The following is a 56294-nucleotide window of genomic DNA, read 5'->3' as shown; positions in this document are numbered from 1 at the left end:
TAAAATACCTTCACTAATTAAAAGAGCTATATCAACATAAAATTAATATACTAACATTTTATTCAAGCTCAACTTTAGTTGCTCCTGCTTCAATAAGTTTTTGCTTTATTTTTTCTGCTTCGTCTTTAGAAACATTAGCAGTCAAATCTTTGGGTAAAGACTCAACTAATTCTTTCGCTTCTTTTAAATTCAATGTAGAATTAACTTCTCTAATAGCTTTAATCACTCCTATTTTTTTGCTTGCATCAATCTCTTTGATTACAACTTTATATTCAGCTTTTTCTTGAGCAACAGGAGCATTAGCATTATCACTAATAGGCACCCCAGCACCAACAGCTCCACCAAGAAAAGAACCACTAGGCAACCCTATTTTTTCTTCTAGAACTTTTACAAGTTCAGAAGCTTCTAATAGATTTAAAGATAATATTTTATCAACCAAATCACTTGTTACATTATTCATACTGACCACCTTATTTAACAACAAATTTATTTTTTAGAACTATAGTAATCCAAAACTCTCATAAGCCTCATAGAAGATGAATTAATAGACAATGCTAACCGAGCAGGAATATCATAAGATATTAAACGCATAATTTTAACACGCAATTCATCCAGAGAGGGAAGCTTAGCCAATTTGTTAACATCTTCCACTGTTAACAATTCATTTATATGAGCCGCACAAATCACAGACATTTTTTCTTTGTTAGCATTAATAAAATCAACTATTAACTTTGCAGCTTCTACTATAGCACTAGAATATATAATAGCAACAGAACCAGAAAATTTACCTGATAAATAAGAAAATTTACCAGTCCTTTCCAAAGCCAAGCAAGCTAGAGTATTTTTAACTACTAACATCCCACCCATTACAGATTTTAGACTATTCCTAAGAATTAATGAATTGCTAACATTCATAGACTTGAAATTTACCAATATTAAGAAATCATTATTTACAAACACATTCATTATGTTTTGTATAAATTCATCCTTATCTTTACGCTTCACAATTTCGCTCCCTTAAATTATATCTTCTACTTTGTTTATTTTATGAGCTTTACCCATAGTTGAATTTAAAAAAACGCTTTTAAAGTAAACTCCTTTCACAGAAGCAGGTTTATTGTCTCTAATTACTTTAAGAAAGGCTTTTAAATTTTCCAGCAAATCATCAATATCAAATTTAATACTTCCTAATTTACCATGAATAACCCCATTTTTATCCGTCCTGAATTTTATTTGACCAGACTTAATGGTTTTAGTAGCTTCCGCAATGTTAGAAGTCACAGTACCAAATTTAGGGTTAGGCATCAGCCCTTTAGCACCCAATACTTTTGCAATAGGAGTGATTTTTGCCATGAAATCAGGAGTAGTGATGCACCAATCAACATTCAACTTTCTACCTTTTTTTATCTCTTCAATTAAATCTTCTCCTCCTGTAATATCAGCACCAGCTTTTTCAGCTTCTAATAAATGTTTATCTTGAGCAAAAACAGCTACTTTAATATTCTTCCCGATACCTTTAGGCAACACTACTGTACCACGCACCTGCTCTTCAGATTTACGTGAATCTACACCTAAATTGACTGCGATATCAACTGATTCATTAAATTTTGCTGAAGCAGACTCAACAATCTTCTCCAAACACCGCTTAGAATCATCATTATATGTACTCATTTACCTAACCTTCCACAACTTCTATACCCATAGATTTTGCAGTGCCTATAACCATCTTCACTGCTGAATCTTCATTATCCACTTTCATATCAACCATCTTACACTTTGCCACTTTAATGATAGCAGACATAGATAATTTAGCCACTAATTCTTTACCAGAATTACCAGAACCTTTACTTAATTTAGCTTCCTGCTTAAGCAAATAAGCCACAGGCGGACCGCTGACAGTAAAATCATGAGAGCGATCATCCTTTATGGAAATTCTCACTGTTACTAAATCACCTACTTTATAACTAGCGTTAGCAGCGCTAGTAGCTTTATTAAAAGCTTCACAAAATTTAGGAACAGGTATACCACGCGGGCCAAGTACTGAAGCAATTTTCGGTCCTGGAACTGCTTTTCCAGCTTCCATAAGCAAGTTAATCTTAGCAACTACATTACTCATAATTAATCCTCTATTTTCTCTACTTGAGCCAAATCAAGCTCTATTATTGTTGGCTTACCTAAGATTGATACTTCAATATTAATAATTTTTTTCTCATCATTTACCATATCTACCTTACCAGTAAAATTTTGAAAAAGACCATCATTAATTTTTACTTTTTCACCTTTCTCATAACCATAACTCAACTTTTTCGTTTCTTGAGCATTGTAAAGCGCACTACACATTGAGCGAATCTCATTATCCTCAATCACCTTTGGAACATTACCATTTTTCAAAAATCCATAAACCTTAAGAGATTTTGGTATATTATTAATAAAATTTAATACCTCATCGCATAAATTCATGTATAAAAAGACATAACCAGGAAAGGACTTCCTTCGTTTAGCATTTTTTTTAGATTTTAAATCCATCTCACTTAATTCTTCACAAGGAATAAAAACCCTATTAAAATAATTATTAATATTCAATCTCATAGAATTTTCTAATATATATTGGCGCACTTTCTCTTCATAATTAGAGGCAACTCTTAAAATGTACCACTTATATCTATTAAATTCCTTACGTTTTAAAATTACCTCATCATCTGAAATCATCTCAAAATGACCAGACTCATCACCACAAAACCCAGTCATTTGATTCAAAATATTTTTGCTTTCATCACACAGATGCATACATATATATACTTCACATAACTCTTTTATATCAGATTTTACATCACATACTGTCTGATAAGGAATAAACACCTCCTTAAAGTAAACAGTATTGGTTGCCAACTCGCATATATCCTTCTCATACCCGTAATCGACTTTAATGATATACCATTTATACTTATATTCCATAAATAATTCCAAATAAAGTCTTAATTACGTAAAGAGACATAAAATCTACGAAGCAAAAGAAAATCGAAAAGCATAATATAACAGTTATTACAATAAACAAAGATGACAATACCTGCTGTTTTTTTATCCAAGCAATTCTCCTTATTTCTTGCTTTATATCGCAAAAAAAAACATACAGGTTTTTTAACATTTCTACCATAATATTAATGCAGGAGCGATAGGAATTGAACCTACAACCTCTGGTTTTGGAGACCAGCGCTCTACCAATTGAGCTACACTCCTATAATTCAAAGTTTACTCTAAAATTTCCGAAACAACGCCAGAACCAACAGTTCTACCACCTTCTCTTATCGCAAAACGTAATCCTTTATCCATTGCTATTGGTACTTGCAACTCCACTTCTATACTTACATTGTCCCCTGGCATTACCATCTCCTTTCCATCTAGCAATTTTATGCTCCCAGTTACATCCGTTGTCCTTAAATAAAACTGTGGCTGATAATTTCCAAAAAATGGTGTATGCCTTCCTCCTTCTTCTTTCTTCAATATATACACCTCCGCATTAAATTTCTTATGCGGGGTTATTGTCCCTGGTTTTGCCAATACTTGCCCTCTCTCCACTTCTTCTCTCTTTGTTCCTCTTAGTAGTATTCCTACATTGAGTCCTGCACTTCCCTTATCTAGCAACTTCTTAAACATCTCAACACCAGTACATATCGTCTTTTGCGTCGCTTTCAGACCTATTATCTCTATCTCATCCCCTGTCTTTATCTCCCCCTTCTCTATTCTTCCTGTTACTACCGTCCCTCGGCCCGATATTGAAAATACATCTTCTATTGGCAACAAAAACGGCAAATCTATAGGCCTTGGAGGTACTGCCACATACTCATCTAACTTCTCCATCAATTTATCTATTGATTTCTTTCCATACTCACTACTATCATCCTCTAATGCTTTTAACGCAGACCCAACTATCATAGGCACTTCATCACCTGGAAATCCATACTTACTCAGCAACTCTCTCACTTCCATCTCTACCAAATCTATCATATCAGCATCAGCAACATCAGCTTTATTTATATATACCACGATATATCCAACACCCACCTGTTTTGCCAGCAATATATGCTCTCTCGTTTGTGGCATCGGCCCATCAACCCCTGACACTACCAATATCGCTGCATCCATCTGTGCTGCACCTACTATCATATTCTTTACATAATCAGCATGTCCAGGGCAATCAACGTGTGCATAGTGTCTCTTTTCTGTTTGATATTCAACATGCGCTGTTGCTATTGTTATCCCTCTCTTTCTTTCTTCTGGCGCTTTATCTATTTGATCATATGCTACAAAATTACCATAATGCTTTGTTATCGCCGCTGTTAACGTTGTCTTCCCATGATCCACATGTCCTATCGTTCCCACGTTTACATGCGGCTTTCCAAATGCTTCTACTATCGCTGTCATAATTACTAACCTTTAATTATACTTTAACTTTAACTCATCAACCACATATTGTGGCACTTGTTCATAACAAGAAAAATGCATACTATACTGAGCTCTTCCCTGAGATATAGAACGCAAAACATTTATATAACCAAACATATTTGCAAGAGGAACCGAAGCAGTAATTATTTTGCTATTATTACCTAAATCCAGCATATCAACAACACTGCCTCTTCTACTATTTATATCACCCATAACATCACCCATATATTCTTCAGGAGTAATGATTTCCACTTTCATTATAGGTTCTAGCATTTTTGGACCAGCTTTATTTGCCATTTCCTTAAAAGCACCCTTAGCAGCAAGTTCAAAAGCCAAAGGACTAGAATCAACATCATGAAAAGCACCATCAAGAAGAGTAGCCTTAAAATCAATCAATGGAAAGCCGGAAATTATACCACCTTCTTTTATCAACTCTAAGCCATTTTGCACTCCAGGTATATACTCTTTTGGAATAGCACCGCCTACAATTTTACTTTCAAACTGAAAGCCAAAACCAGGCTCAAGAGGTTCGAATTTTATTTTAACTTTAGCAAACTGACCAGCACCACCTGATTGTTTTTTATGAGTGTAATCAATTTCAACAGATTTAGTGATAGTTTCACGATATGCAACTTGAGGCGCACCAACGTTAGCTTCAACATTAAACTCGCGCTTCATTCTATCAATAATAATCTCAAGATGCAGCTCACCCATACCTTTCAATATAGTCTGCCCACTCTCTGCATTTACTGACATCCTTAAAGAAGGATCTTCTGCAACCAATCTATTCAAAGCAACACCTAATTTTTCCTGATCTGAGGTGGTTTTCGGTTCTATAGCAATTTCAATAACAGGATCAGGAAATTCCATACGCTCTAATAGTATAGGAAAATCAGATGAACATAAAGTATCACCAGTAATTGTTTTCTTTAATCCAACTAAGGCAACTATATCACCAACTTTAGCTTCGTTTATATCTTCTCTGTTATTTGCATGCATAAGCAACATTCTACCAATTCCTTCAGTCTCATTCTTTCCAGCATTTAACACAGCAGATTTAGATTTTAACTTACCGGAATAAATACGAATAAACGTCAAGCTACCTACAAATTTATCCGTCATCACTTTAAACGCAAGAGCAACGAATTTCTCTTTTTCTGAAGGTTTGATCTCAATTTTCTTTTCTGAATCTTTAGGATCAGTTCCAATAATTACATCAACATCAATAGGAGAGGGTAAAAAATCAACCACACCATCTAAAAGTGATTGCACGCCTTTGTTTTTAAAAGCTGACCCACATAATACAGGGACAAATTTTCCTTTAATGGTCCCGCTTCTCACACACTTTTTCAACAAATCAATTGGCAGATCGTTAGATTCAAAGTAAGTATTTATCGCCTCATCATCCATTTCAGCTGCAGCATCTAATAAAAGATTTCGATACTCTTGAGCCTTATCAAGCAAATCAGAAGGAATATCTTCATAAGAAAATTTAGCGCCTAATGTTTCTTCTTGCCATATAATAGCTTTCATAGAAATAAGATCGATTATGCCTTTAAAATCTTTCTCACTTCCTATTGGCAACTGAATAACTAAAGGTGATGCGCCAAGCTTCGTTTTTATCATATCGATACATCGATAAAAATTTGCCCCTATTCTATCCATTTTATTAACAAAGCAGATACGAGGAACGGTATATTTATCAGCTTGACGCCAAACCGTTTCAGACTGAGGCTCAACTCCAGCAACTCCATCAAATACAGCAACTGCACCATCCAAAACCCTCAAAGATCTCTCAACCTCAATAGTGAAATCAACATGACCAGGAGTATCTATTATATTAATCCTATGATCATTCCAAAAACATGTTGTTGCAGCAGAGGTAATTGTAATGCCACGCTCCTTCTCTTGCTCCATCCAATCCATAGAAGCCGCACCATCGTGCACTTCACCAATCCTATTTTGTTTACCAGTATAAAATAAAATACGCTCTGTTGTGGTGGTCTTGCCAGCATCTATATGAGCCATTATTCCTATATTTCTATACCTAGATATTAAAACTTCCATACCACAATCAATCAGCTAATATTAAAAACGAAGATGAGAAAATGCCTTATTAGCTTCAGCCATTTTATACTTTTCTTCACACATCTTAAATGCACCACCACATTTATTATAAGCATCTAATATTTCAGACTGCAAACAATAAACAGTAGTTCTACCACTCTTTTTGCGAGCAGCAGAAGTTGCTCTAGCAATCCACCTTAATGCCAAAGAAATTGCTCTATCTTGACGAATTTCAACAGGGACTTGATAAGTTGCACCACCAATACGCCGAGAGCGTACTTCTATAGAAGGGGTAACATTTTCTACTGCTGTTTCAAAAATTGATAAGGCATCTTTGCCTATTTTCTTTTCAGCTAAGGACAAAGCACTATAAGCAATCTTTTCTGCAATAGACTTTTTACCACATTTCATAATTATATTAATAAAACGCATAAGCAAGACACTACCATAACGAGAGTCAGGGCTTGTTCTTTTTTTTGCTTTATTACGACGTGCCATAAATTTTAACCAGATTTCTTTACACCATATTTCGAACGGGCTTTCTTTCGATTTTGCACACCACGTAGATCAAGAGCACCTCTTATTATGTGATAACGTACACCCGGCAAATCCTTAACTCGCCCACCACGTATTAAAACAACGGAATGCTCTTGTAAATTATGACCTTCGCCAGGTATATAAGCCGTCACTTCACCGTATCCACTAATCTTTACTCTAGCTACCTTACGTAGTGCTGAGTTAGGCTTTCTAGGAGTTGTAGTATATACCTTAGTGCAAACACCCCTTCTTTGAGGATTGCATTTTCCCAAAGCTGGCACCTTCTTCTTGCGAGTTAACCCTGATCTACCCTTACATATTAATTGATTTATCGTAGGCATATACTGTAAATTTAAAACTCTGAAAATAACTAAGTCTTAGTTATAAAATAATAAACCTCAATAGTCAATATAAAAATAAACATTACTACTCTAATAATCTCAGCCCAATTGCTTTGAAAGCTACTGATAATTATATGCTAAAGCGCATATTGGTTTTAATATTAAGAAATTATCACTTGCTGTGGTCGAATTAATATAGATATGGAACAAGTAATATACTGTGATGGCTATCAAAGAATATGCAGAAAATAATCCTTATAATAGAGCCAAGAGTTTCTAACATTAATGCAAAAATACTAACCGAATTACCAGTAAAGCCAGATGATTTTTACAATCCTACTCTTGACACTTAGATTTAATGCAGCTACCCTAAGTTCAAAATTCTATACTCAATTTTGCTGTTCTTGCATACAAGGAACACGTTTTTAGAATAATGAAAACAATCAGCGCTTTAATTAAAGAAGGGTCAAAGCTACTATCATCACATAGAATTGAATCACCACATTTGGATTGTGAAATCATCATGCAGTACGTACTTGGAGTAGAAAGATCATTCACAATCATGAATCACACCAATCAGGTACCAAGAAACAAAGAGCTTCTATTCTGGAAATTAACGAAAAAAAGAGCAGAAAGATATCCAATATCGCAAATAATAGGTAATCGTGAATTCTGGAGTAAAAATTTTATAGTTAACCAACATGTTCTAGATCCAAGACCAGATAGTGAGACAGTAATTTCAACAGTGTTAAAATATTACCAAAATAAGAAGCAAAAAATAAAAATTGCAGATTTTGGCACAGGCACAGGCTGTTTGTTGATCTCCATACTTAGTGAGTATGAATATGCTATTGGAGTTGGTTTTGAAAAAAGCCTGGAAGCATACAAAATTACCTGCCAGAACACAAAGAAACATAATCTTCTCAACAGAGCTAAAATATTTCCAAATTCGTGGACAGAATGTAGAGATTTATTTGATCTTATAATAAGCAATCCTCCATATATTAAAAGAAGTAAGTTAAAAAATCTGCAAGCTGAAGTGCAAAAAGAGCCAAGAATTGCTCTTGATGGTGGTATCGATGGATTGAGCTGTTACCTGAGTATTTTTCCAATATTGAAAAAGTGCCTTAAAAAAGATGGGTTTGCGATACTGGAAATAGGCGAAGATCAGAGCAATATTGACAAAATAATACCCTTATATGGACTGGCTTTTCAGGAATACGTATACGACTTGGCTGGAATGAAAAGATGCATTGTTGTAAAGCAAGATAAAGAACATGACTAGTAGAACGCTAGCTTTCTAAGAACCTGTTCATAATCTCAAGAAAGGCATAAAGTAAGAAATAGAGTGTATAAATTAGGATATATGAGGAGTGTATACCCAAGTGACATAAGTCGAGAGAAGTTTGAGATTATTTCACCAGATCTGGAGTCTTGTGGAAAAAACAAAACCAAGAAAACTTGATTTGTATGAATATATTTTGCGGAGTGTTGTACGCCCTAAAAAGTGGTTATCAGTGGAGGATGCTACCAAAAGAGTTTCCCAAAACGGCGCAATTGTTATGATTATTTCAAAAATGGAGTGAAAAAGTAAAAGGAAATAAAAAAAAGTATTTTGGAGTGCATGTTAAAAAAAATAGTTAGTGTGGTCCGACAAAACAATGTTTGGAAAGAAAAAATCAGCTTTTGCATAATTGACACTCAGAGTGTAAAGAACGCAGACACTGATGAAGAAAAAGGCTATGACGCTGGTAAAAAAATCTCAGGAATAAAACGCCATATCGCACGAGATATAGATGTTTGCTATTTATTCTTAAGCTTGGGAGTGTTAAATAGCATTTTACTTTTTTTAGTATGTAGAGATTTTCTAGGAATTATTCTATTGAATTCTATGATATTATTTTCTGTAGCATTGTTATACATACCATAAGAGTGAACTGACGAAATTTGTAAAGGAGTTTTATGGCTTAGCTACATGGTACTAACACTCAAGTAAATTTTCATCAATGACGCAATTTGCTATGTCTATATCTCACATAGCTTACAACTTGCTTTACTCCTTTTACTTTTCTTGCAATTGCTATTACAGCTTTTAATTCCGCCTTATTTTGAGCTATACCCATCAAATAAACGACTCTATCAACTGTATTAACGCTATAATTAATTGATTTAATATTTCTTTTTCCCAGAAGCCTCGTGCTTATCTCTGCTGTTATCATACCATCTACAGTAACATCTAGCATAGAAGTCATTTTAATTGGTGTGACTCTTATTTCATTTATCACTTCTTTAATCTCTTTTTGCTGCCAAGCTATTTTCTCTGCTGTGAGTTGCTTTTCATGATTATCAACATTTCCAATGAGTAATACTCTTCCTTCACTCACTTTAACTTTTATAGATGAGAACAGTCCGTGTTTTAAGAGTCCCTTATTGATTCTTATTACTATAGTTGTATCATCAATAATGTTTCCCAAGGATTTATCTTGCATTGTTATTGCTGTAGCCGCTGCAGTTGCTGTTACCACTATACCACTTACAAGAGTCGTACAGCCACTCTGTGTAATCAGAAAAATTGCGAGTAAGAAGCTTGCTATTAATCTCATTATTAATTTCCAGAGTTTAGAGCCTTAATTAAAGAATATTAATAAGCTTTTTTTATTGTGTAAATACTATAAATTGAATAAGCCTTGAATATTTCTAAGACAGTACTTATCTTAATAGTGTTAGTTAAAGTAATTTAGGCTTAGACTCATAGTGGAGTTAACCAGTATTATAAGTTCAGTCTGTGGTACTAAAATCTAATCTTTAAATTGCATAAGATGACAGAAGTGGTTATCTATAAGTTAATGAAGGGCTCTTGCGGATATGGCGAAATTGGTAGACGTGCCAGGTTTAGGTCCTGGTGAGCTTGCTCGTGGGGGTTCAAGTCCCTCTATCCGCACTTAAAGTCATGTAACTCAGGTTTTAAGAGAAAATTTATAATCACTAAGTACACTTTTGTTTGTATAAGAACCTGTTCTTAAGGATTGTATTTAACTTAAATTCTGGTAAAATGGCTTTATTAAAACATAAATAAAATATTGATAACAGGTTGTAATGTCTAGTAATATACCTCAAAATGCAGTCGAAGCAGATACATTAAGTAATATATATACCTATAAGGAACTTAGTGTAGATAAACTAAAGTATGAGTATGAAATCACAGTTAGTAGTGATTATATAGAACAAAAGATAAACTCTAGATTACAAGAAATAGCGAAGAATGCAAAATTTCCTGGATTTAGATCAGGAAAGATGCCTTACGATCTTGTTATTACAAATTATAAAAACGAAGCTTTGGAATATGTGATAAACGATACGATTGACTATTGCTCAAGTGATTTAATGAAAAAAATCGAAGTTAAGTCTCACATCCATCCTAAGGTTGATATTATGTCATTACCAAACCTTGATAAAAAGGATAAAAAAGGTGACTTTCTGTACAAATTATCTTTTGAATCGATGCCAAAAGTGCCAGTAATAGATCTTGATAAAATAAATTTGAAGAAAGTTAAGGCAAAAATCAAAGAGGGAGACATAAAAGAATTTATTGATTCTATAAAAACAAAATTTCCTAACTTTGTCTCTGTTGATGATGCTTCTTATCAAGCAAAAAACGAGGATAAACTGATAATTGACTTTGAAGGGCAAATTAGAAATAAGCTCTTTCAAGGTGGAAGTGGCAAAAATTTTACTGTTAATTTAGGATCTGGAACATTTATAAATGGTTTTGAAGATCAATTAATTGGCATGAAAAAAGGGGAAACAAAAAGCTTTAAGTTGAGATTTCCTGAAGATTACCAGGTAATTTCCCTTGCGGGACAGGAGGCTGCTTTTTCTGTTCGAGTTAATGACATTCAGATTGCCAAAGATTTGCAAAGTGATAATGAAATAGCTAGGAGAATTGGTTTTGAAGATCATTCTTCGCTAATAGATCATGTAAAAGAAGTAATTGATAATCAGTGTAAAGAAATGGAAGATCTCTTAATTAAGAAAGAGCTATTTGATTGTTTGGATGCTAGTTATAGTTTTGATTTGCCTATAGAAGTAGTAAAACAGGAACAGCAGAAAGTGGAAAGAGAGTTGAATGCTAAAGATGATTCGTGTAAAGAAGCTGAAAGACGCGTAAAGCTTGCAATGCTATTCATGGAGTTCAGTAAAGAACATGAAATATCATTAACTCAAAGTGATATTATGAATGTTATTGTAAATCAATATGTCAGTAAAGATGTATCATTTGACAGGGTATTTAAACATTTTAAATCAGATGGACAATTTCAGGAATTAGTTAGAGGGCAAGCGCTTGAGTATAAAGTGACGGATTATATGATAGAAAAAGCTAGTAAAGAAGAACAGATTGTTTCTGTGAAAGAATTAAAGGAATTATTTGATAATATTTGATAGGAAAAGGTATGACTCTTATACCAATTGTAGTTGAACAAACTAGTCGCGGTGAGCGGGCTTATGACATATATTCAAGGCTAGTAAAAGAAAGAATAATTTTCGTAACTGGCCCTATTGAAGACAACATGGCCAGCGTAATAGTAGCACAGCTTTTATTTTTAGAATCGGAAAATCCCGATAAAGACATTTGTATGTATATTAACTCACCAGGTGGTGTTGTAACTGCTGGTTTGTCGATCTACGATACAATGCAGTATATAAATCCAGACGTTTCAACTTTGTGTATAGGTCAAGCTGCATCTATGGGTTCTTTGTTGCTTACAGCTGGTGCGGAGGGTAAACGTTACTCGCTACCTCATTCAAGAATTATGATACATCAGCCATCTGGTGGTTATCATGGGCAAGCAACTGATATAGAAATACATGCTAATGAAATTTTGCGAGTTAAGAAAAAATTAAATCAAATTTATGAAAAACATACTGGAAATTCACTAAAAAAAATTGAAGAAATGATGGAAAGAGATAAATTCATGGATCCTGAAGAAGCAATGAAAACTGGCTTAATTGACAGAGTAATAGCTGAGCGTAAAGATATGAAGATTGAAAATATTAAAGTTAAACAAAAGGTAGTTTAATGGATAACAATAATGATTTACACTACTGTTCTTTTTGTAACAAGGCACAAAACGAAGTAGATAAATTGATTACTAACTCTTCAGATGGTTTAAAGGTGTTCATTTGTAATGAATGCATAGAGTTATCCCATAAAGCAATAAGTCAAAAGAAAGAGAGAGCTTTTAATTCAGATCATATATCTGATATGAAGCTATTACTAAAGAAACCTGAAGATATAAAAATTTTTCTTAGTAAGCATGTTGTAGGTCAGGAACATGCGCAACACGTTTTATCTGTGGCTATGTATAACCATTGTCAATCCATGGTGCAACTTCATTCTATAAGTGATATTGAAATTGAGAAGTCAAATATAATGCTTATTGGCCCTACTGGTTCTGGTAAGACTTTGCTAGCAAAAACACTTGCTAAAGTTTCAGATGTGCCATTTGCTATGGCCGATGCGACAACTTTGACTGAGGCAGGTTATGTAGGTGATGATGTAGAAAGCGTGTTGTCACGTCTATTACAAGCTGCAAATTATGATGTTGCAAAGGCACAGCATGGTATAGTGTTTATCGATGAAATAGACAAGATTACAAGAAAATCTGAAAGCACTTCAATAACCCGTGACGTTTCAGGTGAAGGGGTCCAGCAAGCTCTGCTTAAGATTATGGAGGGTACAGTTGCTTATGTTCCGCCACAAGGAGGGCGAAAACACCCGCAACAAGAGTTTATACAAGTAGATACTAGTAATATACTATTTATTTGTGGAGGAGCTTTTGAAGGCCTAAATAAAATTATTGAGGCAAGAAAAAAGGGAACATCAGTTGGCTTTGGAGCAGATATAAGTCAGTCTAAAGCACAAAAGAAAAAAAATGCTTTACGCGATGCTCAACCTGAGGACTTAATCAAATTCGGTTTGATACCCGAATTTGTAGGACGAGTTCCAATAACTGCTGTTCTAGATGAGCTGGATCACGAAGATTTAATACATGTGTTGACAGAGCCAAGAAATGCGCTAGTAAAACAATATAAAGCATTGCTTGCATTTAGTAAAGTAAACCTTGAGTTTTCAGATGAAGCAATATCAGCTATTGCTAAAAAAGCTATAAGCTATAAAACAGGTGCAAGGATGTTACGTGCTATCTTAGAGTCACTTTTGCTTGATGTTATGTATATATCCGGCAACGGAGGTTTTGAAGGTAGCACTATAACGGTTACTAAGAAAATGGTAGAATTAGGCAAAGTGACGATTAATCATAATAATAAGGGTAGTGTTATAACGGTTAATGATTAATTTGAGGCATATATTATGAGTATTGGACGTGCTGTAAACTTTAATTCTACTGTATTACCAGTATTACCTCTAAGAGATGTAGTAATTTTTCCAAATATAATGTTGCCTTTATTCGTAGGTAGAGAAAAATCTGTTCATGCACTAGAGTATGCAATAAGTAGCAGTAGTCACCAAAACGAGATTTTTCTCATAGCACAAAAAGATGGTTCTATTGATAATCCAGAGCCAGAGAATCTTTATGAAGTAGGTGTGTTAGCAAACATTATACAACCATTAATAAAACTGCCTGACAATGCAGTAAAAGTCATGATTCATGGGGTAAGAAGGGGAAGAGTTATAGAATATATTAGCTCTCACACTTTGTTAGAGGCCAGAGTAGCGTTAGATGGTCATTATGAGTATGGAGAAAATGAAGATAATATTGATTTAGAAGCTTTAAGGCGTTCTGTTATAGATGCATTTGACAATTGGTGTAAACTAAGCAAGAAAAGTCGGCCCGAGATTATTATTGACCCCATTGATCAAGTTAAAGAGGTTAATCAAATTGTAGATATGATAGCTTCGTACTTAAATATAAAGGTATCAGACAAGCAAAACATACTTGAAGTTTATAACCCAAAAGAGCGTTTAAAAAAAGTTTTTGCTCTTATTGAGAGAGAAATAAGTATTTTGAGTGCACAAAACCGCTTGTATAAGACAATTAAATCACAGGTTGAAAGTACTCAAAAAGTTTACTACCTTAATGAGCAATTAAAAGCTATACAGAAAGAATTAGGTGAGTTTGAAAATGGAGATGAAGGGAATATACTCAATGAATTTGAAAAAAAGATAAATGAAACAAAGCTTTCTGAGGAAGCAAAAGAGAAAGCCATAACTGACTTAAAGAGATATAAGAAAATGAATCCCATTTCTCCTGAAGCAACAGTTATATCTAGTTACTTGCATTGGTTGCTTGATTTGCCATGGGGAAAGTACAAAGATGCAAAAATTAACTTAAATGCGGCTAAAAAAATCTTAGATGAAAATCATTATGGCATAGAGAAAGTAAAAGATAGAATAATAGAATTTTTAGCAGTATTAAAGAGAGTAAAAGAGATAAAGGGTCCTATACTTTGCTTAGTTGGACCACCTGGTGTTGGTAAAACTTCTTTAGCTAAGTCTATGGCAAAAGCAGTAGGAAGAGATTTTGTTCGCATATCTCTTGGTGGTATACGTGATGAGTCTGAAATACGAGGACACAGGAAAACTTATATTGGCTCAATGCCTGGTAAAATCATTCAACACATGAAAAAAGCTAATTCATGCAACCCGCTTTTCCTGCTTGATGAAATAGATAAGATGGGTTCTGATTCGCGTGGTGATCCTGCATCTGCATTACTTGAGGTTTTGGATACTGAGCACAATAAACATTTTACAGATCATTACTTGGAAGTTGAGTTTGATCTTTCAAGTGTAATGTTTGTAGCCACAGCAAATAGCTTAAATTTACCGCATCCTTTGCGTGATAGGATGGAAATTATACAATTATCTGGGTATACCGAAGACGAGAAGATCAGTATTGCTACACATCACCTTATTCCAAAATTAAAAAAAGAGCATGGTTTGCATCAGAAGGAGTGGGAAATAACCAATGAAGCATTATACGAGTTGATACGTTTATATACACGTGAAAGCGGCGTGCGAAGCATGGAAAGGGAACTTGCAAAACTCATGAGAAAGGCAGTTAAAGCAATATTAACTGATAAAAATAAGAAAATATCCGTAGAGACTGGTAATTTACAAGATTATCTAGGGGTACGTAAGTATACCTTTGGCATTGCAGAAAATGAGAGTTTGGTAGGGATAGTAACTGGTCTTGCCTATACTGAAACAGGTGGTGATATTTTAATGATAGAGTCAGTCCTAATTCCGGGCAAGGGGGAAATAAAATACACAGGAAAGCTTGGAGAGGTTATGCAAGAGTCTATAAAAGCTGCGTATAGTTATGTGCGATCAAATTGTTTATTTTTCGGTATAAAACCCGAAAAATTTCAAAATAATGATATACATTTGCATGTACCTGAGGGTGCTGTGCCAAAAGATGGTCCCTCTGCTGGCAGTGCAGTATGTACATCTATTGTTTCTCTTATGACAAATATACCAGTTAACAAAAGTGTTGCTATGACAGGTGAAGTAACATTGCGTGGTAGAGTGTTGGCTATTGGGGGTTTGAGAGAAAAATTGCTTGCTGCGCTAAGAGGATCAATCAAAACTGTGATTATACCAAGTGAAAATGAGAAAGATATGCAAGAGATTCCTGCAAATATAAAAGAAGAAATCAATGTAATTTTTGCTGAGAATATTGATGAAGTTATAAAAGTTGCTTTGATGCACCCTATTACTTCAATTGATGATAATAACGAAATTAGTGTGTCTACCTCCATAGAAAATAAGGATAATACCTTCCCTTCATCAGAAACATTAAAGCACTAAATTGAAAAGGTTTATGCAATTTTCGTTTCTTTTTTTTAACCTCAAAGCTCTGATTTGAATATATAAATTACAAGTAACATATATGGCAATTTCATAAGTTCATTTTTCAAGCATATATTGCAATATCTCACTAGCAATTGCAACATCTTGGCGTGGAGTTTTACCATGTTCTATAAACACTGAGATTGCATAGCGCGGATCATGGTAGGGGCCATAAGCGATAAACAATTTATGACTTTCACCTTTAGAGTTTATCTCTGGTGTTCCGGTTTTGCCAGCAATTTGTATACTGCCTAGTCCTTTTCTATAGTTAGAATTCACCACGTCAAACATAGCTTTTCGAACCACACTAAGATGCTCATGATTCACATCAATATCAAGAAAGTCTTGCCCTGATTTACTCATCTCAATGTGGGGAATTACCTCCTTTCCTGTTGCAACCCTCGCTGCAAGAACTGCAAGCTGTAATGGCGTTGTAAGTAAATACCCTTGTCCTATAACTAAGTTAATGGTATCACCTAAATACCACTCTGAATATAGCTTGCGTGCACGCCAATCCACATCAGGCAACAATCCCGGAGCTTCTTCCTTAAACATTCCAATTAATGGTCCACTTCCTATACCAAATTTGCTAGCCATTTCTAGTAGAGAATCTACATTTATTTTTTTTCCTATATTATAAAAGTAAGTGTTGCATGAGAAGGCCATTGCCTCGTTTAAAGATACATATCCATGGACTTTGCTTTTTAGGCAACGAAATTTTCGTTCACCTATTTTCATATAGCCCCTACACGAGAACTTTTCTTCTGGTGTTATTATTCCATCTTTTAAACCCGCAAGCGCATCTATTATTTTAAATATTGAACCAGGTGGAATTTGATATGATAATGCACGGTTTACAAGCGGTAATGAAGGATTGTTTAAATTTTTCCAAGTTTCATTTGATAATCTGCTAGTGAAAAGATTATTATCGTAAGAAGGTGAATTATATAATGCTAAAATTTCTCCGTTATTTACATCAATTACCACTGTGGAACCTTGGTGATCTTTAAATATCTCTGCAATTTTCTTCTGTAAATCAACATCAATTGTCAGCTGTATATCTTGTCCATCTTGCTGCGGTATGCTAGATAACTCTCTCATGATACGCTTCTTAGAATTTATTTCCTGCTCAGATTTTCCGGTCTTGCCTTTTAATACATGATCATATGTATATTCAATTCCACTAACCCCTGCTTCATTTATGTCTTGCTGTTTTTTTGTATATCCGATTATATGAGAACATATCGAACCAAACGGGTAATAACGTTTATAAAGAGCAGTTATTTTTGTATCTGATGATTTTGTTGTATCAGGTTTAATTTCTGATAACATCTGCAAATCAACTTCCCTAGTAAAGGTTTTTTGCCCATCAAATAAAACAATATACGAAATTTTGTTTACTGCGAGTTCAACGCTATTCCTATCCAAAATCCTGCCTCGTTTAGGCACAATAGTAACAACTTTTATCCTATTATTATTGGATAGCACTTCATATTTTTGTCTATCTCGTACTTGTAAAGTATACAACCTATAACTAAAAATAGCAGAAATAGTAAGCTGAATACCACCTAATATGAATGCCCTGCGGTTGAAGACCTTGTTTTTTGTCCACATAGAATTCCTTTAGAACGCACTCATTCTCCTTTTATTGACACATTTCTAGCTTTCACTACATCACAAACCCTTTCTTCCCACTCACTTAAGGTAACAAGTTTGTAACCCGATTTTTTTAGTATTTCAATAATCTGAGATAAAGCTTCAACTGTATTTGATTTGTTATCGTGATCATGGAACAATATAATCGCTCCATTATGTACATTGCTTAAAACTCTTTCAACCAGAATTTCTGATTTATCGCCTTGCCAGTCCAGAGAATCAACTGTCCATAATATGGAATACATATTTAATCGATTAGTATTTTTGATCAAATTATCGTTATGACATCCATATGGTGGACGAAACCATTTTACATTCTGTTCTGTTGCATTTTTAATTGCCACATTTGTCTTTTCCAGTTCTTGCAATTGCTCCTCACTTGAAAGTGATGTCAACTTCCTATGCGACCAAGAATGATTACCTAATTCATGACCTGCTTTATGGATTTTGTTTACTATTTCAGATGTTTTTTTATTTATACGCTCACCAAGCACAAAAAATGTCGCTTTTGTTTCATTGCTCTCCAGAATATTAATAATATCTCCTGCTCTATTATAAGACGGTCCATCATCAAACGTAAGTGCAACGAACTTATCTTTGTTATTCAATAATTTCTTTATATTACTTAAATTTCTATATGATAGATCCAAATCACAACTGAGCCCACGATATGGTAAGTTAAAGTTACAATCACTACAGAAAACTGCGCTTGAATATAGCAAAAGAAAAGCGATTATTCTTATAAACATATATAATCAGCAAAGTGATAGAGTACTACACTTTTTTGCTAAATTAAACCACTTTTAGCAGCTACTGTTTACTTCGTTACTTTGTCAATATATTATATTAATAACTTTATATAATATAGTATGATTGCAAATATAAATACCGTTGCTCTTCAGGGAACCAGCACAGTAAATATTAATGCACAAATTCACATGGCAAATGGTATTCCAGCTTTTAAAGCAACAAGGACAACATTGCAAATTTAGAGTTCAAAAGGGTTATTCCTCGAGAACTACTGCGTCAGAAAGCTGGCGTTGAATTTTTATATAATGTTGACCTTGGAGGTTTTTATGAATAATAGTGAGAGAAAAGAAAAATTGGAAACTCGTATTCTATCAAGCAGAGGCAGGTCTTTATTGGATCACGAGCTACTAGAACGTACTCTGTCTGGATATGCAGAAGGAAGAGAAGTGGCAAAAAGGCTAATTGAGCTCTTTAGTAGTTTAGGAAGGGTAATTAATGCTGATTTTCATGAGCTAAAAAACGTTACAGGAATGAATGATGGAGCAATAGCAAATATCTTTTGTCTGAAAGAGATTTTTGATAGGATACTGAAAGGTAAGTTAAAAAAATTGTCAATTCTTGATAATAGAGAAGAGCTACTAAAATACTTTAAAGCAGCAATAGGGCAGTCACGAAAGGAAAGCTTACGAGTGGTATACTTAGATCGAAGTGGTCATTTAATATATGAGTATATTCAAGACTGTGGAACTATAGACAGAGTACCTCTGTATGTGAGGGAAATAATAAAACAGGGATTACTGATTGATGCAGCATCTGTTGCAATTTCACATAATCATCCAAGTGGAGATATAGAACCATCAAAAGAGGATGAGGATAACACACTTACATTAGCTGCAACCTGCGAAAATGTAGGAATGAAATTGATAGACCATATAATCGTAACACAGAAGAGCCACTTTAGTTTTTATGATAGTGGTTTATTGTAATCTGTAGACCGGAAGGAAAGTTCTCCAACTTTCCTTCTTTTTTTCACTTCATAAATTAAAAAATTCAATATAAGCTTGAACAGCTAAAATTAGTAATGAAAGGTGGAATTAGGCAAAAAAATAAAGGAACTTAGGTTATACTGTGGCTTGACACAAACTGAATTAGGAAAAAGAATAGGTGTTTCATATAGACAGATACAAAGGTACGAAAATGGTTCAAATTGTATTTTAGCCAGTAGACTGTATGACTTAGTAAAAGCCCTATCGATCGATGTTGCTGATTTTTTTACTGATATGCACGCCGACTCACATGAAAGTTACGATGAAGAAATACTAAAACTAGTCAAAGGATATAACGAAATTAAGAGCAAAAGGTTACGTAGTGTAGTTTATACGTTAGTAAAATCTTTTTCTCAAGGTTACAATGAGAGTTAGTATTGCTTTGATATATAAATTAAGATATTAACAAATGATTGTGCAAGCTGAACAACACCCTATTGATAAACAAATAGGTGAAAGAATAAGGAAAAGAAGGCTAATGTGTGGTTTTAGCCAAAGGGACTTAGGAAAAAAGCTTGGAATTTCATTTCAGCATATACAAGGATATGAAACTGGAGAGGTAAGGCTTATAGTTGATAGGCTGTATAATTTGGCAGAAGCTTTGTCAGTTGATATGTCATATTTTTTCACCAAAGCTTCTAAAGACTTGCATGATAATGCCTTTCGTAGCGATGTGGGCAGCGAAGAAATATCAAGACTAGTGAGGGAATATAGAAAAATTAAAGATGAAACATTGCGCGATATTGTTCATTTAGTAATTAAAGCTCTTGCTAATACAGGCTTCAAAGGGGATGTTAAATGCACGTCAATCTCAGAGTAGAGAAGTTAAGGCATTGTTTCAGCATTCTTTCCTCAAGCCACCTAATCAGTTATTTGTACTTTTACTATAGAAGGACAGCAATTCCATTTTTTTTATTCTTTAACATGGATAGCGCTGTTTCGCGCAGGAAATTACTTTATTCCAGAAGACTGTATTCTATTTTGTAATTATTGAGTTTACTCTACTTTCCGGTCTTTTCTGTTTTCCTTTAATCCAAAACTTGCATTTTTAAAATAAATATTGCACTGTAAAATGTTTATACATAACCTATTAATGCAAAGAGCTTTTTGGTGAGGATTTTGTCAATTTTAGAGAGGGTTAGATGCCATCAGAGCAGTTTGAAAATATAAAACAAGCTATAAGAAATAATAATAACAGAAAAGTTGTAGAACTTATAAACGATAATGTGACTATTGCTGGGCATTCTGACGTAGATGGGTGGAATTTGCTACACTATGCTGCTCAGTATGGAAACTTAAACGCTACAGAATTTTTAGCAAACTTAACAGATATAAACCTTATCGATGGTAAAACCAATGCTCAGCAGAAGCCTATACATATTGCTGCAGATAATGGACATACAAAAATCGTAGAGTTTTTTATTAATGAGAAAAAAATGGATGTTAATGATCCAGGAAAAGATTACGTGACGCCACTTCACTATGCCGCTAAAAAAGGTGAACTTGAGATGGTAAAGTTTTTAGTAGGAAAAAACGCAACGATTGATGCTCTAGCTAATGGTGCTTGGACACCATTGCATTACGCTTCTGAAGAAGGTAAGTACTCAGTTGTGGTATTTCTCGTAGAAAATGGAGCAGATATTAGCAAAAAAAATCCTGATGGTAAAACATCATTACAGCTTGCTGAGGGAAAAGGATATCAAACTATTACGGACTTTTTAAAAAGTAAAGAATCAGAAAAGGAAAAGTTACGACAAAATAAAGCATTGCTTGATGCTGCAAAGGAAGGAAATAGTAAAAAAGTTCAGGAATATCTTGAAAAAGGAGAAATTGATTATAAAAATCAGAATGGTTGGACAGCCTTACATTATGCTTCTAATAGAACAGTAGATGATTTGGAATTTGTAAGGTTTTTAGTAGATAAAAATGCAGACATTAATTCTAGAAATTCTGATAATAATAAGCCTTTACACATTGCTGCAAGGAATGGACATGAAAATATCGTAAAGTTCTTTCTGGATGAAAAAAGATTAAGTGTTAATGACCCAGGAAAGGATAATTGGACACCCCTACATTATGCTGCTGAAAGTAATCGCGTTGATGTCGTTAGGTACTTGGTGGAGAAAAAGGAAGCAAATATCAATGCTAAAAATTATGGCAATGAAACTCCATTTAACCTCATTAAAGACAAGGACTATAAAAAAGTGAAAGAAATACTGCTAGGTAAGGCATTAATTGATGCCGTAAAGCAGAATGATATTACAGAAGTTGAAAATCTTATTCAGAGGAAAGCTAAAGTTAGCTATCTGTATGAAAGTAATAAGTGGACTCCATTACACTATGCTGCAAGTTTAGGTTATAAAGCTTCAGCAGAAGAGCTCATAAAAAAAGATTCAAATGTTATTAATACTAAAGACCATGAGAGAAATACGCCTTTACATATTGCTGCTGATCAAGGTCATAAAAATATTGTAGAGCTTCTTCTTGAAAAGGGAGCAAATATTGATGCTATAAATTCTGGTAACAAAACACCGTTACAATTAGCTAAAGAAAAAGACCATCAGGCAACAACACAGTTATTATTGAGTAGAGCATTGCTTAATTCAATAGAAGAAGGAAATATTAACAAGATCAGAAAATGCCTTGAGGAAGGAGCTGAAATTAACCGTGAAGATAATAACGGATGGACCCCGTTACATTATACTGCTAATAAAAAAACAGAAGCTCAAGAGCTGGTAAAGCTACTAGTGGAAAGAGGAGCAAACATTAATGCTACAACTAATGATGGAGATAAACCCTTACATATTGCGTCCAGCCATGCACATACAAAAGTTGTAAAATTCTTCATTGATGAGAAGGGATTAGATATTAATGATCAAGGAAAGGATAATTGGACACCGCTACATCATGCTGTTAACAAAGGTAGCAGCGATTTAGTAAAGTTTTTGATAAAAAAAGAAGCAGATATTTATGCTGAAAATTCTAATAGTGTAACTCCACTTGACCTTGCTCAACAGCTTCCCCAAGGTGAAAGTAATCGGCAAGAAGTTAAAGCAATGTTGCAGGGCAAGGCGTTGATTGATGCTATAAGGAAAAATGATATATCAAAGGTCAGAAAATATATTCAAAATCTTAATTATTCATACGAGAAAAATGGATGGCAGCCGTTACATTATGCTGCTAGCTTAGGATATAAAACGCTAGCAACAGAACTTATCAATAAAGACTCAAATGTTGTTAACGCTAAAGATTCTGACGGAAATACACCTTTACATCTTGCTGCTACTTATGGCAAAGGCGACGTGGTAGAGCTTTTTTTGAGTAAGCAAGCAAGTATTGATGAAGTAGGAAAAAATAACTGGACACCGCTTCACTATGCCGTTTATGAAAATCGATTACCGGTAGTAAAATTTCTTATAAAAAAAGGAGCAAATATTGGCGCTATGGGTTTAAGTGGAGAAACGCCATTGCAACTTGCTGTTGAAAAAGGAGATAGTCACAGGGAGGTGGCAAAGTTATTGCGGAGTAGAGAGCTATTCAATGCTGTAAGAGGAGATAACCTGGGTGATGACATTAATAAGATAAAAGGTCTTTTTGCAAATGAGATTGATGTTAACTATTCAGATCTAAATAACTGGACACCACTCCATTATGCCGCTCGCAATGGTTATACAAAAGCAGCAGAATTTCTGGTAGAAAAAAAAGCAAATGTAAACGCAAGAACAGATAGTAGAGAAAAACCTTTGCACATTGCTGCAAAAAATGGGCATAAAGATATTGTAGAATTTTTTATCGATCAACAAGGATTAAGTGTTAATGAACAAGGGGAAAGTAAGTGGACGCCCCTGCATTATGCTGCTGCAAGCAATAGCCTTAATGTTGTACAGTACTTGATTGAAGAAAAAGAAGCTACTATTGATAGCAAAGATAGAAATAATTGGACAGCTTTACATCATGCTTCTAAAGAAGGTCACATTGAGATTGTAAAGTTTCTTATAAAGAAAGGAGCGAATATTAATGCCCATAATTCTCAAGGAAAATTACCAGTAGATCTGGCAAGCGAGCCTGAAGTAATTCAATTCTTACTAAATGAAGGGTTGTCTGGTGCTGTAAAACAAAATAAAGTGTCGGAGGTGAGAAATTATCTCAACAAAGAAGTTAAAGGAATAAGGGTTAATACTGACTATAGTGATCAAAATGGCAGAATTTTCCTTCATCATGCTGCACGTTATGGTTACTCTGATGTAGTTGAGCTTTTAGTGCAAAGTTGGCCAGCTGTTAATGCAACTGATTTAAACAATTGGACTCCACTGCATTATGCATCTGAAGGCGGGCATCTAAAAGTCGTAAAGTTTTTAACGAGAGAGCAGGCAGACATTAACATTAGAAATTCTGACGAGGACAAACCATTACACATTGCAGCCAAAAGTGGGCATCAGCCAATAGTAAGGTTTTTCATTGATGAGCAGGGAATGAATATTAATGATTTAGGTAGAGATAATTGGACACCACTTCATTATGCTAGTGCAAACAACTATTCACAAACTGTAAATTTTCTTATCAAAGAAGGTGCAGATATTACTATCCAGAATGCCCAAGGTAAAGCACCTTTAGAGCTTATAACTGGTAATCAGGAAATTGCCAGGTCATTACAAAATGAGGCATTATTTGATGCTGTAGAACAAGGAGAGTATGCTCAAGTTCAAAGATATCTTGACAATGGAGCTGATCCTAACTCTCTGAACGATAATGATTGGACGCTGTTGCATCGTGCAGCTGAAAAAGGTCATTTGCTAATAGTTTCGCTTCTAGTAGAAAGAGGAGCAAGCATTGATGCTGAAAATTCTGATGGGGACAAACCTTTGCATATTGCTTCACAATATGGCCACATAAACATTGTGAAGCTTCTACTTAATGGTAAAGTTAATGATAAAGGTAAAGATAATAAAACACCACTACACTATGCTGCTGAGAGTAATCACTTTGAAGTTGTTCGATATTTAGTAGGAGAAAAAGGTGCAGATATTAATCTTAAAGATGCTGATGGGGATAAACCTCTGCATCTTGCTGCAAAGAATGGACATACGGATATAGTAAAGTTTTTTCTTGATAAAAAGCTCAGTGTTAACGATTTAGGCAAAGATAGCTGGACACCACTCCATTATGCCGCTGAGCAGGGCAGGTCGGAAGTTGTGGAGCTTTTGATAACAAGAGGTGCAAATATCAATGCAGAAAACTCTGGTGGCAAAACACCTCTACAACTTGCCCAGGATGAAGGAGTCAAGGAGTTATTGTTAAATAAAGCACTTTTTGATGCTGTGAAAGAAGGAAATTTAGTGAGAGTACAAGACTCTTTCAGAGATGGAGCTAATGTAAACTCTACTAACAGATGGGGATGGGGGCTTTTACACGCTGCTTCTGTGAGAAATAATTTGCCATTGATCAGGTCTTTAGTGGAAGAGAAGGGAGCGAATATTAATGCTAAAAGTAGAGATGGAGATAAACCTTTGCATATTGCTGCCGAGAAAGGCTCTTTAGATGTTGTAAGATATTTTCTCAGTAGAAAAAATGGTGTGAATGAGGCAGATGCTAACATTAATGATAGAGGCAAAAATAATTGGACACCGCTTCATTATGCTGCCAAGTATAACCACCCTGAAGTTGCAGAGTTTCTCATAGAGAATGGTGCAGATATTAATGCAATTGACTATGATAATCTAACACCTCTGCAACTAGCTAATGAAGGGCCAATTAAAAGATTATTACAAAATAAAACATTATTACATGCTGTAAAGCAGGGCAATTTAAATGATGTAGAAAGATACCTTGATAATGGAGCTAACGTTAATTATTCAGATAAGAATGGATGGACAGTATTACATGAAGCTGCAAGTAGAGGATATCTAAGAGTTGCTCAGGCTCTAATATCAAGAGGGGCAAACATTAGTACTAGAGATCAAAATGGCAATAAGCCTTTGCATATTGCTGCTGATTACGGTCGTAGAGACGTAGTAGAATTCTTTCTGAAAGAGGAAAGAGCTGGCCTTAGTATTAATGATGTAAATAGAAATGGATGGACACCGCTTCACTATGCTGCAAGCAGAGGTGGTTTGACAATTGTAGAACTTCTGATAACAAAGAGGGCAAATATTAATGCTCAAGATTCTAACGGAAATAAGCCTTTACATATTGCTGCAGATAACGGGCATAGAAGTATTATAGAATTTTTCCTCAGGTGGCACGGGGATGAGCTAAGCATTAACGATAAAGGTAATAGTGATTGGACTATGCTACACTACGCTGCTGACAAAGGGTATCCAGAAGTTGTAAAGTTTCTAATAGAAAAAGGAGCAGATATTGATGCTAAAAGTACTGACAATAAAACACCTCTGCAACTAGCAAGCAGTAAAAACCATCAAGAAGCAGCAAGATTATTGCGTAATAAAGCATTATTTAATGCTGTGAAACAAGGAGAGTTAAATAAAGCTGAACAGTATCTTGCTGAAGGAGCAGACCCTAACTACAAAGACGAAAATGACTGGACATTGCTGCATGATGCCGCTAGCAAAGGTTACATTGAAATCGTTAGGCTTCTAAAGGCACAAGGAGCAAATGTTGATGCTAAGTCTTATAATGCAAAGCCTTTGCATTATGCTGCTAGGAATGGATACGAAGACGTAGTAGCGTTTTTGATAGTAGGGAAAGTGAAAAGTGATGGTGTTGACAGTCGTGGTAGGAATAATTGGACACCATTACATTATGCTGCTAGATATGGACGCTTGGCAGTAGTAGAATTTCTGTTAGGAGAAGACGCGGATATCAACCTTAAGGATACTAACAGAAATAAGCCATTGCATGTTGCTGCTCAATATGGTCATACAAATGTAATGGAGTTTTTCCTTAGGAAAAACAGAGAAGGGTTGAGTATCGATGACAAAGGTGCAAGTGAAAAAACAGCTTTGCATCAAGCAGCTGAGAAAAGCCATTTAGCAGTTGTAGAATTTTTGATAGAGAAAGGCGCAGATATCAATATTCAAGATTCTGAAGAAAACACGCCATTGCAACTTGCAACTGACCCTGAGATTATTAAATTGTTACAAGATAAGGCGTTATTTAATGCCGTTAAGCAGGGAGATCGTGATAAGATTAGTGAATATCTTACTAATGGAGCTGATGTTGATGTGACTAACAGGTGGGGATGGGGAATGTTGCATATTGCAGCAGAAAATGGCGACTTATCAATGATAAGGTTTTTACAAAGTAAAGGAGCGAACCTAAACATGAAAAGCATTAGTGGTGAAAGCCCGTTACATGTTGCTACCAAAAATGGGTACAAAAATGTTGCTGAGTTCTTGCTTGAACATGGAGTAAGTGCTAGTGAACCAGGCAAAAATAATAAAACGCCATTACATTATGCTGCAGAGGAAGGTTATTTTGAGCTTGTAAAGTTACTAATAGAAAAGAGAGCAGACACCAACGCAAGGGATTCAAACGGTAAAACACCATTACAACTTGCTAAAGAAAAAGAGAATGGAGAAATTACTGAACTACTGTTAAATGAGGCTATGTTTCATTCTGTGGGAAGGAATGACATACAAAGAGTTAGAGGTTATCTTAAAGAAGGAGCTGATGTTAATTATTCTGGTCACAATAACTGGACACCACTGCATTATGCCGCTTATAGAAACCACATAAAACTCATAAAACTTTTAGTAGAAGAAGGGGCAAATGTTAATGCTGGGTCTCATTACATAAAACCTTTACATATTGCTGCTCAATATGGCCATAAAGGCGTAGTGGAATTTTTGCTTAACAGCGGATCAAATATTAATGCTTCTGGTTGGAATAGCTGGACACCACTCCATTATGCTGCTGATTCTGGTCACTCAGAGGTTGTGAAGTTGCTTATAGAAAGAGAGGCGGATATTAATGTTCAAGATTTTCATGGCAAGACACCGTTACAACTTGCTACAGAAAAGCGCCACCTAGAAGTCGTGAAAGCTCTTTTAAACGCAGGATTATTTGATGCGATAAGTCAGAAAGATTTTAGAAAGGTTGAACATTATTTTAATATAGGTGCAGATGTTAACTCTAGAGATGATAATGACTTAACACCATTGCACAAAGCTGCTCAAGGTGGTGACTTAGAGATTGTCAGGTTTCTTCTTAGAAAAAAGGCTTATACTAATGCTAAAAATAATAAAGATTACCTTACTCCGCTCCATGAAGCTGCTAAGAGTGGTAACTTGGAAGTTGTGAAACTACTTATTAACTTTAGATCAAACATTCATGATCAAACGATAAGTGGAGTAAAGCCTTTGCATATTGCTGCTGAATACGGACATAAAGATATCATAGAGTTTTTCCTCAATAGGGGATTAAGTGTCAATGATTTAGATAAGAATAAGTGGACGCCATTACACTATGCTGCTAAAAGTGGTAACTTAGAAGTTATAAAATTCCTCATCAGTGGAGGAGCAGATATCAATGCCAAAGATTCTAACAATTTAAAGCCTTTGCATATTGCTGCTCAATATGGTCATAAAGATGTTGTAGAGTTCTTTACTGTAGAAAAACAGCTAAGTATTAGTGACCAAGATAAAAGTAATAAAACATTAATGCACTATGCTGCTAAAAGTGGTAACTTGAGCGTTATTGAATTTCTTGCTGGCAAGGGAGCAAATACTACTGTTTTTGATATTAATGGTGTGAGTCCTTTACATATTGCTGCTGAACATGGACACAAAAACGCTGCTGAGTTTTTCCTTAGCAGAGGATTGAATGTTAACTATCAAGATAAAGAGAGCCAAATACCACTACATTATGCTGCTAAGGGCGGTAATTTGGAAGTGATTAAACTTCTTGTAAGTAGAGGAGCAAATGTCAATGCTCAGGATTCTAGTAATGCAAAACCTTTGCATTATGCTGCTCAGTATGGTCATAAGGATATAGTAGAATTTTTTGTTGTGCAAAAGCAGTTAAGTGTTGATGACAAAGGCAAAGACAATTGGACACCTTTATATTATGCTGCTAAAGGCAAGAATGATATAACAAATAAACACATTGATGATAGTAAACTTTTAGAGGTTATTAGGTTTCTCGTTCGTCAAGATAGAAACATCATCAATAATAAAGATGTTTACGGTGCTGGGCCTTTACATATTGCTGCCCAGCATGGACACAAAGATATTGTGGAGTTTTTTATACAAAAAGAATTAAATGTTAATGATGCTGATTATCAGCAATTAACACCTTTGCATTATGCTGCCCTTCATGGTCGCTTGAGGGCTACTAAATCTCTAGTTGAAGAAGGTGCAGATATTAGAGCTGTAAGCAACGATGGAAAAAAACCTATACACTCTGCAGCTAGCAATGCACATAAGAATATTGTACTGTTTTTCGTACAGCAGGGGCTAAGTATTAATGATCCAGATACTAATTTAATGTGGACGCCACTGCATTATGCTGCCCATTCTGGTAATTTGGATTTTGTCCAATCGCTTTTAGCTGAGGGAGCAAATTTTAATGCTGTAGATGCTGATAACGCAAAACCTTTACATATTGCTGCTGAACGTGGGTACCAAAGAGTTATAGAACTTTTAATAAACCAAGGAATGAATGTCAATGATTTAGGTCAGGACAATTGGACACCGCTGTATTATGCTACAAGACATGGTCATCTGGGAACTGTAAGGTTTTTAGTAGAAGAGAAAGGAGCAAATATTAATGCTGTTGATCTGAGTGGTAAAATGCCTCTACATATTGCTGCTGAGAATGGACATAAAGACATTGTAAAATTTTTCCTTGATAAGGGAATAAGTGTTAATACTGTAGGTGCAGATAATTGGACGCCTCTTCATTATGCAGCTAGTAATGGTCATTTAGAAACCGTAAAATTTCTTGTGGAGGAAAAAGAAGCAAATATTGATTTTCTCAGTATTGATCATGAAAAACCACTTGATGTAGCTATTTCTGCAAACCACGTAAGTGTAGTAGAATACTTAAGGCAAGCTCTGGAAGAAAAAGAGCATGATTATGTTGCTAATATCAGGCATAGCCATCTTTTTGTAGATCAGCCTACTGCAGGTCAGTTTCAAAGTAGTGGGGCAAGCAGCAGGCATTCTTCGCTGATAGGTAGCTGGGTTTCTTGGGTAAAAGGTTGGATACCTAATACTGAACAGCCATTTTTACCAGGTAAGGTGGCCAGCTGTAAATCATCTACACCTATTATTCAAGAAAGGCTTGGGAATATTAGTAATGCAGACATGATGCTTTATTATGTATTATATAGCTGGTTCAATGGAAATAAATGCAACATGAAATGTAGAGCTTATGAAAGCAGTACTTTATCAAAAGAGGAGACAATAGGCTGTACTTTACGTATAGTGGAAAAGCTAGAGCAAGTAATGAAGCAAGCAGCTTGTAGCAGTGGTATAGCATGGAAATCAGTAAGAATTGATTTTTTAGAAGTACAAAAAACTATCACAGCAAAAATTACAAGTGGCAATTATGATACAATTGCTAGTCTTTTAGACTCATATGTAGAAAAGGCATTTTCACAAAATTTAAGTCAAAAGCAAATCGATGGATTTAAAAAAGCCTATAATGGTAAGAAAGATCGAATATTAAATAATGCTGATCTGCAAATCCAAGCTAGCATCCAAGTACCTACCTCTATACAAAGTGTTCTTATAGAAAAAGGTATCACAAATGAAAAAAGCAAAGAGACCTGCTACTCATTATTAAAATAGCAGGTATAGAAGTTACCAGTTAATCGTTGCTTTATAAGGAACCATAATTATGATTTCCTCAAGTTTACTTATATCTGCATTGTTGACTTGAATATTCCAGTCAGTGCCAATTGTTAGTGAAGGATTAACAATCTTTTTAGAATTACGTTCCCAGTTGTAGTTATCCAATTTTATAGTTATTTTATCTGCATCTGGCGTTGTAGGTATGATACAGATATTGTTACCATCATTTAAATCAACTTCTGGATCCTTTACATGAATAGGAAAGATTTCAGGAAATAGCTTGAACTTTAACTCAGAGAATTGCCCCTTTGCCTGTTTAAACTTGCCCCATTCTTCCGGGTAGACCGCACTTAGATTGACAACTAATGTACCTTGATAGTACTTTATTTGATCAAGATTTTTTACTTGACGACTTAAAACCTCACCTCCATTTAGAGCTGTATAGTCCAAATGAATTATCACATCAGAAATAGTACTAATATCAAACCTATTGGTTGCTTGAGGAAGGCTTAATTCCCAGGTAGAAACTGCACCTGTGCCTTCAAATGGTAAGTAACGTTCATCACCAAAACTAAGTTCAAAAAGACCACTATCTTGATCAGCTTTTGAGATAGCAATTTCTTGATTTGGCTTCCAATTAACTCTTAAAAGATCAGTTTCAGGCTGTTCTTCTTCACTTGGGTTCACTAAGTATTTAATTGCGTTTATTGCACCATCGCTTTTTAACACTACTTGGTTACTTGTTTGTTGCAAACTTGCATGAACATTTTCATAAGGACCAACTACTGCTGGAACAGTAATCTTTATATCTTTAATCTTACGAGCATAGTGACCAGGGAAATCAAGGTCAAATAATTTTTCCGTGAAGGAGAATTTACAGCTTCCCTTAGTTTTAAGCTCATGAAGTGCTATAGGATCAAGAGATTTAAGTGAGATTACTTTAGTGATTTCTAACCTTCTTTCATTGGTATCATGGTACTCTTTGTCAAGTTGCTCAAGTTCAAACTTTAACTTTTGCCCTGAAAGTAGGCCTTCTTTTAAGCTATTCCAGTGCCCTGGTTGAATGAACGCTTTGTCGTTATCAATCTCATACTGATAAGCCCTTTCAGCTTGCCTTGCAACTTCTAGTGCAAGTCTATAAACCCTAATATATAAATTTTTAAGCTCTCCTTTCATCCAGCTGTAGAGTTCTTGATTAGTAAATTTACTTCTGAAAAATTGTCCTTTTTCCTTAATTTGTTTTATCGATTCTTTATGACCTTTAAGGTCTTGTACAGCGTTTGCTTGATTTATTTTATTTGCTTCTATTTGATAGCCGATCTGATCAACGTCATGGGCGGCCACAATCTTCTGTAAATCCCAATCTTCAGCTCTTCTTTCATAACTTGCTGAAGTACTAAGGTTCTGTGAAAGAGCACCAGCCACGCTAGAAAATATTTCAAGCCCACGTGCTATTGAATCTGCAGAGCTACCAGGTTGAAAACCTCCACAAGAAAAGCCAAATATCGTAGGTATGAGATGTATAGGGGCCGCGACTTGTCTAGCAATACCTGCTGCAGTTAATGTAACAGTTGAAGCTACAGATGTGGCCATTGAAGAAATCTCAAGAGCAGACCACCCTTTATTAATTAATTTTTCATAATGAGATTTTCGGTCTTTTGCACTACTCAAACTTGCATTAAGTGCCTTAGCCTCTTCTTTTAATACTTCAATGGATTTTTCCTTAATGGTTGTCATCAAGTTAGCTATTGTAGCTTCTTGTTTGTTGTAAAGTAAATTAAGTGCCTCAGCATCTTTTTTCTCTAAAACGCTTAGTAGCTCTGAACCAATTTGAGTAACAGTATCAGCAATTGATTTAGCGTAGGTAATCATATACTTAAAACGGTAATGAGGCACTTGGGCTATTTTTGGTAACCTTATAATACTTCCACCGACTGCAGTACTTATTAGTTGTCTTGGATCAATTGGTGGTTGGAATAGAGAAAGCTCTAAACGTTTACCTTTGATATCCAAGCAATGTCTTATTTTATAAAGACGATCCTCAATCCTATCCCATAAGGCAATAAAATCTTTATTTTCTGGAGTGCAGAAATAACTGCAATATGTAGTAAGATCAACTACAGCAGCACTAGAACTAGTGCGTGTATTTTGAACAGTATCTCTCGGAGCTTCTGCTTCTATTTTACATATGTCATATTTATTATTCGACAACTCACATATACTCTCAGGCTCAGCTTTGAACTTTCCTTTCTTTTTGGGCTTTTCTCCAAGAAGGTTCCAAGCTCTTACATAAAGCATCGTTGCTTGGTTAATTCCTTCCCATGAATTTTGAGAAAAGAGCATATCCCCCCAATCGACTAAATTATCTATGTATGACATTATTACATACTTCTCATAAGAGATCTTTTTCTTGTCAGCCTCTTTGTACGGATCAAGTAAATCTATTAACTTTTCACTATCACACTTCTCATTACCATATGAATTTCCGCATTTAGTTTTAAAGGGAAGAAATTGCCATGCATTGCAGCCCCTATTGGTAGGATTGAAGACGTATTGATACCACCTGCGTGCCTCAGCAAACTTCTGCTCCTGGTTGAAAAGATATGCAACCAGTGTTGGAATATGGAAGAATATTTCCCATAAATATATCCCGTAAAATCCATAAAAATAGCAGTCTTTTGGCTGCTCCTCTGGTGCTAAGATTGCTTCTGATCCCTTAATGTAAGCTTCTTTATATGACTTATTGATTAAATTAAAAATTTCTATGCTTTTGTATTTACTTTGATCTACGTTATCGTTTTTCTCTTGAATAATTAATCCTCCTACTAACTTTATCTCTTTATCTCTTTTTCCATCCAATTGCTTATGCCTTTCCTGTTCAGCAACTTTATTATTACCGTCTTCTATTTCTTTTTTGTCTTTTTGTAATTGTGATATTACATTCTTAAGATACTCTTTCTCTTTTTCATACTTTTTTATTTCATCATCTAACTTCTTTATCTCTTTTTCATGCTGTTTTATACTTTCCTCTAATATACCCTTCTCTTTTTTTAATACCTCTATAGTTTTTTCTGGCTCTTGCAATCTGTTTATCTCACTTTCCAAATTTGTCACTTTTGTTTCTAACTCTGTTAGCTGCTCCAGCAATTCTACTTTTTTGCTTTCTGTACTTTGCTTGAGTAGTGCTAACTTTTGTTTCAAATTATCTGCAGCTACTCGAAGCTTCCCTTTTTCTCCTGACTCCTCTAGTGGATCTAGCTGTGCTTCTTGTAATTGTAAATCACTTAACCGTTTTATTATATCTTTTGTTTTTCTCTGTAAGTTATCATCCACAGTTTCCTCTGTTGCTAGCTTAGCTATGTTATTGATCAAAGTTGCCGTTTCCGTTTCTAGTGTTATTAACTCTTGCTGTAATTCTACATTTGTACTCTCTACATTTTGCTTGTGCTGTGTTAGCTCTTGTTTCAAATTATTTATTACTGCTCGTAAATTGCCTCTCTCTGCTGCTTTTTCATATGAATCACTTGATCTATGCGGAAATAAATTATTCAACTTTACTTTTAAATTCTCTATATCCTGCCATAATCTTCTCTTTTCTTTTATATCTTGTTCTACAGAATTTACCTTGCTTTGTAACGCATCTTTACTCCTTTTCTCGCCATCTTTTTTGTTTTCTAAACTAATTAACTCACTTTGCTTATCATTCTCTCTTGCCTTCTTTTTATCTATTTTTTTCTGCATTTCATTTATCTGGCGTGTAACAACTTTCTTCTCCTCTTCCTTTTTCTTATCGTAGAATTCTTTTATACTTTTTTCTGCCTCTGCAATGCTGTTCATACTATTAAAGTAACGCGTATAGGATCTTTCTGATGTTAGGTCCTCTTTCAGAATAAACTTACTATTTTGAAAACCGTCTTCACAAGATAAAATTAATATTTCACTATTCTGTACAGCTACTTTCAGCTTACCATTAAATTTTATATCTTTTGACTCTTTTACCTTATCTTTTATATCTTTATCCCACTTTTTGACCTTACTTTTAAAATATTCTATAGCCTCTTCTACAGGTCTATCTGTAGTCCATTCACCATTTTTGCTATAATTTACTTTTGTTTCTTCATCCTTCGCTTTCCAACTTTCACACAACTCTTGCTGACTTTTCTCCCAATTCCTGGAAGAAAAATATTGTCTTATGTGAGATTCACACTTTTCATCTACCTCAACATCAAATGGCAACTTTTGTTGAGCTGACCAACTGCCATCTGCTTTCTTAAACATATAATGCACAGCCAAAGTAGAATCATTAATTGACACATTTTCAACTTGTTTTTCCTTTTCAGTCTTTTGTAGCCAAAAAACAAATATCCTACCAAATACATGGACTATTCTTGCTATACTAACTGGTACTTGTGCTTCAATTTTCTGCCAAGCCTCCCAAATCTGTTGGCTTCCGGTTTTACCATCTTCAAAATTACCAACCCGATAATAGTAAGTATAAGGCTCTGCTATTGTTCGACCTAAAATATATAGCTCGTTCTTTTTCTTTTCACTTATAAAATAGGTATCTACTATTTGCAGATTCACAAGCTGTGCAAAATCCTCAAAATACTTAATATATGCATTCGCTGCTTCTTCATCTGTAAGATTACCTTGCATTAAAGTGTTTTGTAATACCTTATATTCTGCAGTTGCAGATTTACGTAGCGTAGGGTTGAGGTAATTTTCAGGGTATAATGCAATTTTCTTAGTTGCCTCCCATTCTCTATAATTATCTAATAAGTCCCACATTTCTTCAGTTAATTCAGAATTAACTGCTACTCCTTCTTCTAGCCCTAATATACAACGATGAATATATAGCTGAAGGCTATTTAGCCCTGCTTTAAGTGGGGAGATTTTTGAGCAGTCACTTATTTCAACATCAATCAATAAGAACGCATACAGACCTCGCATATTCTTATTTTTGACCTCAGAATATGTGTACAGCATATAGTTTGATAGGATATTGCGCTTCTGGTTTTCTAGATGTTCTTTCACTCCCTCTACATAACTTAGCGATTCCCGTAGTTTCCTTTCAATGTTATTGTACTTATTCCATCCAGTAGATGATGGCAAATTATGTAAGTCTTTTAGTTCTAGCAAAATTTGACCATCAATACCTGTTTGTTCTGCCATATCTACAAGAGACTTAATTTTTAGCAAAGAGTCTATAGGATGATTTTCTTTACTGAAACATTTTTTAAAAGCATCAATTTCTTTGATTTGATTTAGTAACTTTTTATCCCAATTAGCAAGCTGTGCTATTTTTTCTGTAACTTTTCTTTCATCATAACTGTCACGTAGCCATTCTGTGTATTGTGATAGAGTAAGTTCATTACCAGAAAAAGCATCCTGCAATGCTTTATGATTTGAAAGGGTTTTAATCTGCTTCTCTGTCCATGTTGCTTTTAGGCCATAAATGGCTGAATGACTTGTAATGCTTTTTATATCCTCTGCACTAAGCTTCAGTACTGTAAAGACTGCAACATTATTTAGAAGTTCTTCAATCATTGCATCGTAAGTTATAGATAAGTCTATTGAGTACGTTTCTTCATATGTTCTTCCAGATGAATCTTTGCAAGTTAAGATCGCTTTATTATTTCGAATGTCTATCGAAGTACATTCACTAGGCTTATAAACATCAACAGTCTTCCAAGTTTTAGCTATATTATCATAAATATCTATTTTTCCAGAGAACTTTGTACTATTTGTGATTTTTGCAAACAAACCGTCACGCATCTCGTTTTCTTTTGCAACACGTCTTGTCCAGTTTTTAGCTATAGAATTATTTACAGAATAACCAGTAGAGTCGTAAATATATACTTGGCCAGCAATTCTATTATTCATCTCCTTTGTAAAGAATATAGCCTTTGTACCAATTACAGCTACTGATACGTTGTTATGCGCTCTGCTAATCTCACCTGTAAACTTCCAGCTATCAGTAGCGCCATCATAGACGTCTATATATTTAGAATATTCTTGATCACCTTTATTTCCGCCAAAGAAAATAGCTTGTTTATTAACTATAGCAACTTGCACCATATCACGTGCTTCACTGGCAACGTGTTGAGCTTCTATCCATTTCTCAGTTTTAGCATCATAAATATCTATTTTATTAGATCTCGTTTGACCTACTTTACCACCGAAGAAAATAGCTTTGCCATCAACCACAGCTACTGATGCATTTTCACGAGCTTCACTAACTGTATGCGTTGTCCATTTTTCAGCTTTACTATCATAGATATCAACCTTTGAAGAACATTGGTTATCACTCTTACTACCACCAAAGAAAATAACTTTCGTATCAATTATAGCTACTGATGCGTTTGATCGTGCTTCACTAGCTGTATCTGTGCGATTTACCCATTCTCCATTATTATATATATCTATCGCACTTGATCTTGTTTTATTAATTTTACCACCAAAGAAAATGGCTTTTTCACCAACTACAGCAACCGAAGCATTTGAGCGAGCTTCACTGGCTGTATGTTTTGTCCACACGCCATTATCATAGACGTCTACTTGTAATGAACATCGTCTATTATCTTTATTTCCACCAAGGAAAATAGCTTTGTTGCCAACAACAGCAACTGCAGCACTATCACGTGCCTCGCTGGCTGCCTCAGTTATCCAGCTTTTGGCTTCTTCATCGTAGATGTCTATTTTTCGTGAGTATTCATTTTCACTTTTCTTACCACAAAAGAAAATAGTCTTAGTGCCAATTGTTGCTACTGCTACGTTTTTTCGTGGCTCACGCATTGAAGACTCTACAGAATTTTTGCTGTGTACTTCACTCTTTCCAAGAAAAACGGCCTTATTGCCAATTATACCTACATCATGAACAATATTTTTATTTGGAGACTCAAGTCTTAATAACTGCAAATTTGTTGGCTGCTTTTCTGTAAATTGATGAGCTGCGGCTAATACGTCAGAGCTTATGTTAAAATGTTTACGTATTTCATTATGAAGATTCTCTCGTTCTTCTATTACCTCACTTATTCTTGTTTTGCATTTTTCAGAAAGTGTAGAATCATTGATTAATGCATCCAACCTTTCCTTGCTTGTTAGTTTTTTGTTTTCCGTTTTTTCTATTATTTCTTTTATTTTATATTCTTCAGAAAGTGTAGAGTCATTAATTAGCGAATCTAATTTTTCTTTGCTTTTTAATTCTTCCAATATACCTTTTATTTTCGTTTTACAATCCACAGAAAGTGTAGAATTATTCATCAACGCATCTAATTTCTCTCTGTTTTTTAATTTTTTGATTTCTGATTCTTCCAGTATTTTTTCTATTTGTATTTTCCACTCACCAGCAAGCTCAGCGTGACTCACTAACGAGTCTAGCCTTTTTCTGATTTCTAATTCTTGATTCTTTTCTATTTCTTCCTCTATCTCATTTATCTCCTTCATATGCTGGTGAGAAAGTGCAGAAGAGTTGATCAATGTGTTTAATTGCTCAATGGTAATAGAATTGTTATTTAGCCAATTATTTAATTCAAAAATACGCTCTATATTATCTAGATTTAGATCAGTGATGTTTAGCTGCAGTAAAATTTGTACTATTTCTGCTGTTGATATATTCATCAACCTTGCTAGCAGGATTTGCTTATGTACTTCTGAGATTAATGATTTTCCAATTTTGTCAGAAACTTCATCGCTATAGTTGACCAAAGAAATGAGTTCGTTATCACTAATATTCCAAATTTTCTTTAGTATAGTACTATTATCTGTGTTTGTAACTAAATCCTTAAGCTTAAATTCACTTGGTAACTCTGCAATCATCGTGTTTAACTTACCAAATAACAATTTTAGTTGCCCAGCAAGCTGAGTAAAGTTGTGTAGAAACTTTTGCTCTTTAACACTAATTTTTTCTTGTTTCTTGGCTTTCTTGCTATGAGTAGTAGATTTATAGTTATCAAGCAGCCATTCCACTTCCTGACGTTTGATTCCAGTTCTTGCAATGAATTCATCAAAATTTTCTTCTTTAAATGGTTCAGAAGGTTCCTCTATACCATATGCTTTCTTTAGATCTGATTCTTTTACTCCTTGTAAAAAGAGTAAAGACTCTGCTGCATTGTTAGCATCTTCTTCACTCTTACTTCCTTCTATTGATATGGAAGCATTAGAATATAGCTTACATACTTCACTTAAAGGCTTTTTTAGCTTTTCCTGCAAGCTTTTGATTCTACTTATTTCCTTTAAAGAATTTGCATCAATTTCATTCTTATCAACCGCAAGCAATACATTACACAGTCCATCAAACGACCAATTAAGCTTATTTGCAAGACGAATAAAGCGATGTAGAAAGCCTAATGCCTGATCAATGTTATCTATAGTACCAGAATTGATACTTAGCTTATTGGTAGGATCAATTCTGTTATAGCAGTCAATTAGCTGCTTTAATTTATCAGAGTCTATATTAGTTTGAGCAATGAACTTCTCAACGTTTTTAAGCTCACTTTTACTTATACCATAAACTTCGCTTATGTCATGATTTGGAGTAGTAATAAGTTCGTACTCTTCTGGAGAAAGGCCTAAAGATTCTGCTATACTATCAGCTTTTGGTTCCAGTACCTTATATACATCAGCTAAATTTATACCCTGCTTTTCAAGATAAGCACATATGCTAACTAAAGGAAAATTTGCTGGTAGATTAAATGGATACTTAGCTTTAGCTAATTTTTCTAGAGCATTGCCACCTAGTTTCTTATTCAAATTATTCTCCATTATTTCATTAGCAATCTCCAGGTATAACTTTGTTTTGTTAGTGCTATTACAATCTAGTGGAAGCTCAAATAAGTCATGACGACGTTCTTTAAGTTTATGCCCTGGAATATACTTTTCAATAGTTTCAACCAACTTAACAAAATAAGCTGCTGGACTTAAAACTGACTGGCAATGGTCACATTCGTTATAACTTTCTTTAGTCTTAAATATAGTTTCAACTACGTTGCTATCTGTTGTCATATTATTCCCCTTATAAACTGTGTATAATTGCATCGCACTCTTCTGTAGTATCGTGGTCAATATTGCAGACACGCGTTGCTCGATAATGTGGTTCGGTCATCTCTCTGGCGTTTTCGATATAGCGAGAAACGAATTCTCTCCTATTTAGCGCTTTCTGGTAAATATCTTTAGCTTCTTGCTCCGAAATCTTACCTATTACTCTTTCGATAAAAACATTCTCACATAAATCTGTAATCTTAAATGCTGAGTCATATAAATACTCATCATTTTCATTTTTAAAGCTGAGTAATTTCTCGGCTTCTTCAACGCTTATTCCCATCTTCTCTAGGCGAAGTTGGGGGTCATTTGCTGTATTTACACTGGTCATGTTTTTCCTCTCAATAGTTGTTCAGACTTTTGAATTAATATTTGTTGCTCAATTTAAAAAGCGATAAATTTCATTCTTACAAGAATCTTCTGGCAAATATCTTTAGTTTCTTGCTCTGAAATTTTGTCTTCCACTTATTACCCTAAAAAACTTCAAAGTACCTTAATTATCACTTAGATAGCTTGTTCTTCAAGCTGCTCTCTTTAAGTTCCACTTCCTGTTTTTTATGTCTTGTAACACTTGGTATCGATGTTGCAACAACGCTTCTTCACCTACACCAACAGTTATTTTTGTGATGTCCTGTTTATACTCTCTTTTAGCTTCTCTACTTGTGCGCGTTATTTTGGTTTTTCCCTTATCCAAAACAATAAATCCAGTGTTCCGTGGAAATAATTTTTCTTGCTGAGCTTGATAATCTGATATGTTTTCAATACTAGCTGCTAATGAATGGCTGTATATCTCCATGAGGACAGCTTTTTTTTGTGGTTTAACACTGCGTGCAAAACCTTCTGCGACTTCTCTTTTGCTACTGGAAGAGGTAAATGCTTTATTACTGAAGGTATCTCCTAGCTCAAGAGATCCAAGACTAACTTTTACTTCTCCTTTTTCTACTTGTGAATCAAGTGAATCTCCTCTATATGTTACTCCGTAAAACTTTGGCATCTGCTGTATACCGACTGTCATATCTTCTGTAATTTTTTGCAAATTTTCCATAGAAAAAACTTTTTCTCTTTTACTTTTTGGCTGAATTTCATTGCTGCTTGAATAGGTATTTATCTGACTATAACTCTTACCTGTATACAAGTTAATTGCAGCACGAGAATCAAGTGTTACTTCAGGTGGTAAGGCCTTTGTTGCCAGATCCTTCAAGCTTAACGGGTTATATCCACGAAAACTTTTGCTTTTATCATTAAAAGCCTCTAGATAAAGCTTATCAGTGATTTGATCACTACTTGAATCCACCGTGTTTCCTTGTGAGTTGTCTTGTATTTCTTGCTGATTATCATTGCTAGGTTCTGCTTGTTCTATCTGATCACGGGATCTTTTCTTAGATGTTGATCCAATATCTACTAATCCAAAAAGATCGATATCGTTAATTGGATTCCCCCTAACAAACTGATAAAGGTTTAGCCCATCAATAATTCCAGCAGGATCAGGATTAATCCACCTGAGAAGCCATGGTGCATAGTAACGTGCACCGTAATAGTATAGACCCGTTGAATCATCTCTCTCTTTCCCCGAATACCTATATTCTTTTTCCGTTACTTCACGAGCTGTTTTGCCTGCAATTAGCGCTGTGCCACCAAATGGCAGATATTCCTCGTAGGTTATTATTTCAGCATTATCATTTAATTCCAAAGCTACTGAATCTAAATAATTACTGAGCTGATAACGACTTTGACTTTTTATTTCCACGTTTTCTGGATTACCTTTAGTCCAATAATGATGGAGGGCTACTCTACTTTTATCGTCCATTACATGGACAGTATACTTTTCTTTACTTAAACCACTCTCTTGATAAGTTCTCGTAACTTCAATATCGCCAAAGTAGATTTTTTCTACTCGAGTAGAACTTGTCTCGTTGTTCTGATAAGTCTCGGTAACTTTTCTGACTCTTTGTCCACCACTATCATACACATAATATTCACTATCATTTTTACCACTTTGCCTTGTTATAATATCAACATACGCTATGTTATCACGGTAATTCCAGCGTAAATTCTGCGAGCCGTTGAGCTTCAGTAAATTACCTCTTTCATCGTAACTTCCATCTATATCATTTTCACTCACAGGTCTACTATCTATTGTTGGCAAACTACGATTGGATTTGTTTGAGATATAAAATTCTTGAGTGGAACTATTTTTTCCGTTATGCCTAATTTTCGTAATGTTACTTCCATAATCAAACTCATAATATTCCGTGTAATTGCTAATCGCATTTTGGTTATTTAGATGCGGAATCGGTGTAATAACTTCTTCCTTTCCACTGAGTGCTGGATGTTCTTTTCCAGTTGCTTGAGTCAGCCGATAAAGTGAATCATAATGATAATCTGACTTAGTATCTATAGTTTTGTTATTTGGAAAGATGGTCTTATAAGACTCATCTTCCACTGTAGTAATGTTACCAACAGGATCATACGTATAATTAATGTCTTGCAACTTTTTTTGCCCTTTGGCGCTTTCTAGTTTAGTAAGCCGGAAAGTTTTAGAGTCATAGCTGTAACTAGTAACAACTCCGTTGCCATAGCTAATAGATGTACGTTGACCTTTAGGATTATAGCTGATGTCTGAAACATAGGTTTTTATGTTTTCTCCTTGCTTCTTAAGGTTAATTTGCTTTACTCTCCCTGCTATATCATAAATTGGACTGTGAGTATTATTTTGCGAATCTGTCTTTTCAATTATTTCACCAATTGCATTATATTTTATGCTTGAATTAAACACTTCCTGCTCAAGATCTGCATGCACTGTAACAATACTTTCAACGCTTTTCCAATCTGCTTCTTGCTTATAGTTTTTTCTTAAAAGAAAACTACTTTTTAATGTCTGACCTTTAAAATCATTTTCTTTGGCTTCAGTAAGTCCTGCCTGATCGTAATGAGCAACAAGTGTTCCATAACGATTAGTAGCTTTATCTTGAATATCGTCAGAGTAAAAGAATCTTTCAACAATATTATTATTTAAATTTAGGTCCTTATCAGTGACTTTTACTCTTACTGGCCGTTGCAATTTATCATATTCTGTGTAAGTAAGCGATCCTTTGCCATCCCAATTGTACACTGCACTTTCAGCAACATTTGCTAAATTCCAGGTTTCTCCAGCATCAATACTTGTGCTTTTTAAAAGCCCTGACATTGAATAAATGTGGCAAAAGTTCTTTATCTTTTCATTTTCTTGCTTACTTTGGTTTTGCTCATAAAACCTTGAATCAACACTTTCTAGCTCATTTCCTTGAATATCAAGTTTGACGTGGGATTTTAATTCTACGTTACTTTGTTCGTTATTGCTTAAAATCTCTATCTGCAAAAATTTTCTTCCCAAGCTATCGAGATGCTCTATAGTTGGAGTATTATAGTGTTTTTCTGCTTTGTCCAGTGCATCTTTTTCGTCTTTTAAAGCTGCTTTTTCTGCTGTATTTGCTCTATTCCATCTTTCATTAAATTCTCTGTAATATTCTGAATCTTTTACCGTATCGTTAAGATCAAAGTTTTTGGTAGTCCAAGAATCAAATTCAACTTTGCTGAAAAAACCTTTTGCCGTATCAATACGAATATTTCTCAGTAGAGGGTCATAATAAAGAGTGTCAGATACTCCTTGATTACGTACGCTCTCTTCGAGGTCATAAAAAGGTGAATGACTATAAAAAGGTTCATACTTTTTCACCTCCGTACCTTTATTGTTATAAAAAACTCTTCCTGATGCTAGCCATTTTTCATGCTCAGAATCTACAAGCATTTTAGTCTCAAGATTTCTGCCAAATCCATCGATGTGAGTGACAACTCTCCTGATTCTTGTCGAACTTCCTTCTGAAACATGAGTTTCTCTCTGCAGATTAATCACATGCACAGGTTGACCATTTTTTCTCCATGCTTCCAGATCATAATAAAAGAAGCTGGTTGCATTTTGGAGATAATACTCAGGACCATTTGCTCCTGCTACTGTGCCTAAAACATCTTCAAAATTTGGATTTTTTCTGACTTGATATTCGAATAATGGTTTATCTCCTTTCTTTTCCCCGTTTTCGGTGCCATAAACAGAAGTAGCAATTACTACTCCTAAAGGATTTAAAATAACTTCTGATACATTGTCATTGTGATCAGTTAGTTTTACTGGACTTAAACGTTGATAATCATACTCTGCTGTCGTTTCATAATTTGAGGTTGCAGTAGCTTTAACTACTGTTTTTATTGGCAGTAAATTATACTGATCATAAATAACTGCAGTTTCGCTACCGAAAACATCAATTACTTTTTCAGGTAAATAGTATTTACTAGCGCCATAATAATACTGAGTAGGACTTGGTGCCCACCAGAAATTATTTGACGTTTTTTTATAGCCAAGATCACTTAACATTTGATCAGATGTTATTTTACTCGAAAAAACTTCTTTGATTTGACTATCAGAAAATACCATAGCTTCAGTATGGTGGAGAAGCGCTTGCTGAGTTACAGAGCCAAGTGGTAAAGTCGCATTCTGCACTTCATTCCAGTAATAATTGTGATTTTTACTTAAGAGTCTTGCTTGTGGTCTTGTATGACTTAGATTTTCTTCAAACTTGATAATATTTTGTAAAGAGTTCGTTACTTGGGTTTTTAGGTCACTAATATTAGTATAGCCATTTGCAGGCATTCCTAATCCACCAATCTCAAAAGCCTGTGATTTATAGAGAGCTCCAAGTAAGTAAAACCCTTCTGTGTTGTTAACGTAGAAATTATGTTCTAAAGTAGCATGCAGCTTTTGCTGCTCTGAATAATTATTTTGCTGATTTCGACGCGAATAAGTAATACTTGCTGATTTAATAACATTACCATATTCATCAACTTCTAAAACAAAGTCCTGCTGAATACGTGGATCACAGCAGTTTCTTTCATAGTGATAAGTGATAGTTTCTTGTAAATTAACGAAGAAAATTCCGTATTTGAATATTTTGTGAGAACTGTTTGTACTAGATTGTAGCAATTTTACACAAGCACTTGATTCAGTGACTGAATATGGATGTTGGTAGAGTGTTGGGTTTTCATCTTTGTCCAAGCCATAGACTTCTTGTCTTAGCATTTGCCCTTGAATAGCGCGGTATGCTTGTCTTTTATCCTCTATAGTAATTATATTTTCATCAAACACCTGTGGAGTTATTTTTAACGCTTCTCTATCTCCTTGGTAAAATTCTTTTCTATAGCTCTCAACTAAATCTCCTGCCTTTTTATAAGCTCCAGTGTGATACCAAGTCTTGGTGTAAATTGGTGCTACGTAATGTTCTTTTTCAGTCTGATCAATTGTAGAAAAATCTTCTGTATCCCAGGTTTCCACAAAACCAAATCCACGAAATTCTTTTTCGATGTAATCATAAAAACCATGATGATAGCGATATTTGTTGGTGAGTTTACTTCCTACTATATTGTCTAGAGTTTCTATTTTTTCAATTACTTGTACAGGAAATGGCAGACTTGTTACCCACGGGCGGTTTTCTTTTCTATCTTGCAAATAAAACTTAGTAGAAGCTGCATAATGAAGACGAGTAAGATTACCCATATTATTATCTATTTGCTTCAGTAAGTGCGGTTTTACTCCATTGTAAAAATCATAGTATAAATGTTGTAACTTTAAGTTTTGATCAAGATAACTAATAAGCAAACAATTGGTACCATTCCCTAGAATGTCAGCAAACTCAATTCGACCAATATGATTGTAATCTACCGGTAATTTCAAAGTTACTGGTTTACTGAAAGAATTACCGCTGTTGTTATAGTAGATATCTAAGCTATTGTGATTTGCATAAACTAAATCTGTAGTACCAGAACCATCAATATCAGCAAAGTAAAGTCTTTTCGCATTGAATCCATCCCTAAAATATGGAGCGTTCTTAAATGTAACTTTCTCGCCAAATTTACCATAACCAAGATTTGGCCAACATTCTACTTTACCATTTTCTATTTTAACTAGATGGCTCTTACCATCACCAAACATATCAGCGAAGCGTACTAAAGTACTCTCTGAACTGGCACGTTGATTTGGCAAGTCTTTTGGCGCTTTACTGTAAATAGCTTTTTTGTATCCTTTTTTACCAGCAGATGGATATACTCTAACGCTTTCTCCTTCAAATACTACGATATCAGTTCTTCCATCTCCTGTGACGTCTATCATCTCTTGAATTTCGCTGCTCAAGTTGATTACTTGCGATTCAAGAGGCTTAAATTCACTCCATTTACTATTACCATCAAAATCATGGTAACCCTGAAAACCACTTTCATTCACATAAAGCTGTAACTCACCGTTACCTTCTAAACTCGTCAGTGAATAAGTAGTTTTACGAAGCAGCGATGGAAAACGCTCCAGTAGTTTAGCTTGAGCAAACTCTCCATCACCATTTGGTCTGAAATAAAGGATTGTGTTGCCATCGTTATATAATATTCCTTCAATACCTTCTTGATATAGATCTACCGATTGAAATCTTCGGTCATTTAGGTACCCAGCAAACCCTTGAATTTTTACCGGTTTAAAAGAGTTTCTATTATTTGAATTGTGAAGGTCTAAAAAATTTCCTTTTTCTTTTATGACAAGAGTTTTTTCACTGTCTTTGATTCTCCAATTTGAGTTTTCTTCAGAAATTTCTGCATTTTGTTCTGAAAAGACAAAATCTTGTTCTTTTAAAATCTGCAAAAGCTGTTTAGATGGTTTCTTGAGTGTTACCGATGAAACTGTTGAAATGTAAGTAGAATCATCGCTGGTATGAGAAAAAACTAAAGTTGGCGTAGTCTTAGTAAATCTTTTGCCTTCTCTGTCATAATAGCCAACTTGTTTTACTGCTCTTAAATAGGTAATTGTTGGTTTTTCGTCGTAATCAAAATAAGTGCCATTAGCCAGTATTGGATCTCTACTAAGTTCATCAAATCGGTGATAAATTCTTATCGCTCGACATAAAAGTTCAGTTCTTACTGCAAATCCTGTAATGTGTGAGGTAAAAGAATCTTGACGGAGAACTGCATTTCTTTCTTCGCTATATTTTTTATCTATAGGACTGGCAAAGTCATTTTCGCCATAATCAAATAAAACTTCAAAGTGATTATAGTTTAATTCTTCATTATGGCCATAAGTAATTCGATCAATTACTCTGCCACTACCTTGTTTTTCTGTACTTGAGCGATAATGATAAAATATTTTATTACCATATACATCGCTTAATTCCTCAAGTAACCATTCTGCTATGCGGCTATTACTCTTTGGATCATAGATTTGTGCTTGTTCATTCTTACCATAAATAGCAATGCTGCCATCTTTACTAGTAACTTGCCAATGAATAGTGCTATCACTTTTACTTATTAAACGCTCTATTTTAGCAAATAATCCTTCAACACGTGGCTGATAATAAGTAATATCATATTTGCTATTACTTGTTTGATTAATCGCAACCAAGTCATCTGCTCCACTTAGGACAAAAATATCTTCATCATCATAAGTTGGAATTTTTTTTGATGTTTTTCTGATAATACTTGCTATTGAAACATTAAATCCTATACCAAATACTCCGTTACCACCACCAGAGCTGTAATTAACGCTTAAAGAAGGTGAGAAATTACGACAAGTTGGTAGCGCAATTGGTATTGAGAAAGATCCAGTACCAGTGAATGAGTTAGCCTCAAAAGCTTCACTGATTCCTTTTATCGCTCCTCCACCTTTTGGTAATTCAAGCTTTTTAGCTTCAATAGTGGACTTCTGTGTAGTATCTTTGTTAGGTTCCATTTGATTTGATTGCGTGAAAACGCGCTTTTATGTTATATATATACAAGATTGGTAGAAAAAACGTCCAAATTATTTTTTAAAATTCTATCTTTTTCAAAAAAGCTTTGAATTTTGTGACTCTCTCGTAAGAAAAAAGTTTTTTCATAAACTTATATTATTTTGATAGCACATCAATTACTCTTTGATGACTTTCTATCATCGCCTTTGCTTCTTGCTGCAAACATTTAATATTTTGAGGTGTTATATCATCCATTTCAGCTGATGCTACTTTGAGTTGTGATTGTATGCGTATATATTTATCACCCATTACTTGCTCTAATTGATAATCAACGCAATCCAATCCAGAGGCGAACATCACATTCAGTAGTGGCTTGACCCAACCTATTTTTCCAAATTTCTTTGAGTCAGCATACTTTATACTTCTATCTGTTCCACCAGTGCCTATTGATAGCAGTATAATCTCATCATTTGGAAATAATCTCTTGCCACTTGCATATGCACAAGCCGCTGGATTATTAGCAAACACTCCGCCATCTATCAACACTCTCTCTGTTTTGCTAATTTTCAGACGTTTTGGTGTAAAGTACGTTGGGGCAGCTGTTGTAGCTCTGAGTGCATCTTTCAACTTAATGTTTTCTTCTTTCCAACTTTTAAAGAAAAATTCACAACTATTGTGAATGTCATAACTGGTGAGTAGTAGATTACTCGCAACATCGGCCATAGTACTTTCACCAAAGTATTTGTTGAGAATAAATTCCATATTTTTATATGAGTACTGAGAACCACTCAGCCAAGAAGCGATTGATTTTCTCCAAAGTGATGTTTGAAAGATATATGCTCCATACTCTTGGTAAAGTTCAACCAAATCATTGGCAGAGTATTGAGGGTTTCTCCGTTCATCTTTTTTACATAACCCGGCTACAATAATCCCACCGGTTGAGGTTCCTGCCATTAAGTCAAAGATCTGGGAAATTGGCTTTTTTGTTCTAGATTCAATTTCTGCTAAAATAATGGCAGGAATGATTCCTCTAATTCCACCTCCATCAACGGATAAAATATACTTTGCCACTCTTTTATTTGTGTTTCTGCTCAAGTTCATTAACTTCTTCAGCAAGATTTTTAACTCTTTCTTCAAGGCGATAGATGATTTCTGTAGTCCTTTGATTTTGCTCTATAAATTTATCATGCATATGCACTCTTAAGTCGAGCTTAGCTAGCCACCAGATCAATGCTATTGTTTGTATCACCATAGTAGCAATTACTGCTACAGGGATCTTTCCTGTGTTTGTCATCTTTTTTAAAGGAAAAGTTGTATATATACATATACAAGATTCATCAAAAATACGTCCAAAAAATCTTTTCTAAAATAAAGTTAATTAGTTGCACTAAACAAGCGATGTAAATAATATAATCAACATGAAATCTAGCCTTTTTCAAAAATTATTAATAAATTCAATAATACCAATAATATGTGCTATCTTTTTGTTTCAGCATTTTAAACCGCTAAAAAACATACCAATAAAAAGTAAAACAACTAGTGAGGATAGAATAGTATTACGTATTGCAGCTGAAAGCTGCAATTTGGATAACGTAAAATCCTTAATAAAAAACGCAGTAGATATCAACGACACCTATTATTTTGGTGCAACATCATTACACTATGCTACAAGCGGAAGCTGTTTAGAAGTTGTAAAATTTCTAATTGAAGAAGGCATTAATGTAAACACTACTGATGCTTTTGGCTGGACAGCTTTGCACTATGCTGCACAGGAAGGACGCTTGGAAATTGCTAAATTTCTACTGGAAAATGGAGCAAATCCTCTTGCTAAAAACAAAGATAAAAAAACTCCTTTAGATCTTGCTGTAGAGGAATTAAACAATAATAAAGAAGATATTTATGAGGAAATTATCAATTTACTTTCCCGTTATCAATTGTTCCCATAGCAGCTGTGATGATAGTACGATAACCCAGGTTATCGATCATATGTTCAGCCCTATTTATTATCCAATCACCATGAACTCCCTTGCGAAACCCCAAAAGGTTGATCTTTGCTTCGGTAAATAATTCAGGATTTCCTGGCATTGTGACATTGAGTGTTGCTGTACTGCTCATCAGCTGATTCAACTTCGCAGATGCTGCACTTTGTGCCAAATCACTACTTGCATAAATATCTCGCAAAATATAGCTTGGTTCTTGATCACCTACTTTTTCCGTTATTGTCTCTGCTTTTTCATAATCATACCAGTAAGCAATAACCGAGCCATATTGATTACGCTCATTAAATTTTACTTTCCAATTTGTAATATCTCTAGGTGTTAAAGTAATAGTGCTTAAAGTTTTTCCGGTAACTGACTTTGCTTTTCCTTTTGAAACAAACAGTAAATACCCTCCAGCAGGTTTTGCTATTGCTCCATAAATTTGAGCAAGCCTGGTTAAAAAATGCATATCGCTCTCTGCAGTCTGATCAATATGTGATATCATGATATTTGCAAACTCTGCAGCAACCTTAGCTTGATAGCCATGTTTGTCTGCAATCTTTTTTACCAAATCATTTAAGGTGATTTGATGCCACTCATTAAACACTTGTTCCTTTAATGACTCTTTTAGATCGGCTGCATGACTTTTAATCTTTAGTGATTGTGGTGGGCCTTGTAGCGTAATTTCATTCACTATGTAATCTCCCATCGGCACAATGCCAGTTTCTTTATACCCAAGTAAAATATTTAGCTTTGCCCCAGTTCTAGGAATTTCAAATAATGAATCATGGTCATCAAGATGAATTACAGCAGTATCACTTATTACTCCAGCTTCATCAGTAATATGCATTGATACTAACCGACTTTTTATCAACTCAGTGATTAAAATTCCCTCTACTGAAATACTAAAGTCTGGTGTCATTTTAATCCCATAGTTTTACTACTTGCTTTTGTGTCTCTTTTTGAATAACAGGAAGTTTAATGATTAATCCTGCAGGAAGAAGTTCGTACTCTGAAAGCCCAGGATTAGCTCTTAACACAATCTCAACTGCTCCTGAGCTGAATCCATAGTAGTTCCAGCAGATTAAATCTAACATATCATTTTCCTTAGTTTTGTAATACATCATCATCAAGTTGTATATCATCAACTGGATTATTTAGTGATCCGTCTGACAACGCGTTATCATAGTGCTTCAAACTTAAGTGAAACTCAATCTTTCTTGCTTCACCATTTGGAAAAAAATATTTCTGCGTTTCTTCTATTTTCACAATAACAAAATGGCCTAAAATGTTACCTTGGCCATCAATGAGTAAAAGAGGTTTTGATAAATTTCGCATATTATTTATTTGCCCCAGTCCTCCTGAATAGATTACTCCCGCAAGCTCAATAACATCCTCTCCAGGACCAATACTTTGAAGTAATGGCTTTTCTCCAATACGCTCAAGTGCAGGCCAGCGATATTCATTCCTGCGTGTGAAACCTCGCTCAGTTAATGAAAATCTATATGGACCAAGAGACAGCATAATTTAATTTATATCATAAAGTGCGCCACTAAATTGCTCTCTAATTCGCTCCATTACTTCATCAGCAATACTACGTACGTCTTGTCCAGAGCTTGGGTGAATATTAACATTAAAGTGATTATTGTGTGTTTTATTCTCTATAGTCTTATTGTGCGCTGCAATTGGGTGCTTAAGGGCGTCGCTTATAGTATTACTTACAGATCTAACTTCTAGTTTAGCCTCATTTTTTTTGCTCCATAGATTATTGATTGTTTTAAAAGGCTGAGTAATATTATTCCAAAACTTTCCTACCCAATCAGAAAAAGATTTCCATACAATTTTTACCGATTCCCAGATAGTAACAAAAAAGTTCTTTACCACTTGCCATTTGGTAATTATCAAAGTTGCAGCAACAGCAAGACCACCAATAATCAGCCCCATAGGGTTGCTCATTACGGCAATTGTCAATGCTTTAAATCCAGCAATTATTGCTGGAAAAACTGCAGAAAGACCTATTTTTACCAAAGTAACAACAGATCCAAACACTTTCCAAGTAGATAAAAGAGCAAATAAGGAACCTTTTACAAAAGTCCAAGCATATCCAAGAGATATGGCTGCTATTTTAATACTAATCAATGTTGCAATCGTACTTATGATCACTGTAGTCAGTACTGGATATTCCTTGGCACAAAGTGCTACTTGTGTAGTTGCTGACCTCAGAAGATTAACAGTAAAATTTAAAGGTGGTAATAGTACAGAACCAAGATTCATTCCTACTTCTGCTATTGAGTTTTTAAGTAACTGAAGGTTCTCTAATTGCGTACAAGTCAACAATAATTTTCACATAGATCAAAATAGCATATTTCCTCCATAATCCTTGATATAAATTAAAAATAGCATGCTTCCATGGTTCTCTCCGCGGTCTGATATGGCTAGTTTAATTTTAGCCAAGCCGCACTATACTTGTTAGGGCGGAAGTGGATGGCAACATGTTGTTTACGAAGTCTACGCTTCAACCATAGCTCTTGCTTATCCCTTCCATCGGCATTACTATCTTTACTTTCAATAAAATTATTGTCCTATACTCCTTTAGTGTTTATTGATAATAAAATTCTGTTTTATCAACCAACATTCTATGCATAATTACAGCTAGTTTTCTTGCTAATGCAACTACTGCTTTCTTTACACCCTTCTTTTTTGCAAGCTTTATTCCCCAGCTTTTTAATTTGAATTTTTTCTTGCTAACTGTCAGTATTGTATGCGCAGCTTCATACAACATATTTCTACATTCTACCGGTCCCATCTTTGATATGCTACCATGACGATTAACTTCTCCAGAAGCGTACTGTCTTGGCGTCAATCCCATATAGGCTCCGACTGTATCAGATGTTTCAAACCTATGTGGATTATCAATTGTAGCCTTATACGTCATTGCTACTATAATACCAACTCCTGGTACAGTAGTTAATAATTTGCAATCTTCGTCTTTCTTGCCTTTCTCTGATAATATTTTATCAAGCTTTTTTATTGATTCTTCTATTATTTCCAAACTACAAACTAATGCTTCAATTGAATCCTTACTGACTTTATCTAGATCTTTTATTGCTTCTTGCACTTTTAAAGAAAAGATTACAATCTTTGACTTCTTGCCAAGCTTTATTCCGTATATCTTCAATAGCCCTCTTATTGTTCCCATAATTTGCTCTCTGCAATACATTAACTGCCTTCTACTTCCGAGCGTTACCTTAACTTGACAAGACTCATCTGATTTTACTAATACCTCTTTATACAGCCCAGCTCTCATCATTTGTGCTATACCCCTTGCATCATTTTTATCGTTTTTATTGATTCTCGCAGACAATGCTGCTGCCATATGCCTCGCATCTACACAAATTACTGGTAATTCAAAGCTCCTTAACTCTTTGCACATCGATATTGACAATTGCCCACTTTCTATTCCTATGGATTCGTATTCTCTGCTTTGACTAAGCAGAAACTCAGCTATTGCACTGCTCTCACTTGCAACAACTTCTTCTTTAACAATTTTTCCTTTCTCATCAACGATACTTACAAAAGTTTCTTTGAATGACACATCTAATCCGCTATAATATTTCATAAGACTACTCCTACTGTAAAGGTTTAAATTATTTTTGAAGAACAGATTCATTGAACTTGTTACTTCGTGCTAAAATAATGGAGTATGTCTCTCCATCATTCAATCGCAATTACAGTATGTTGTTTGCTGTAGTATTTGCTCTATTTTCAAACTCCCTTTGCATTGAGCCCTTATATTCCCCGTTTATTAATCGTAAAGATTTTTTGTACTCGTCAAGACTACCAATGAGTAGTGCTATATCGTCTTGATATTCAAGACCAAAGAGATCAAAAAGAACGCTAGAACGTTCTTGCTTACCTAGTTTTGCAATTGTTTCTAAAAACTTAACTAATGTGCCTTGTGCATTCTTGCCAATTGCTTTTTCAAATTCCTTAGCATTTATTTTTAGCTGCTGAAAAGCTTTTTGAAAATTGCCACCTTGCTTACTTGCTGTTTGCAACTTGCTGAGCATCGCATTAATTGCCGTACCTGCTTTTTCAGGAGTTTTACCAAGGCTAATAAAGCTACTTGCTAAAGCCCCTGCTTCCACTGCAGTTAAACCAAATTGCCTTGCTGTACCACCGATTCTGTTTAATGCAGGAACAATGTCTTTAGCTTTTGCGGCAGTGTTATCAGAGATATGGTTTATCGCATCACCAATATTTGCCATTTCACCAATTTTAATTTGATAAATGTTAGAAAGTTTAGCAATAGCATCTCCTGCCTCTTCTGCTGACATATCAAATGCAGTTGCCATTTTAGCTACAGTGTCTGTAAAAACCGTAAGATCTTTAGCTGCAATACCGAGCTGACCACCACTTGCAGTAATTTGCGCAAGTTCTGCTGCAGATAGCGGAATTGTTCGTGACATCCCCTTTAATGTTTCACCAAGTTTTGTCAAGCCATTTACATCTGTATCTTCAAACTTTACAACTTTCTTTACATCAGCCATGGCACTCTCAAAACTAATTGCAGCCTTAAGTGGTGCTGCAAGGGTGAGGCCAAGTGCCACAGCATCCATCATTTGAGCTTTGAAATTTGCTCTTTGTGCTAAAACTCCTTTACGTTTTTGCATTACGGAATTTAAAGCTGTATAGTTATTTTTAAGCTTTTCAATAGAAGAGCCAAGTTTAACTTGATCTCCAATAAGAGATTTTATATCTCTACCACTTTTACTGAACTCCGTGCGTAAATGGTGGAGAGCACTTCTTTTTTGTAAATAAGCTGTTTTAGCTTTCAGTGCTGCAGTTTTAGATCTTGTAAACTCGTTTTGCAGGCTCTTACTTGGTGCTTCTACATTTTTTATCTGTTTAGCCAGAGATTTTGTTTTTATTTCCAGTTCATTCCAAGAACGCCTAGCAAGCAGAGCATCGTGGCTTAATTGTTTAAACTTGGATACTGATTTACTTGATGATTCAAGTTGTTTTATCGTACTACCAATACGAGAAAGTTGCTTCGTGCTACCTGCTATCGTACTATTAAAACTGCTTTGCAGTGTTGCTCCAATTACTATAGAAATTGCCTTCATTTGTATAATTTTCCGCTACTTTCAAACCACGTAATAAATTCTTCAATATCCATATCAAGCCACTGATTGATTCCACCACCAACCATTGAGCTAAGCGATAATACGCTCAGCCTCAATTCTTCTGCTGAGACAAAAAACCTTGTAACACTTCTTGAATCTTACTGTAGTCTGCCAAATCAAGTTCTTCTACTGCTTCTCTTGAAATACTTGCAAGATTTGCAATCAGTGCTACTTCCTTCTCTGCATCGTTATTACTCATACGTTCAACAGCTAAACGATCTCGCACTTTTGGACGGCGTAGAGTTAACTCTGAAACTAAAATCCCATCGATTTTTATTGGTTCAGTTAATTTAATTTTTTGCATTACTTTACCTTCTTACTCAAATTCCTAAGGCTGTGCGCATAGAAGCCATTTGATCAACACCATCGATCTTGCGAATCATGTTTTCTGCATCAATTTCAATCAATTCTTTGCCATCAATAGTGAGCTTATAATAGTTGGCAGCTACAGTGCATTTTAGTGTTGCTTTTTCAGCAGGTTTCCAGCTACCAAAATCAAGTTCTTTAAAGAGCCCTCTTAAGTTAATCACTACTGATTCTGTATCACTACTTCCCTGCAAACCTCCTCTTAAAGTAAGATAAACAGCATTATTGTTTATCAATCCGAAAAGTCTAAAGAGCTCAGAGTCATATTCAGCAAAAGTGAGCTCTGCTTCAAGTTTCTCCATTCCCATGTCAATACTTACTATTACCCACAAATATAAATGGACATAAAAATAAAGTATTACAACATTAAAGTTTGCAAACATTGAGGGTAAAAAATGGCAAACAGGAATAATGAATGGGCTGAAAATGAATTTGGAGATGCTGTACTTGGAGATAAAAGGTTAACTGACCGATTAGTAAATATTGCTGATAGTTTTACAAGTTTACCTGAAAGCTCAATCAATCAGGCGTGTGGAAGTTGGTCAGAAGCAAAAGCAGCATATCGTTTTTTTCAAAATGAGAACGTGAAAGAAGGCGATATTCTAGCTTCACACGTTGCTAAAACAGTTGAAAGAACAAAAGCCCATAAAAAAATTTTTGTGATCCAAGATACAAGTTATATTTCATACACAGACCATGAAAAAACAAGTGGATTGGGAGTTATTACAAGAAAACATAGTCAAGGTATTATAATGCATACAGCTCTAGCTGTTAGTATAGAAGGTTTGGTACTAGGGATACTAGATCAAAAAATTTATTCAAGACCTGAAGAATCTGAAAACATAAAAAAAAAGAACAATGACAGTATCCGCATTGAAGATAAAGAGAGTATAAAATGGTTAGAAACTTTAAGCAACACAAACAACATTATTGATTCAACTCAAACTGAGACTATAACCATATGCGATAGAGAAGCAGATATATATGAGTTTTTTGAGCTTGCATATAATCTTAATTCGGCAGTGTTAGTTAGAGCTTCCAAAGATAGGGCAGTAAATAGAAAATCTCGATATCCTGAAAAAGGTGAGCAGAAGTTATGGGAATTTATTAAATCCTCTCATTGTGCAGGTACGGTAAAAGTTGAAGTTCCTGCAAAAGATAATAAGCCAAAAAGAACAGCACATTTGGAAGTTAGATTCGGAAAGTTTATTATGCATCCATCTAAGAATAGTATTAGGCATAAGACAGAAGAATTACTTAAATTACCACACTATGCAGTTTACGTTGTTGAAAAAGACTTTCCTTCTGAAACAAATCCGCTAGAGTGGATGCTTTTAACAAATCTTCCAGTCAATACCTTTGATGAAGCTGTTGAAAAAGTTAGGTGGTATTGTCTTAGATGGAAAATAGAAATATTACATAAAATTTTAAAATCTGGTCTCAAAGTTGAAGAATGTAGGCTTGGAACAGCAGA

General features: G+C 34.8%; 36 protein-coding genes, 2 tRNA genes and 2 pseudogenes (1 of these 40 running past the window's edge). 13 read left to right on the top strand and 27 right to left on the bottom strand.

Annotation, left to right across the window (positions count from 1 at the left end):
• Positions 1-58: 58 nt before the first annotated feature.
• The 11 genes from rplL to rpsL all read right to left on the bottom strand — a co-directional run bounded on the left by rplL (position 59) and on the right by rpsL (position 7388).
• Positions 59-460, bottom strand: a complete 402-nt coding sequence (gene rplL / locus MJ631_RS07975; protein WP_007301986.1) for a 50S ribosomal protein L7/L12 — start codon at positions 458-460, stop codon at positions 59-61.
• 26 nt (positions 461-486) lie between these two features.
• On the bottom strand, positions 487-1005 hold the full coding sequence (gene rplJ / locus MJ631_RS07970) for a 50S ribosomal protein L10 (protein ID WP_007301987.1): 519 nt from the start codon (positions 1003-1005) through the stop codon (positions 487-489).
• Between the two features lie 12 nt (positions 1006-1017).
• The gene (rplA, locus tag MJ631_RS07965; RefSeq protein ID WP_019236646.1) at positions 1018-1671 is read right to left on the bottom strand and encodes a 50S ribosomal protein L1; all 654 of its coding nucleotides are present in this window, start codon (positions 1669-1671) and stop codon (positions 1018-1020) included.
• A 4-nt stretch (positions 1672-1675) separates the two neighbouring features.
• A complete protein-coding gene (locus tag MJ631_RS07960; RefSeq protein ID WP_010406829.1) occupies positions 1676-2116 on the bottom strand; it encodes a 50S ribosomal protein L11 in 441 nt (146 codons plus the stop codon).
• A 2-nt stretch (positions 2117-2118) separates the two neighbouring features.
• On the bottom strand, positions 2119-2955 hold the full coding sequence (gene nusG / locus MJ631_RS07955) for a transcription termination/antitermination protein NusG (protein ID WP_010406831.1): 837 nt from the start codon (positions 2953-2955) through the stop codon (positions 2119-2121).
• The gene (secE, locus tag MJ631_RS08060; protein ID WP_007301991.1) at positions 2945-3145 is read right to left on the bottom strand and encodes a preprotein translocase subunit SecE; all 201 of its coding nucleotides are present in this window, start codon (positions 3143-3145) and stop codon (positions 2945-2947) included. Before secE ends, nusG begins: the two co-directional genes overlap by 11 nt.
• Positions 3146-3164: 19 nt before the next feature.
• Positions 3165-3237: transfer RNA gene (locus MJ631_RS07950), tRNA-Trp, on the bottom strand.
• 12 nt (positions 3238-3249) lie between these two features.
• On the bottom strand, positions 3250-4422 hold the full coding sequence (gene tuf, locus MJ631_RS07945) for an elongation factor Tu (protein ID WP_007301992.1): 1173 nt from the start codon (positions 4420-4422) through the stop codon (positions 3250-3252).
• A gap of 12 nt (positions 4423-4434) precedes the next feature.
• Positions 4435-6510, bottom strand: a complete 2076-nt coding sequence (fusA, locus tag MJ631_RS07940; RefSeq protein WP_006014698.1) for an elongation factor G — start codon at positions 6508-6510, stop codon at positions 4435-4437.
• Between the two features lie 21 nt (positions 6511-6531).
• The gene (rpsG, locus tag MJ631_RS07935) at positions 6532-7008 is read right to left on the bottom strand and encodes a 30S ribosomal protein S7 (RefSeq protein ID WP_006014699.1); all 477 of its coding nucleotides are present in this window, start codon (positions 7006-7008) and stop codon (positions 6532-6534) included.
• A gap of 5 nt (positions 7009-7013) precedes the next feature.
• A complete protein-coding gene (gene rpsL / locus MJ631_RS07930) occupies positions 7014-7388 on the bottom strand; it encodes a 30S ribosomal protein S12 (protein ID WP_010406837.1) in 375 nt (124 codons plus the stop codon).
• 433 nt (positions 7389-7821) lie between these two features.
• On the opposite strand from rpsL, the gene prmC reads away from it, so the two are divergent.
• Complete coding sequence (gene prmC, locus MJ631_RS07925) at positions 7822-8673, top strand: peptide chain release factor N(5)-glutamine methyltransferase (protein ID WP_019236648.1); 852 nt, start codon at positions 7822-7824, stop codon at positions 8671-8673.
• 81 nt (positions 8674-8754) lie between these two features.
• Positions 8755-9180: pseudogene (locus MJ631_RS07920) on the top strand (transposase); the annotation flags it as partial.
• Between the two features lie 211 nt (positions 9181-9391).
• Here the strand turns inward: MJ631_RS07920 and MJ631_RS07915 are convergent.
• Positions 9392-9991 carry a BON domain-containing protein gene (locus MJ631_RS07915; protein WP_019236651.1) on the bottom strand — a complete coding sequence of 200 codons (600 nt, stop codon included), beginning with the start codon at positions 9989-9991 and terminating at the stop codon, positions 9392-9394.
• Between the two features lie 256 nt (positions 9992-10247).
• Between MJ631_RS07915 and MJ631_RS07910 the strand changes: the two genes are divergently transcribed.
• The 5 genes from MJ631_RS07910 to lon all read left to right on the top strand — a co-directional run bounded on the left by MJ631_RS07910 (position 10248) and on the right by lon (position 16215).
• A tRNA-Leu gene (locus MJ631_RS07910) sits at positions 10248-10329 on the top strand.
• 155 nt (positions 10330-10484) lie between these two features.
• Positions 10485-11828: a trigger factor gene (gene tig, locus MJ631_RS07905; RefSeq protein ID WP_262986368.1), complete on the top strand. Its 1344-nt coding sequence runs from the start codon at positions 10485-10487 to the stop codon at positions 11826-11828.
• 11 nt (positions 11829-11839) lie between these two features.
• Positions 11840-12466, top strand: coding sequence for an ATP-dependent Clp endopeptidase proteolytic subunit ClpP (clpP, locus tag MJ631_RS07900; RefSeq protein WP_007301999.1), 627 nt, complete (start codon positions 11840-11842; stop codon positions 12464-12466).
• A complete protein-coding gene (gene clpX, locus MJ631_RS07895) occupies positions 12466-13743 on the top strand; it encodes an ATP-dependent Clp protease ATP-binding subunit ClpX (RefSeq protein ID WP_007302000.1) in 1278 nt (425 codons plus the stop codon). The genes clpP and clpX overlap by 1 nt, the downstream gene beginning before the upstream one ends.
• Positions 13744-13758: 15 nt before the next feature.
• Entirely contained in the window at positions 13759-16215 is a 2457-nt protein-coding gene (gene lon, locus MJ631_RS07890; RefSeq protein ID WP_149168627.1) for an endopeptidase La, read from the top strand.
• A gap of 99 nt (positions 16216-16314) precedes the next feature.
• On the opposite strand, the gene MJ631_RS07885 is transcribed toward lon, so the two are convergent.
• Both MJ631_RS07885 and MJ631_RS07880 read right to left on the bottom strand, forming a co-directional pair.
• Positions 16315-17871 (bottom strand): penicillin-binding transpeptidase domain-containing protein, encoded by a 1557-nt coding sequence (locus tag MJ631_RS07885; RefSeq protein ID WP_149168628.1) that lies wholly within the window; start codon positions 17869-17871, stop codon positions 16315-16317.
• A 20-nt stretch (positions 17872-17891) separates the two neighbouring features.
• A complete protein-coding gene (locus MJ631_RS07880; RefSeq protein WP_149168629.1) occupies positions 17892-18662 on the bottom strand; it encodes a polysaccharide deacetylase family protein in 771 nt (256 codons plus the stop codon).
• A 327-nt stretch (positions 18663-18989) separates the two neighbouring features.
• On the opposite strand from MJ631_RS07880, the gene MJ631_RS07875 reads away from it, so the two are divergent.
• From MJ631_RS07875 to MJ631_RS07860, 4 genes are all read left to right on the top strand, one after another.
• On the top strand, positions 18990-19649 hold the full coding sequence (locus MJ631_RS07875; protein WP_262986367.1) for a JAB domain-containing protein: 660 nt from the start codon (positions 18990-18992) through the stop codon (positions 19647-19649).
• A 102-nt stretch (positions 19650-19751) separates the two neighbouring features.
• The gene (locus MJ631_RS07870; protein WP_262986366.1) at positions 19752-20084 is read left to right on the top strand and encodes a helix-turn-helix domain-containing protein; all 333 of its coding nucleotides are present in this window, start codon (positions 19752-19754) and stop codon (positions 20082-20084) included.
• Between the two features lie 34 nt (positions 20085-20118).
• Positions 20119-20529 carry a helix-turn-helix domain-containing protein gene (locus tag MJ631_RS07865; protein WP_262986365.1) on the top strand — a complete coding sequence of 137 codons (411 nt, stop codon included), beginning with the start codon at positions 20119-20121 and terminating at the stop codon, positions 20527-20529.
• Positions 20530-20851: 322 nt separating this feature from the next.
• The gene (locus MJ631_RS07860; protein WP_262986364.1) at positions 20852-30460 is read left to right on the top strand and encodes an ankyrin repeat domain-containing protein; all 9609 of its coding nucleotides are present in this window, start codon (positions 20852-20854) and stop codon (positions 30458-30460) included.
• Positions 30461-30472: 12 nt separating this feature from the next.
• Here MJ631_RS07860 and MJ631_RS07855 read toward each other — a convergent pair whose 3' ends face one another.
• From MJ631_RS07855 to MJ631_RS07835, 5 genes are all read right to left on the bottom strand, one after another.
• Positions 30473-39466, bottom strand: a complete 8994-nt coding sequence (locus MJ631_RS07855) for a Tc toxin subunit A-related protein (RefSeq protein ID WP_262986363.1) — start codon at positions 39464-39466, stop codon at positions 30473-30475.
• 10 nt (positions 39467-39476) lie between these two features.
• A complete protein-coding gene (locus tag MJ631_RS07850; RefSeq protein ID WP_262986362.1) occupies positions 39477-39785 on the bottom strand; it encodes a hypothetical protein in 309 nt (102 codons plus the stop codon).
• A gap of 237 nt (positions 39786-40022) precedes the next feature.
• On the bottom strand, positions 40023-47291 hold the full coding sequence (locus MJ631_RS07845) for a SpvB/TcaC N-terminal domain-containing protein (RefSeq protein ID WP_262986361.1): 7269 nt from the start codon (positions 47289-47291) through the stop codon (positions 40023-40025).
• Positions 47292-47445: 154 nt separating this feature from the next.
• The gene (locus MJ631_RS07840) at positions 47446-48360 is read right to left on the bottom strand and encodes a patatin-like phospholipase family protein (RefSeq protein WP_262986360.1); all 915 of its coding nucleotides are present in this window, start codon (positions 48358-48360) and stop codon (positions 47446-47448) included.
• Between the two features lie 4 nt (positions 48361-48364).
• A complete protein-coding gene (locus MJ631_RS07835) occupies positions 48365-48583 on the bottom strand; it encodes a hypothetical protein (protein ID WP_262986359.1) in 219 nt (72 codons plus the stop codon).
• Between the two features lie 124 nt (positions 48584-48707).
• On the opposite strand from MJ631_RS07835, the gene MJ631_RS07830 reads away from it, so the two are divergent.
• A complete protein-coding gene (locus MJ631_RS07830; RefSeq protein WP_262986358.1) occupies positions 48708-49235 on the top strand; it encodes an ankyrin repeat domain-containing protein in 528 nt (175 codons plus the stop codon).
• Here the strand turns inward: MJ631_RS07830 and MJ631_RS07825 are convergent.
• The 8 genes and pseudogenes from MJ631_RS07825 to MJ631_RS07790 all read right to left on the bottom strand — a co-directional run.
• Positions 49201-50190, bottom strand: a complete 990-nt coding sequence (locus MJ631_RS07825; protein ID WP_262986357.1) for a phage late control D family protein — start codon at positions 50188-50190, stop codon at positions 49201-49203. The genes MJ631_RS07830 and MJ631_RS07825 overlap by 35 nt on opposite strands.
• A gap of 1 nt (position 50191) precedes the next feature.
• Entirely contained in the window at positions 50192-50365 is a 174-nt protein-coding gene (locus MJ631_RS07820) for a tail protein X (protein ID WP_255586148.1), read from the bottom strand.
• Positions 50366-50375: 10 nt separating this feature from the next.
• The gene (locus tag MJ631_RS07815) at positions 50376-50792 is read right to left on the bottom strand and encodes a phage tail protein (RefSeq protein WP_262986356.1); all 417 of its coding nucleotides are present in this window, start codon (positions 50790-50792) and stop codon (positions 50376-50378) included.
• A gap of 3 nt (positions 50793-50795) precedes the next feature.
• Positions 50796-51602, bottom strand: a complete 807-nt coding sequence (locus MJ631_RS07810; protein ID WP_262986355.1) for a phage tail tape measure protein — start codon at positions 51600-51602, stop codon at positions 50796-50798.
• A 265-nt stretch (positions 51603-51867) separates the two neighbouring features.
• Positions 51868-52887, bottom strand: coding sequence for an IS110 family RNA-guided transposase (locus MJ631_RS07805; protein WP_262986354.1), 1020 nt, complete (start codon positions 52885-52887; stop codon positions 51868-51870).
• Between the two features lie 109 nt (positions 52888-52996).
• Positions 52997-54394 (bottom strand): phage tail tape measure protein, encoded by a 1398-nt coding sequence (locus MJ631_RS07800; RefSeq protein ID WP_262986353.1) that lies wholly within the window; start codon positions 54392-54394, stop codon positions 52997-52999.
• A gap of 112 nt (positions 54395-54506) precedes the next feature.
• Positions 54507-54758, bottom strand: coding sequence for a phage tail assembly protein (locus tag MJ631_RS07795; RefSeq protein ID WP_262986352.1), 252 nt, complete (start codon positions 54756-54758; stop codon positions 54507-54509).
• A gap of 16 nt (positions 54759-54774) precedes the next feature.
• Positions 54775-55140: pseudogene (locus tag MJ631_RS07790) on the bottom strand (phage major tail tube protein); the annotation flags it as partial.
• 75 nt (positions 55141-55215) lie between these two features.
• On the opposite strand from MJ631_RS07790, the gene MJ631_RS07785 reads away from it, so the two are divergent.
• Positions 55216-56294 carry the 5' portion of an IS4-like element ISWosp2 family transposase gene (locus MJ631_RS07785; RefSeq protein WP_214303148.1) on the top strand. 334 nt of this gene lie beyond the right edge of the window, so 1079 of the gene's 1413 nt are visible here — the first part of the coding sequence; its start codon is at positions 55216-55218; its stop codon lies off the right edge, out of view.

Origin of the sequence: Wolbachia endosymbiont of Oryzaephilus surinamensis (assembly GCF_025617515.1) — a bacterium.
Classification (GTDB): domain Bacteria; phylum Pseudomonadota; class Alphaproteobacteria; order Rickettsiales; family Anaplasmataceae; genus Wolbachia.
The sequence above is the reverse complement of the archived record's forward strand: the minus strand, read 5'-3'. Positions and strand labels throughout refer to the sequence as shown.

Excerpts from the sequence above, each read along its gene's own strand:
- rplL (WP_007301986.1), bottom strand. The coding sequence starts at position 460 with ATGAATAATGTAACAAGTGATTTGGTTGATAAAATATTATCTTTAAAT.
- rplA (WP_019236646.1), bottom strand. The coding sequence starts at position 1,671 with ATGAGTACATATAATGATGATTCTAAGCGGTGTTTGGAGAAGATTGTT.
- MJ631_RS07960 (WP_010406829.1), bottom strand. The coding sequence starts at position 2,116 with ATGAGTAATGTAGTTGCTAAGATTAACTTGCTTATGGAAGCTGGAAAA.
- nusG (WP_010406831.1), bottom strand. The coding sequence starts at position 2,955 with ATGGAATATAAGTATAAATGGTATATCATTAAAGTCGATTACGGGTAT.
- secE (WP_007301991.1), bottom strand. The coding sequence starts at position 3,145 with ATGTTAAAAAACCTGTATGTTTTTTTTTGCGATATAAAGCAAGAAATA.
- tuf (WP_007301992.1), bottom strand. The coding sequence starts at position 4,422 with ATGACAGCGATAGTAGAAGCATTTGGAAAGCCGCATGTAAACGTGGGA.
- fusA (WP_006014698.1), bottom strand. The coding sequence starts at position 6,510 with ATGGAAGTTTTAATATCTAGGTATAGAAATATAGGAATAATGGCTCAT.
- rpsG (WP_006014699.1), bottom strand. The coding sequence starts at position 7,008 with ATGGCACGTCGTAATAAAGCAAAAAAAAGAACAAGCCCTGACTCTCGT.
- rpsL (WP_010406837.1), bottom strand. The coding sequence starts at position 7,388 with ATGCCTACGATAAATCAATTAATATGTAAGGGTAGATCAGGGTTAACT.
- prmC (WP_019236648.1), top strand. The coding sequence starts at position 7,822 with ATGAAAACAATCAGCGCTTTAATTAAAGAAGGGTCAAAGCTACTATCA.
- MJ631_RS07915 (WP_019236651.1), bottom strand. The coding sequence starts at position 9,991 with ATGAGATTAATAGCAAGCTTCTTACTCGCAATTTTTCTGATTACACAG.
- tig (WP_262986368.1), top strand. The coding sequence starts at position 10,485 with ATGTCTAGTAATATACCTCAAAATGCAGTCGAAGCAGATACATTAAGT.
- clpP (WP_007301999.1), top strand. The coding sequence starts at position 11,840 with ATGACTCTTATACCAATTGTAGTTGAACAAACTAGTCGCGGTGAGCGG.
- clpX (WP_007302000.1), top strand. The coding sequence starts at position 12,466 with ATGGATAACAATAATGATTTACACTACTGTTCTTTTTGTAACAAGGCA.
- lon (WP_149168627.1), top strand. The coding sequence starts at position 13,759 with ATGAGTATTGGACGTGCTGTAAACTTTAATTCTACTGTATTACCAGTA.
- MJ631_RS07885 (WP_149168628.1), bottom strand. The coding sequence starts at position 17,871 with ATGTGGACAAAAAACAAGGTCTTCAACCGCAGGGCATTCATATTAGGT.
- MJ631_RS07880 (WP_149168629.1), bottom strand. The coding sequence starts at position 18,662 with ATGTTTATAAGAATAATCGCTTTTCTTTTGCTATATTCAAGCGCAGTT.
- MJ631_RS07875 (WP_262986367.1), top strand. The coding sequence starts at position 18,990 with ATGAATAATAGTGAGAGAAAAGAAAAATTGGAAACTCGTATTCTATCA.
- MJ631_RS07865 (WP_262986365.1), top strand. The coding sequence starts at position 20,119 with ATGATTGTGCAAGCTGAACAACACCCTATTGATAAACAAATAGGTGAA.
- MJ631_RS07860 (WP_262986364.1), top strand. The coding sequence starts at position 20,852 with ATGCCATCAGAGCAGTTTGAAAATATAAAACAAGCTATAAGAAATAAT.
- MJ631_RS07855 (WP_262986363.1), bottom strand. The coding sequence starts at position 39,466 with ATGACAACAGATAGCAACGTAGTTGAAACTATATTTAAGACTAAAGAA.
- MJ631_RS07850 (WP_262986362.1), bottom strand. The coding sequence starts at position 39,785 with ATGGGAATAAGCGTTGAAGAAGCCGAGAAATTACTCAGCTTTAAAAAT.
- MJ631_RS07845 (WP_262986361.1), bottom strand. The coding sequence starts at position 47,291 with ATGGAACCTAACAAAGATACTACACAGAAGTCCACTATTGAAGCTAAA.
- MJ631_RS07835 (WP_262986359.1), bottom strand. The coding sequence starts at position 48,583 with ATGACAAACACAGGAAAGATCCCTGTAGCAGTAATTGCTACTATGGTG.
- MJ631_RS07830 (WP_262986358.1), top strand. The coding sequence starts at position 48,708 with ATGAAATCTAGCCTTTTTCAAAAATTATTAATAAATTCAATAATACCA.
- MJ631_RS07825 (WP_262986357.1), bottom strand. The coding sequence starts at position 50,190 with ATGACACCAGACTTTAGTATTTCAGTAGAGGGAATTTTAATCACTGAG.
- MJ631_RS07820 (WP_255586148.1), bottom strand. The coding sequence starts at position 50,365 with ATGTTAGATTTAATCTGCTGGAACTACTATGGATTCAGCTCAGGAGCA.
- MJ631_RS07815 (WP_262986356.1), bottom strand. The coding sequence starts at position 50,792 with ATGCTGTCTCTTGGTCCATATAGATTTTCATTAACTGAGCGAGGTTTC.
- MJ631_RS07805 (WP_262986354.1), bottom strand. The coding sequence starts at position 52,887 with ATGAAATATTATAGCGGATTAGATGTGTCATTCAAAGAAACTTTTGTA.
- MJ631_RS07800 (WP_262986353.1), bottom strand. The coding sequence starts at position 54,394 with ATGAAGGCAATTTCTATAGTAATTGGAGCAACACTGCAAAGCAGTTTT.
- MJ631_RS07795 (WP_262986352.1), bottom strand. The coding sequence starts at position 54,758 with ATGCAAAAAATTAAATTAACTGAACCAATAAAAATCGATGGGATTTTA.